Origin of the sequence: Lactiplantibacillus modestisalitolerans (assembly GCF_005405425.1) — a bacterium.
GTDB classification, from domain to species: domain Bacteria; phylum Bacillota; class Bacilli; order Lactobacillales; family Lactobacillaceae; genus Lactiplantibacillus; species Lactiplantibacillus modestisalitolerans.
This window is the reverse complement of record NZ_BJEA01000011.1, coordinates 57672-115342: the sequence shown is the minus strand read 5'-3', so window position 1 is coordinate 115342 and position 57671 is coordinate 57672. Positions and strand designations below refer to the sequence as shown.

53 protein-coding genes and 1 pseudogene (2 of these 54 cut by a window edge) are annotated in these 57671 nt (G+C 47.9%); 40 read left to right on the top strand and 14 right to left on the bottom strand.

Going from position 1 to position 57671, the window contains the following annotated elements; translation table 11 throughout:
- Positions 1 to 538, top strand: the 3' portion of a protein-coding gene (galE, locus tag FFM79_RS07490) for a UDP-glucose 4-epimerase GalE (RefSeq protein WP_137642854.1). Its footprint begins 458 nt before the window's first position; the window shows 538 of its 996 coding nt (coding positions 459-996); the start codon falls outside the window, past its left edge; its stop codon occupies positions 536 to 538.
- A 90-nt stretch (positions 539 to 628) separates the two neighbouring features.
- Here the strand turns inward: galE and phnW are convergent, their stop codons facing one another.
- The 6 genes from phnW to FFM79_RS07460 form a co-directional block, all read right to left on the bottom strand.
- The gene (phnW, locus tag FFM79_RS07485; protein WP_137642853.1) at positions 629 to 1729 is read right to left on the bottom strand and encodes a 2-aminoethylphosphonate--pyruvate transaminase; all 1101 of its coding nucleotides are present in this window, start codon (positions 1727 to 1729) and stop codon (positions 629 to 631) included.
- 313 nt (positions 1730 to 2042) lie between these two features.
- Complete coding sequence (phnX, locus tag FFM79_RS07480) at positions 2043 to 2837, bottom strand: phosphonoacetaldehyde hydrolase (RefSeq protein ID WP_137642852.1); 795 nt, start codon at positions 2835 to 2837, stop codon at positions 2043 to 2045.
- 19 nt (positions 2838 to 2856) lie between these two features.
- Positions 2857 to 3714 (bottom strand): PhnE/PtxC family ABC transporter permease, encoded by an 858-nt coding sequence (locus tag FFM79_RS07475; protein ID WP_137642851.1) that lies wholly within the window; start codon positions 3712 to 3714, stop codon positions 2857 to 2859.
- Positions 3711 to 4514: a phosphonate ABC transporter, permease protein PhnE gene (gene phnE, locus FFM79_RS07470; RefSeq protein WP_137642850.1), complete on the bottom strand. Its 804-nt coding sequence runs from the start codon at positions 4512 to 4514 to the stop codon at positions 3711 to 3713. The genes FFM79_RS07475 and phnE overlap by 4 nt, the downstream gene beginning before the upstream one ends.
- Entirely contained in the window at positions 4504 to 5277 is a 774-nt protein-coding gene (gene phnC / locus FFM79_RS07465; protein ID WP_137642849.1) for a phosphonate ABC transporter ATP-binding protein, read from the bottom strand. The genes phnE and phnC overlap by 11 nt, the downstream gene beginning before the upstream one ends.
- A gap of 37 nt (positions 5278 to 5314) precedes the next feature.
- Positions 5315 to 6367, bottom strand: coding sequence for a phosphate/phosphite/phosphonate ABC transporter substrate-binding protein (locus tag FFM79_RS07460; protein ID WP_137642848.1), 1053 nt, complete (start codon positions 6365 to 6367; stop codon positions 5315 to 5317).
- A 276-nt stretch (positions 6368 to 6643) separates the two neighbouring features.
- Between FFM79_RS07460 and tsaB the strand changes: the two genes are divergently transcribed.
- From tsaB to tsaD, 4 genes are read left to right on the top strand one after another with little or no spacing between them, the layout of a single operon-like run.
- On the top strand, positions 6644 to 7369 hold the full coding sequence (gene tsaB, locus FFM79_RS07455) for a tRNA (adenosine(37)-N6)-threonylcarbamoyltransferase complex dimerization subunit type 1 TsaB (protein ID WP_137642847.1): 726 nt from the start codon (positions 6644 to 6646) through the stop codon (positions 7367 to 7369).
- The gene (gene rimI, locus FFM79_RS07450; protein WP_137642846.1) at positions 7353 to 7931 is read left to right on the top strand and encodes a ribosomal protein S18-alanine N-acetyltransferase; all 579 of its coding nucleotides are present in this window, start codon (positions 7353 to 7355) and stop codon (positions 7929 to 7931) included. The genes tsaB and rimI (FFM79_RS07450) overlap by 17 nt, the downstream gene beginning before the upstream one ends.
- Positions 7924 to 8373: a ribosomal protein S18-alanine N-acetyltransferase gene (gene rimI / locus FFM79_RS07445; RefSeq protein WP_137642845.1), complete on the top strand. Its 450-nt coding sequence runs from the start codon at positions 7924 to 7926 to the stop codon at positions 8371 to 8373. The genes rimI (FFM79_RS07450) and rimI (FFM79_RS07445) overlap by 8 nt, the downstream gene beginning before the upstream one ends.
- Positions 8374 to 8386: 13 nt before the next feature.
- On the top strand, positions 8387 to 9424 hold the full coding sequence (gene tsaD, locus FFM79_RS07440) for a tRNA (adenosine(37)-N6)-threonylcarbamoyltransferase complex transferase subunit TsaD (RefSeq protein WP_174795730.1): 1038 nt from the start codon (positions 8387 to 8389) through the stop codon (positions 9422 to 9424).
- A 124-nt stretch (positions 9425 to 9548) separates the two neighbouring features.
- Here tsaD and FFM79_RS07435 read toward each other — a convergent pair whose 3' ends face one another.
- A complete protein-coding gene (locus FFM79_RS07435; RefSeq protein ID WP_137642843.1) occupies positions 9549 to 11534 on the bottom strand; it encodes an ABC-F family ATP-binding cassette domain-containing protein in 1986 nt (661 codons plus the stop codon).
- A gap of 168 nt (positions 11535 to 11702) precedes the next feature.
- On the opposite strand from FFM79_RS07435, the gene FFM79_RS07430 reads away from it, so the two are divergent.
- Positions 11703 to 12368 (top strand): redox-sensing transcriptional repressor Rex, encoded by a 666-nt coding sequence (locus FFM79_RS07430; protein ID WP_137642842.1) that lies wholly within the window; start codon positions 11703 to 11705, stop codon positions 12366 to 12368.
- 71 nt (positions 12369 to 12439) lie between these two features.
- Here the strand turns inward: FFM79_RS07430 and FFM79_RS07425 are convergent, their stop codons facing one another.
- The gene (locus FFM79_RS07425) at positions 12440 to 13078 is read right to left on the bottom strand and encodes a CPBP family intramembrane glutamic endopeptidase (RefSeq protein WP_137642841.1); all 639 of its coding nucleotides are present in this window, start codon (positions 13076 to 13078) and stop codon (positions 12440 to 12442) included.
- A 188-nt stretch (positions 13079 to 13266) separates the two neighbouring features.
- Here FFM79_RS07425 and groES point away from each other — a divergent pair, with 188 nt between their 5' ends.
- The 4 genes from groES to FFM79_RS07405 all read left to right on the top strand — a co-directional run bounded on the left by groES (position 13267) and on the right by FFM79_RS07405 (position 18745).
- Positions 13267 to 13548, top strand: a complete 282-nt coding sequence (gene groES / locus FFM79_RS07420; RefSeq protein ID WP_137642840.1) for a co-chaperone GroES — start codon at positions 13267 to 13269, stop codon at positions 13546 to 13548.
- A 56-nt stretch (positions 13549 to 13604) separates the two neighbouring features.
- Positions 13605 to 15230 (top strand): chaperonin GroEL, encoded by a 1626-nt coding sequence (gene groL, locus FFM79_RS07415; RefSeq protein WP_137642839.1) that lies wholly within the window; start codon positions 13605 to 13607, stop codon positions 15228 to 15230.
- A gap of 420 nt (positions 15231 to 15650) precedes the next feature.
- Positions 15651 to 17486 carry a potassium transporter KimA gene (kimA, locus tag FFM79_RS07410; protein ID WP_137642838.1) on the top strand — a complete coding sequence of 612 codons (1836 nt, stop codon included), beginning with the start codon at positions 15651 to 15653 and terminating at the stop codon, positions 17484 to 17486.
- A gap of 161 nt (positions 17487 to 17647) precedes the next feature.
- The gene (locus FFM79_RS07405) at positions 17648 to 18745 is read left to right on the top strand and encodes a glycosyltransferase family 4 protein (protein ID WP_137642837.1); all 1098 of its coding nucleotides are present in this window, start codon (positions 17648 to 17650) and stop codon (positions 18743 to 18745) included.
- A gap of 23 nt (positions 18746 to 18768) precedes the next feature.
- Here the strand turns inward: FFM79_RS07405 and FFM79_RS12750 are convergent.
- A pseudogene (locus tag FFM79_RS12750) lies at positions 18769 to 19010 on the bottom strand (IS110 family RNA-guided transposase); the annotation flags it as partial.
- A gap of 327 nt (positions 19011 to 19337) precedes the next feature.
- Between FFM79_RS12750 and FFM79_RS07400 the strand changes: the two are divergent.
- Positions 19338 to 20240, top strand: a complete 903-nt coding sequence (locus tag FFM79_RS07400; RefSeq protein ID WP_137642836.1) for a phosphate ABC transporter substrate-binding protein — start codon at positions 19338 to 19340, stop codon at positions 20238 to 20240.
- Between the two features lie 87 nt (positions 20241 to 20327).
- Here FFM79_RS07400 and FFM79_RS07395 read toward each other — a convergent pair whose 3' ends face one another.
- On the bottom strand, positions 20328 to 20978 hold the full coding sequence (locus FFM79_RS07395; RefSeq protein ID WP_137642835.1) for a YigZ family protein: 651 nt from the start codon (positions 20976 to 20978) through the stop codon (positions 20328 to 20330).
- 67 nt (positions 20979 to 21045) lie between these two features.
- Between FFM79_RS07395 and FFM79_RS07390 the strand changes: the two genes are divergently transcribed.
- From FFM79_RS07390 to galU, 20 genes are all read left to right on the top strand, one after another.
- Entirely contained in the window at positions 21046 to 22398 is a 1353-nt protein-coding gene (locus FFM79_RS07390; RefSeq protein WP_137642908.1) for an ATP-dependent helicase ComFA, read from the top strand.
- A gap of 208 nt (positions 22399 to 22606) precedes the next feature.
- A complete protein-coding gene (locus FFM79_RS12740; RefSeq protein ID WP_225424403.1) occupies positions 22607 to 23002 on the top strand; it encodes a ComF family protein in 396 nt (131 codons plus the stop codon).
- 131 nt (positions 23003 to 23133) lie between these two features.
- A complete protein-coding gene (hpf, locus tag FFM79_RS07380; RefSeq protein ID WP_137642834.1) occupies positions 23134 to 23700 on the top strand; it encodes a ribosome hibernation-promoting factor, HPF/YfiA family in 567 nt (188 codons plus the stop codon).
- A gap of 482 nt (positions 23701 to 24182) precedes the next feature.
- Entirely contained in the window at positions 24183 to 26549 is a 2367-nt protein-coding gene (gene secA, locus FFM79_RS07375; RefSeq protein WP_137642833.1) for a preprotein translocase subunit SecA, read from the top strand.
- A gap of 164 nt (positions 26550 to 26713) precedes the next feature.
- A protein-coding gene (gene prfB, locus FFM79_RS07370; protein WP_137642832.1) for a peptide chain release factor 2 occupies positions 26714 to 27830 on the top strand; the annotation gives its coding sequence in 2 pieces (ribosomal slippage) (positions 26714 to 26785 and positions 26787 to 27830; 1116 coding nt in all).
- A gap of 184 nt (positions 27831 to 28014) precedes the next feature.
- Positions 28015 to 29190: a PDZ domain-containing protein gene (locus FFM79_RS07365; protein WP_137642831.1), complete on the top strand. Its 1176-nt coding sequence runs from the start codon at positions 28015 to 28017 to the stop codon at positions 29188 to 29190.
- Entirely contained in the window at positions 29190 to 29912 is a 723-nt protein-coding gene (locus FFM79_RS07360; protein ID WP_137642830.1) for a response regulator transcription factor, read from the top strand. The genes FFM79_RS07365 and FFM79_RS07360 overlap by 1 nt, the downstream gene beginning before the upstream one ends.
- Positions 29905 to 31302, top strand: a complete 1398-nt coding sequence (gene pnpS / locus FFM79_RS07355) for a two-component system histidine kinase PnpS (RefSeq protein WP_137642829.1) — start codon at positions 29905 to 29907, stop codon at positions 31300 to 31302. Before FFM79_RS07360 ends, pnpS begins: the two co-directional genes overlap by 8 nt.
- A gap of 187 nt (positions 31303 to 31489) precedes the next feature.
- Complete coding sequence (locus FFM79_RS07350) at positions 31490 to 32365, top strand: phosphate ABC transporter substrate-binding protein PstS family protein (protein ID WP_137642828.1); 876 nt, start codon at positions 31490 to 31492, stop codon at positions 32363 to 32365.
- 10 nt (positions 32366 to 32375) lie between these two features.
- Positions 32376 to 33305, top strand: a complete 930-nt coding sequence (gene pstC / locus FFM79_RS07345; protein ID WP_137642827.1) for a phosphate ABC transporter permease subunit PstC — start codon at positions 32376 to 32378, stop codon at positions 33303 to 33305.
- Entirely contained in the window at positions 33295 to 34179 is an 885-nt protein-coding gene (gene pstA / locus FFM79_RS07340; protein ID WP_137642826.1) for a phosphate ABC transporter permease PstA, read from the top strand. Before pstC ends, pstA begins: the two co-directional genes overlap by 11 nt.
- A gap of 12 nt (positions 34180 to 34191) precedes the next feature.
- Positions 34192 to 35004, top strand: coding sequence for a phosphate ABC transporter ATP-binding protein PstB (gene pstB / locus FFM79_RS07335; protein ID WP_137642825.1), 813 nt, complete (start codon positions 34192 to 34194; stop codon positions 35002 to 35004).
- 12 nt (positions 35005 to 35016) lie between these two features.
- Positions 35017 to 35772: a phosphate ABC transporter ATP-binding protein PstB gene (gene pstB / locus FFM79_RS07330; RefSeq protein WP_137642824.1), complete on the top strand. Its 756-nt coding sequence runs from the start codon at positions 35017 to 35019 to the stop codon at positions 35770 to 35772.
- 12 nt (positions 35773 to 35784) lie between these two features.
- On the top strand, positions 35785 to 36441 hold the full coding sequence (phoU, locus tag FFM79_RS07325; protein WP_137642823.1) for a phosphate signaling complex protein PhoU: 657 nt from the start codon (positions 35785 to 35787) through the stop codon (positions 36439 to 36441).
- Between the two features lie 125 nt (positions 36442 to 36566).
- Positions 36567 to 36896 (top strand): PspC domain-containing protein, encoded by a 330-nt coding sequence (locus tag FFM79_RS07320; protein WP_137642822.1) that lies wholly within the window; start codon positions 36567 to 36569, stop codon positions 36894 to 36896.
- A 15-nt stretch (positions 36897 to 36911) separates the two neighbouring features.
- The gene (locus FFM79_RS07315; RefSeq protein WP_137642821.1) at positions 36912 to 37277 is read left to right on the top strand and encodes a phage holin family protein; all 366 of its coding nucleotides are present in this window, start codon (positions 36912 to 36914) and stop codon (positions 37275 to 37277) included.
- A 145-nt stretch (positions 37278 to 37422) separates the two neighbouring features.
- Positions 37423 to 38370 carry an HPr(Ser) kinase/phosphatase gene (hprK, locus tag FFM79_RS07310; protein WP_137642820.1) on the top strand — a complete coding sequence of 316 codons (948 nt, stop codon included), beginning with the start codon at positions 37423 to 37425 and terminating at the stop codon, positions 38368 to 38370.
- 19 nt (positions 38371 to 38389) lie between these two features.
- The gene (lgt, locus tag FFM79_RS07305; RefSeq protein ID WP_137642819.1) at positions 38390 to 39235 is read left to right on the top strand and encodes a prolipoprotein diacylglyceryl transferase; all 846 of its coding nucleotides are present in this window, start codon (positions 38390 to 38392) and stop codon (positions 39233 to 39235) included.
- A 17-nt stretch (positions 39236 to 39252) separates the two neighbouring features.
- Positions 39253 to 40269: an NAD(P)H-dependent glycerol-3-phosphate dehydrogenase gene (locus FFM79_RS07300; RefSeq protein ID WP_137642818.1), complete on the top strand. Its 1017-nt coding sequence runs from the start codon at positions 39253 to 39255 to the stop codon at positions 40267 to 40269.
- A gap of 48 nt (positions 40270 to 40317) precedes the next feature.
- Positions 40318 to 41238, top strand: a complete 921-nt coding sequence (gene galU / locus FFM79_RS07295) for a UTP--glucose-1-phosphate uridylyltransferase GalU (protein WP_137642817.1) — start codon at positions 40318 to 40320, stop codon at positions 41236 to 41238.
- A gap of 94 nt (positions 41239 to 41332) precedes the next feature.
- On the opposite strand, the gene FFM79_RS07290 is transcribed toward galU, so the two are convergent.
- A complete protein-coding gene (locus FFM79_RS07290) occupies positions 41333 to 42013 on the bottom strand; it encodes an EAL domain-containing protein (RefSeq protein WP_137642816.1) in 681 nt (226 codons plus the stop codon).
- 279 nt (positions 42014 to 42292) lie between these two features.
- Here FFM79_RS07290 and FFM79_RS07285 point away from each other — a divergent pair, with 279 nt between their 5' ends.
- The 8 genes from FFM79_RS07285 to trxB all read left to right on the top strand — a co-directional run bounded on the left by FFM79_RS07285 (position 42293) and on the right by trxB (position 53217).
- Positions 42293 to 43714, top strand: a complete 1422-nt coding sequence (locus FFM79_RS07285; protein WP_137642815.1) for an FAD-dependent oxidoreductase — start codon at positions 42293 to 42295, stop codon at positions 43712 to 43714.
- Positions 43686 to 44843, top strand: a complete 1158-nt coding sequence (locus FFM79_RS07280; RefSeq protein WP_137642814.1) for a glycosyl hydrolase family 8 — start codon at positions 43686 to 43688, stop codon at positions 44841 to 44843. The genes FFM79_RS07285 and FFM79_RS07280 overlap by 29 nt, the downstream gene beginning before the upstream one ends.
- A 22-nt stretch (positions 44844 to 44865) precedes the next feature.
- Positions 44866 to 46362, top strand: a complete 1497-nt coding sequence (gene wsfD, locus FFM79_RS07275; protein ID WP_137642813.1) for a glycan biosynthesis hexose transferase WsfD — start codon at positions 44866 to 44868, stop codon at positions 46360 to 46362.
- A gap of 1 nt (position 46363) precedes the next feature.
- On the top strand, positions 46364 to 47935 hold the full coding sequence (locus FFM79_RS07270) for a hypothetical protein (RefSeq protein ID WP_225424399.1): 1572 nt from the start codon (positions 46364 to 46366) through the stop codon (positions 47933 to 47935).
- A gap of 19 nt (positions 47936 to 47954) precedes the next feature.
- Positions 47955 to 49208 carry a glycosyltransferase family 2 protein gene (locus FFM79_RS07265; RefSeq protein WP_137642812.1) on the top strand — a complete coding sequence of 418 codons (1254 nt, stop codon included), beginning with the start codon at positions 47955 to 47957 and terminating at the stop codon, positions 49206 to 49208.
- Positions 49147 to 51327, top strand: coding sequence for a cellulose biosynthesis cyclic di-GMP-binding regulatory protein BcsB (locus tag FFM79_RS07260; protein WP_225424402.1), 2181 nt, complete (start codon positions 49147 to 49149; stop codon positions 51325 to 51327). The genes FFM79_RS07265 and FFM79_RS07260 overlap by 62 nt, the downstream gene beginning before the upstream one ends.
- Complete coding sequence (locus FFM79_RS07255; protein WP_137642810.1) at positions 51320 to 52177, top strand: GGDEF domain-containing protein; 858 nt, start codon at positions 51320 to 51322, stop codon at positions 52175 to 52177. The genes FFM79_RS07260 and FFM79_RS07255 overlap by 8 nt, the downstream gene beginning before the upstream one ends.
- Before the next feature lie 101 nt (positions 52178 to 52278).
- Complete coding sequence (gene trxB / locus FFM79_RS07250; protein WP_137642809.1) at positions 52279 to 53217, top strand: thioredoxin-disulfide reductase; 939 nt, start codon at positions 52279 to 52281, stop codon at positions 53215 to 53217.
- 627 nt (positions 53218 to 53844) lie between these two features.
- On the opposite strand, the gene FFM79_RS07245 is transcribed toward trxB, so the two are convergent.
- Positions 53845 to 54477, bottom strand: coding sequence for a DUF421 domain-containing protein (locus tag FFM79_RS07245; protein ID WP_137642808.1), 633 nt, complete (start codon positions 54475 to 54477; stop codon positions 53845 to 53847).
- Complete coding sequence (locus FFM79_RS07240) at positions 54477 to 54929, bottom strand: DUF3290 domain-containing protein (protein WP_137642807.1); 453 nt, start codon at positions 54927 to 54929, stop codon at positions 54477 to 54479. The genes FFM79_RS07245 and FFM79_RS07240 overlap by 1 nt, the downstream gene beginning before the upstream one ends.
- Positions 54930 to 55173: 244 nt before the next feature.
- Here FFM79_RS07240 and FFM79_RS07235 point away from each other — a divergent pair, with 244 nt between their 5' ends.
- Positions 55174 to 56901 (top strand): phospho-sugar mutase, encoded by a 1728-nt coding sequence (locus FFM79_RS07235; protein WP_137642806.1) that lies wholly within the window; start codon positions 55174 to 55176, stop codon positions 56899 to 56901.
- A gap of 238 nt (positions 56902 to 57139) precedes the next feature.
- Here the strand turns inward: FFM79_RS07235 and FFM79_RS07230 are convergent, their stop codons facing one another.
- On the bottom strand, positions 57140 to 57671 hold the 3' portion of the coding sequence (locus tag FFM79_RS07230) for a MarR family winged helix-turn-helix transcriptional regulator (RefSeq protein ID WP_137642805.1). It continues 59 nt past the right edge of the window; only the last 532 of its 591 coding nucleotides appear in the window; its start codon lies off the right edge, out of view; it ends in the stop codon at positions 57140 to 57142.

Genomic DNA, 57671 nt, shown 5'->3' with positions numbered 1-57671 from the left:
CTGGGCGGACGTGGCTTACGGCATTAAATTCGTTGCCTTACGTTACTTTAACGTTGCTGGTGCGAAGCCGGATGGGAGTATTGGTGAAGATCACGGCCCTGAAACCCATTTAGTCCCAATTATTTTGCAAGTAGCACAGGGTAAACGGGATGAACTGAAAATCTTTGGCGACGACTACAACACGCCGGATGGCACCAACGTACGTGATTACGTGCACGTCGTTGACTTAGCCGATGCCCACATTTTAGCGCTGAAGTACCTGGCAGCTGGCAATGAAAGTAACGCCTTTAACCTCGGTTCTTCAACGGGCTTTTCAAATAAACAGATGTTGACTGCAGCCCGGGAAGTAACTGGCGAACCAATTCCGGCAACCTTGGCGGCTCGGCGTCCGGGCGATCCCGATTCACTGGTTGCAGCTAGTGATAAGGCGCGGGAAATTTTGGGTTGGCAACCACACTATGACAACGTTAATGACATTATTAAAACGGCTTGGACTTGGACGCAAAAGCATCCTAACGGTTATGATGACCGCCACTAAGCCATGACTAAAAGGGCCCCGAAGCTAATTTGCTTCGGGGCCCTTAGTTGTGATTGTGATGTTGGCGTCCTAAATTTGAATCGTTACGACTTAGCGATTAAGTTGTTGATAATCACCGATGATTGCGAGTAACCGCTGAATGTCGGTTGTCTCAACGTCACCAATCGTCCCAATTCGGAAACTAGGAATCGTCGAAACCTTACCGGGGTAAATGACGAACCCGCGGGCTTTAATGAATTCGTAGAAGCCGGCAAAATCAAAGTTAGCACTCGGATAGGCGAAAGAAGTGATGATGGGACCCTGAATAGCTGGATCAATCACCAAGTCAAAGCCGAGACCTTGCATGCCGGTACTGAGGAGTTGCTGATTGGCGTGGTAACGTTGGTAGCGCGCGTCAACGCCCCCTTCGGCATTCAATTCGATTAAGGCTTGTGCAAAGGCGTGGACAACGTGGGTTGGGGACGTAAACCGCCACTTCCCTGGCTGCTTAGTCATTGCTTGCCACTGATCGTAAAGGTCAAGGCACAGTGAGCGAGCGTTTTCAGCCGTTTGTGCGAGCGTCGTCTTTTTCGCAATGATGTACGCGAAGCCGGGAACGCCCTGCACACATTTGTTGGCGCTACTAATGATGTAGTCACAGTCGAGGTCGTCAACGTTAATGGGAACGCCGCCCATGCTAGACATGGCATCAATAATGGTGATAATACCGCGCTCACGCATCATAGGCATTAAGGCTTCAATCGGGTTAAGCACACCGGTCGTCGTTTCGCTATGGATGGTAGCAAAGTGCGTTACTTCGGGATGTTCTGCGAGGGCTGCGGCAATCCGTTGGGGATCAACCGCTTCGTCTTCATTGAACACCACGTCGACGTGGGGAATTTGGTAATATTCGGCAATCTCGCTGATTCGGTGGCCATAAGCGCCATTAATGGCGATCATTAGTACAGCCCCTTCACGGGGAACGGCGGTACCAACGGTTGCTTCGACCCCGTAACTACCGCTACCTTGTAGTAGGACGGTGGTATACGTTTCGGGATTGGCTTGCGCCATCGTTAAAATTTGAGAACGAATGGTTTCAGTAACACTACGGTAATCACTATCCCAAGTGCAGTAATCGATTTGCATGGCTTCTTTAACGGTTGGGGTAGTACTAAGTGGACCTGGTGTTAATAGTAAATAAGGTTGTTTCATAGTTAATTGTTGTGGTGCCCCAAAGGCGTAGAGACTGACTTTTGGGACACACTTCCTTTCTTAGTTTAAAGTGGTAAGACGACTGGTCGTCGGGTGAACTAGTAGGACGTTGCAAGAAAGCGTGGCCGATACCTTGGTTAAGGCGCCGGTGCACCCAGCAGCTGTGAGGGGTGCACCGCTACTTATTTTGACGGCTTATCAATACGGCAACGGACGTCCAAAGTCTTCCAGCACACTTACAATAAAGCCCCGCACTGGTAGCTTGGATCAGCTCACAGTGCGGGGCCATGAAGTGGTCAGCTAGCTTAATAAATTAATCGTTAGCAACCGGTTGATTTATGCTGTCGATTAGGGCAGGGAGTTCAGCCATTGATTCTAAGATGTAGTCCGCGCCAACCTTTTGGTAAGCTTGGGCAACCTGGGTCCGTAATGCAGCCCGGTCACTTTCTGAAAGACTGTTGAATTCTGCTTCGGATAAGCCCATCAGGTTGCTACCATCAATAATTCCAACGGTAATCGCGTCGGCATTTTGACCTTCTAGGATGTCGTTAACTGAGTCGCCAACTTTCATAACGGTTGCGGCGTCCGTTACTTCTAACTGGTCACAAGCCAATTCCAGCATTGCAGCCGCTGGTCGACCGATACCGTTGGTTTGATCAGAAGTAATGTTTACAGCTGGAAGGTATCCTTGCTTAACGGCAATCGGTAAAACGATGGATAACATTTCCGAATCATAACCGGTGGTCGTCCCGTAGGCAATCTGATGGTCATCAAGATAGTCGATCACCGAAGTCATGCCGGGCTTTAACTTAGCAAAGTTCGTTAATGAAGCGAGAAGGATGGCTTTGAAATCGCGATAAATCCGATCACAGTCATCACTCGTTGGTAAAACTTGGAACCGAGCTTGCCAGTCGTTTTGAACGGCGGGAAGGCTAATGATTTTTTGAATATGGTTATATTTATCCAGTCCCATATCCTGACGAATCTCAGCTTCCGTAATGGCGATCCCAACGTTTTCGAACGCTTTTTGGAAAGCGACGATGGGGGCCCGACTACCGTAATCGATGGTCGTACCGGCCCAGTCAAAAATTACTGCTTGAATACTCATATTGTTGGCTCCTTTAAAATTAGTTCGTTTGTTTCAAATAGTGCCCCCGCAGTTTCATGGAAATAAGTTCGAGAATGATTGCAACCCCGAGTAGGAGGTAAACGATCAAGCCAACTTCGTGGAAGTTAAAGTAGAAACTTCCCGCCATGAAGAGGAAGTAGCCGATATCGTCGGCCCCAGCCGCCGCTCCAACGGCAACCGCATTGGCAAAGTTAATTTCAAAGCGAATGAAGGTCCAGCTTAGTAAGGCCGGAACAATTGACGGTAAAATCGCCTGAAAGACAATCGGCCAAAAACCAACGCCGCTGGCCTTTAAAGCTTCAATTGTGTCTTGGGGCGTTTCTTCAATACTTTCCGAGTACGCCTTAACGAGGTAGGCGACACTATGGAAAGTTAACCCGACAACGGCCGCACTAGCCCCTAGGCCCATTACTACGGAATAAATTAAGACCCATAGAATGGTTGGAATCGCACGGATAAACGCCATGACTGCTTTAATGCTTGTTGCGAGCCAAGCGGGTGATAAGTTCCGGGCTGCGCCAACGGCGATAAAGAAAGCAATTAGGGCACCTAATAAAGTCGTCAATAGTGCTAGCGAAACACTCGTTACTAACGCGCGCAGGAGTAATTGCCATGAATCCTGGCCGACACTAGGATGTAGGAACATCGCACTTAAGTTAACGCCGAGACTATGGAACGCTTCGGCAAGGTTGAGGTTCGCGTTATTGAGCGTTGCTAATGAGTAAATCGTGATCAGCAAGAGGCCTAATAAGACGCCCCGTAGGATTTTACGGGGGCGGGTGACAAGTGACACCCGTTTAGGCTGTGGTGCTGATGGTTGAATGATGTTTGGTTTTGGTTGACTATTTTCCATCATGCAATGGCCCTCCGAATTTGGGTTGACGTTAATTCTAGAACAATGACTAAGACGGCAATCAACAGTACGATTAGGCCGGCTGCGTCATAGCGGAAACTCTTGAAATAAAAGTCAAAGAGGAAGCCGACCCCGGTCCCCGTTAGTAAGCCAACGAGGGTCGCGTCTCGTAAGTTGTTTTCAATCATGTAAAGAACCCAACTGGTCATTGTACTAGCAGCTTCGGGAAGAATCCCACAGAAGACGCATTGGAAATAGTTAGCCCCAACGGCTTGGAGCGCTTGTAACTTTTCAGCATCGAGATCTTCAATGGTTTCCGTAAATGCACGGGTTAAATAACCCAGGGTCATAAAGAAGAGGGCTAGAAAGCCAGTGAAGTCACTTTGCTTAAATGAAAAGAGTAGGATCATGGCCCAAGCCACGACTGGAATATTCCGTAGTAGGGACGCACCAAACCGAACGATTAACCGAACAGCTTCGTTTGGCGTGGTGGTTTTAGCCCCTAAGATGGCAAAAACCAGCGAAAACAAACTAGCAACCACGGTGGAAGAAATTGATACGAGCAAGGTCCGCCATAACTGATAAAGAATCTGTCCTAAAGAGGAAATTGAGCGTTCAGTCGGAATAAAATTGTGAAACAACCAAATCAAACCAGCTGGAATTTTGGTAATCGAATTCCAAGTTTGAAAGTTAACCAGTGCCATTGACGTGAAGTAGATTCCTAACAAAATTACTAATACGGTAAATAACCGTAAGCGCCGTTGACGGAAAAATTGTTGCGGTGAATGGTAATTAGTTTTCATTAGCACTCACCACCGATTCAGAGGTGTCAGTTTGGCGATAGATGTTTTGCAAGACGGTATCGTCGACATCGCTGGTTGGCCCAGTAAAGACGATTTTACCGCTGTTAATCCCAACAACGTGGTCGGCATACTCCATGGCAATGTCAACCTGGTGCAAGTTGATTAAAATAATGAGTTGTTTTTCACGAGCCAGTTGACGCAAAATATCCATCACGATTTTGGTTGATTTAGGATCTAGGGATGCGATGGGTTCGTCACAGAGAATCATTTTGGGATGTTGCATGAGCGCCCGGGCAATTCCGACACGTTGTTGCTGACCACCGCTTAGTTGGTCGCAGCGCTGATAGGCGTAATCTTGCAAGCCGACTTCCTTAAGCAGTTCTAAGGCTTCGGTTTTTTCCGCATCACTATAAAGACCGAGCATTCCCGCAATCGTTGACTTAGCACCTAAACGACCGTGAAGGACGTTTTCAAGGGCAGTTAGCGGACTGATCAAGTTATAGTTTTGGAAAATCATCCCAATGTGGTGACGAATTTTACGTAGTTCGGCTTTGTTAGCTTGGCGAATATCTTGGTCATCAAGTAGAATCTGACCGCTATCATCTCGAATAAGCTGATTGATACTCCGAAGAATCGTTGTTTTCCCAGCACCTGAAGGCCCAATAATTGCCGTTACTTCTCCCGGCTGAGCCGTAAAGTCAACGGATTGGAGCGAGTGCTTATCTGAACCGTAAGTTTTATCTAGTTGAATGACCTTGAGCATAGCAATTCCTTTCTTAAATCCCTAAATGGAACTCGGTTTAATAACCAACTAACTTATGAGTTGGGGCGTACCATTTATCGGTAACTTTGATCAATTGAGTCTTTTCACTCTTCTTAGGGAACATGGATGGCTTCTTAGCACCTGGCTTGGAGAAGATCTTTTCGTTGTTAGCAAATTCTTTGGAAGTGAATTCGTCAGCAATCTTCTTTTGGTCAGTCTTGCTTAAAGTCTTAGTGTTGTAGACCCATGGTCCTTGTTGAACGGGCATCATGGCGATGTTAACGACTGATTTACCCTTTAAGCTATTGAACGGTGCTTCAGCGTCGTCCTTAACCGTGAAGGTTGAACCAACTTTATCCCATGAACCTTCAGTGGCTTTTAAGTATGGCATCAAGTCGGCATCATCAAATGCGGCTACGTCAGCGTCACCCTTCAGCAAGTTAACGGCTGATCCTTGGTGGGAGCCACCGTAAAGAACTTTGCTGAAGAAATCACCGCTTTGTGAAAGCTTTTGGGTATCCTTGATGTTAAATTCGCGGGTTAATTCAGCGGTTGGAATTAAGAAACCGGAAGTTGAGCTGTTTGAAACGTAGGACATTTTTTTGCCTTTAACGTTCTTAATGCTGTATTTACCGTTTTCTTCATACTGTTTAGCATCTTTTTGTTGTACCATTAAGTATGAGTTGTAAGTTGCCTTCTTTAAGGTTCCTTCCGCATCAGATTGCGCAGCGAACGGCACAACGTCCTTGCTTAAGTGGTGGGCTTGGATATAACCGTTGGCACCCATGTAAGCAAGTTGGGCCTTACCAGAAGAAATTGCTTGAATCGCAACGTTGTAGTCGGTCGTGGTTTGTAATTTAACCGTCTTACCAGTTGCTTTTTCAATGGACTTCTTCAGAGCGTCCCGGGACGTTGAAAAACTTTTGGCAGATTCGTTCGGGTAGAAAACGACCGTAATGGCTTTGCTCTTGTCCGCATCAGTATTACTGCTGCTAGACTTCGTGCTCGTGCCACTTGCACAACCTGCGAGTCCTAACCCAACGACTGAGAGAAACGAAAGACCTAAAAGAGATTTACTAAGCTTTGACATAATTTCCAATTACCTCCAAGTAATTTAGTTACTTGTGTAGCATAACAAGGGAATGTAAATGTGAAGGCAAGGAAAGGTGAAGTCTGTGTATAGGTTGTGTAAAGAAGACGGCGAAAAAAATTACATTAGCCGCTCAGCACGACAAAAGTGGTACCAGGAAAAGTTAATTTGCTCGCGGTTTTAGCGGGATTTAATCGTGCTAAACTCAATCCTTTCAAAGTAAGCAAATTATGATAAGATATGTGAAGTAATTCAAAGTGAGGAGTTTTCAAAAATATGAAGTTGTTGGCAATTGATACTTCGAATCGACCGTTAAGCGTGGCAGTTTTGGCCGATCAACAAATTTTAGCCACCACAACGACTAACGTTGGTCGTAATCATAGTAGTACGCTACTTCCAATCGTTGAACGTGCGATGACCCAATCGGGGTTAGAACCGACCGACCTCGATCGAATCGTCGTTGCCGCGGGACCCGGTTCTTATACCGGGCTCCGGATTGGGGTGACGACTGCCAAAACGCTAGCGTTCACTCTTAATAAGGAACTCGTTGGTATTTCGAGTTTAGCCGCGTTGGCCGCCAACGTTGTTACGGAAGGCCAGCTCGTGGCGCCGTTGTTCGATGCGCGGCGGGATAATGCTTTTGCTGGCCTGTACCGGATTCAAAATCAACGGCCGGTTGCTGTTATTGAAGATCAGCACGTTAGCGTTGCTAAGTGGGCGGCAAAATTAGCTACTTATAATGAACCGATTGTTTTGATTGGAACGGATGTACAAAAGTACGTTGAACCGCTGCGGGCTGCGCTGGGAGATCGCTTAATTCGAGCACGGCCACAGTTAGATTTACCACAGGCCGGTGTGTTAGGCTTGCTCGGACAAACGGCGACTCCCGTGGCCAACTTGCACGCTTTCGTGCCGAACTACTTACGCTTAACGCAAGCCGAGCACGATTGGCAAGCCAAGCACCCAGAAAAGGATCATGCGCCCTATGTTGAGAAAATTTAAGGAATATTTTCATAAATTAACAACGAACCATGACCAGCACCGTCAGCAGGTGATGACGATTGACCAACACATTGTTCAAGTGGGGGCGACCGGTTATTATTTTTCCCGCGCCCTCATTACGGACGTACCGGAAATGTTAGCCATCGAACGCGCCGTATATGCCGGGAAAACGCCGTGGGACGAGAACGCCTTTAAGACCGAACTACGCCGGCAAAGTGGGCGCTTCTACGTCGTTATGCGGCACGAAGACCGGCTGGTTGCGTTTTGTGGCTGTGCCTTTGACGATCGACGTCAAGACGCCCACATCACGAATATTGCCGTCCACCCTGAATTTCAGGGGCGCGGTTTGGGGCACTTTTTAATGCGGGAAATGATTAAACGCGCCCAGCGATTAGCTTATCGAACGGTAACGTTAGAAGTACGTTACAGTAACGTTGACGCGCAACAATTATACTTAGAACTTGGGTTTGAAAAGTCGGGCATTAAGAAGCGCTACTACTTTGGCGACCACGAGGATGCAATTGATATGACGTACCGGTTGCCGGTAATGGCGAATGACTGAACGGCGGTTAACATTGGTCACCACGGCCGCTGACTTGCAGCGGTGTTATAAGCTTGCCGCGGCGGCCTACCCAGCGGGAGCCCCGTGGCAATTTGCGACTTTTGAGCGTGATTGGGCGTTACCGACAGCGCGTTATGAGTTGCTGTGGGCGGACGCCCAACCCGTCGGCTTTATTAGTAGTTCAATTGTCTTAGATGAAGCGGAAATTACCAACGTAGCGGTTGCACCGTTTGCGCAGCACCGGGGTCACGCGACCTGGCTAATTCAGACTTGGCTGGCAACGTTAGCACGCCCCAGTCAGGTTTTTTTGGAAGTTCGCGCAAGCAATGGTGCGGCCCAAGCGCTTTATCAACGTTGTGGATTTACGCGTTACGCAACGCGGCGAAATTATTATCAACATCCAGCCGAGGATGCTTGGCTGATGCGACGAACTTTAGATTGAAGGATGGTACCTGGTGAAAAAGCAGAATTTAATTTTAGCGTTTGAATCGAGCTGTGATGAAACAAGTGTGGCCGTAGTTGCGGATGGTCATCAGATTTTATCCAACGTGATTGCCACACAGATTAATAGTCACAAGCGCTTTGGTGGTGTCGTACCGGAAGTTGCCAGTCGCCACCACATTGAACAAATCACGATTTGTATTGAGTCGGCATTGGAAGAAGCCAACGTTACTTACGATGATTTAGATGCCGTAGCAGTGACGTACGGGCCCGGTTTAGTTGGGGCGTTATTAGTGGGTGTCAACGCGGCGAAGGTCGTGGCGTACGCCCATCACTTACCGCTAATTCCAGTTAACCACATGGCGGGGCACATTTATGCGGCTCGGTTTGTGAAGCCGTTTGAGTTTCCGCTAATGGCCCTATTAGTTTCTGGTGGGCATACGGAGTTAGTTTACATGCAAGCTGACGGTCAGTTTGAAATTATCGGTGAAACGCGTGACGACGCAGCGGGCGAAGCCTACGATAAAATTGGGCGGGTGCTAGGCGTGTCGTATCCTGCGGGGAAAGAAATTGATCAAATGGCCCACGCGGGAATCGATACCTTTAATTTCCCCCGGGCAATGATTGATGAAGATAACTTTGACTTTAGTTTCAGTGGGCTAAAGAGTGCCTTTATCAATACGGTGCACCACGCGGATCAAATTGGCGCGACTCTTGATAAGAATGATTTAGCGGCCAGTTTTCAGGCCAGCGTGGTGGACGTTTTGGTTAGCAAAACTCACCGGGTTTTAGAGCAGTACCCAGTTAAACAACTGGTGTTAGCCGGTGGCGTGGCGGCTAATCAGGGATTACGGGAACGGTTGCAAAAAGACCTCCCAACCGCGTTCCCTAATACGGAGCTCTTACTGGCACCGTTGAAGCTATGTGGCGATAACGGCGCCATGATTGGTGCGGCGGGGTATGTTCAGTACCAGCACCATCAATTTGGGGATGCCAGCTTAAACGCGGACCCGAGTTTGGAATTTGATTGGATGCCGGGAATGGTCAAATAAGTTAGCAAGCAAAATTGGCGAATTGGTAGGACGTTTCAATTCGTTGCGAACCTAAATAGGACGCGTCACCTGAAAATGGTGATGCGTCCTATTTAGGTTGGCTTTATAGTACTAGTTTCGGTCGCTAATCAGCCAAATTTTCCAATTCTTCGGCCTGCGCCATCCAGTCATTTTCAGTCTGATCGTGGGCTTCGTTGACCGCGTCTAACTGTTTTTGTAAATCCTGTAACTTATCCGCGTCGGCTAAGTTGTCCGGTTGAACCATTTGCTGCTGGATTTCGTCGGCCTGCGTTTCCAGTTCACCGATCCGTTCTTCCAGCGCAGCGACCGAGCGTTCAAGCTTGCGCTTTTGGCGTTGTTGTTGCTTGCTGGCCTGATAATCCTGCTGGCCCTTAGACTTTGGTGCGGCACTGGCTGCACTTTCGGGCGCCTCTGGATTAGCTGCGGCTTCCTGTTCAGCGGCTTCGCTAGCCGCAGCTTCCGCGATTTCGGCCTGTTCCTGTTTTTTATCCATATAATAGTCGTAATCGCCTAAGAATAATTCGGTACCTTCCGGCGTTAGTTCAACTACGCTAGTTGCAACCTGATTAATGAAATACCGGTCATGCGAAACGAATAAGATGGTGCCATCAAAATCGTTTAGCGCAACTTCTAGGACTTCACGACTGTCAATGTCCAAATGGTTTGTCGGTTCGTCTAAAATTAAGAAGTTATTGTTTTGCATCGCTAACTTCGTTAATAACAACCGGGCCCGTTCACCCCCGGATAGGGCGTGAATTGGCTTATCAACGTCTTCGCCAGTAAAGAGGAAGCTTCCTAAAATCGTCCGAATATCCTTTTCGGGCGTCGTCGGATGTTCGTCCCAGAGTTCACTGAGCACCGTTTTACGGTCGTGCAAGTTCCGTTGCTCCTGGTCGTAATAGCCGGTCACGACGTTGGTTCCGAACGTTGCTTGACCCTTAATGAACGGAATCTTGCCTAAAATACTTTTCAATAAGGTCGATTTACCAATTCCGTTCGGACCGACAATTGCGATGGCCTCGTGTTTTTTAACGTTTAAATTATCGGGTTCGGATAAGATCCGGTCCTGATAACCGACGGCGGCGTCCTTAACGGTGAGGACGATGTTACCACTTTGTTTAGCGGCGTGAAAGCCGAAGTGGGCCGTCTTTTCATCACCGTCTGGTCGGTCTAGCCGGTCCATCTTAGCTAACTGCTTCCGCCGGGCCTGAGCTCGTTTAGTCGTCGACGCGCGCACAATGTTGCGGTTGACAAAATCTTCTAATTTACTAATTTCCGCCTGCTGTTTTTCGTAGTGCTTCCACTGAGCTTGAATCCGAGCAGCTTTCTTCTGGACAAATTGGTCGTAATTTCCGGTATAGTGAACCATCTCGTGGTGGGATAGATCGTAGACTTCGTTAACGACCCGGTCGAGGAAGTAGCGGTCGTGGCTAACAATTAGTAGGGCACCGCTATACGACTGCAAATAACTTTCAAGCCAGGTTAGCGTTTCAACGTCCAAGTGGTTCGTTGGTTCGTCCAGAATCAATAGGTCGCGTTTTTCGAGCAGCAACTTGGCTAAGGCCAATTGCGTTTTTTGACCACCGGATAGTTCGGTGACGGATTTATCGTAAACGTCGGCATCAAATTGAAAACCGTGCAACACGCCCCGAATTTCCGCCTGGTAACCATAACCATTCTTTTGTTGAAATTCCGTTTGCACTTGATCATAAGTTTTCAAAGTCTGTTGATAAGCTTCTTGGTCGGCAATCGTTTCTGGATCACTTAACTGGTGTTCCAAGCTGTGCATGCGATCTTCGAGCGTATGTAATTCAGCAAAAACACTGCTCATTTCTTCCCAAATCGTGTTACGACTGTCAAGTCCTTGGTCTTGAGCAAGGTAGCCAATTGTAAGCCCTTTCCGCATCGAGATTTGACCTTCATCAGGGACGGTTTCACCGGCAATCATTTTGAGGAGGGTTGATTTTCCAGCACCGTTGCGACCGACTAAGGCAACCCGGGCATGTTCTTGGATATCCATTTGTACGTTTTCGAACAAGACATTGGCACCAAAACGCCGCATAACTTGCTGTACTTGTAGTAAAATCACGCTTTTTTAAGCTCCTTTCACATTTCAATTCGCCACACAATTGTAGCATATTGTCACGGTTCACCCTAGTAATATGGAATAATAAGTAATTATTATTTCACAAAGTAGCGTAGTATGCTAGAATAGTGTCAGCAAATTCACAAACTTTTGATTAGGAGGAGCGTCCGAATGGCAGAAACAAAAATTCCACGGGCTACGGCGAAACGGTTGCCGATTTATTACCGCTATTTGAATATTTTATTAGATGCAGACAAGAAGCGGGTGTCGTCAACCGAATTGTCCGAAGCAGTGAAGGTGGATTCCGCAACGATTCGCCGGGACTTTTCGTACTTTGGGGCCCTAGGTAAACGGGGCTACGGTTACGACGTTGAAAAGCTGCTATCCTTTTTCAAGAAAATCTTGAATCAGGATACACTGACGAACGTCGCATTGATTGGTGTTGGGAATCTGGGTCATGCGTTATTAAACTTTAACTTTCACAAGAATAGTAACGTGCGGATTTCGGCTGCATTTGATGTCAACGAGGCGATTGCTAATACGGTACAAAGCGGTGTACCAGTTTATCCAATGACTGAATTGAAGAAGCAACTGATGGAACAACAAATCGAGATCGCCATTTTGACGGTGCCAACGTCGGTTGTTCAAAATATTACTGATGAATTAGTTGACGCTAACGTGAAGGGAATCATGAACTTTACGCCGTTGCGGATTTCGGTACCGGAGACGGTGCGGGTCCAAAACGTTGACTTGACTAACGAATTACAAACTTTGATCTACTTTATCGAACACTACGGTGAACAACTAGGTGGTTCTGACGACGATAGCGAAGCTTAAAAAAGTGCCTGGGCAGAAGTCCGGGCACTTTTTGTTTTTAGTCAGCAGGCTAATCAAATGTTTTGCAGGGGTTAATGGCCGAGTAAACTCGGCACGATCACAAGCGCGTTCATTAAAACGTGGGCAATTGCTGACGTTTGGATCCGGCCCGTCCGCTGGTATAGCCAGCAAAAGAGTAGGCCGATAAACGCGTACAAGAAAAAGTGTCCGTCGGCGTGCGCAAAGCTGAAGAAGATACTTGAAATCAAGGCAGCGCCAATGGCACCAGTTACGGGGACTAAGTTTCCAAAAATCACTTTCCGAAAGACGATTTCTTCCATGATGGGGGCGCCTAAGATGACCGCTGCAAAGAAGAACGGGTACTGGCGGCCAACGGTTAGTAAGGTCGTCGTGTTCTGGGAGGCCGTTGACTGGCCGAGTAATTGGGTGACCTGTAAAATAAGGGCCTGACCAACAATTACTAAGATGGTTCCGATGAGTCCCCAGAAAAGCGTGGTCAGCCAAGTGGCCTGCTTGCGTTCCAGCGGATTTTTTTCCTTCATCCGGGTGGCTAACCAAATCAATAGTAGGGCCCCAATCAAGTAGTCCAGCGTTTGGATGATGAAGACCTGGTCACCTAACTGCCGAAAACTGGCAACGAGGATGGTTGGCAGGGCATAAATAATAAAGTAAACGATTAGAATAATCAGCGATTGGCGGCGATTAGCCATCAACTCACGTCCTTTGAGGTAGATTTTGGGTCAAAATAACTTAAGTAGTCCCATTATAGTCGATTTGACATTCTTTGACTAATAATTGACAAATCACTTGCATTCTAGAATGAAAATGATTATAGTTGAATTTGTGATTAGCACTTGAGGTTTATGAGTGCTAAAAAAGAATAAATGGAGGGATTCACGTGTTAAAACCATTGGGAGATCGCGTTATCTTGCAACAACAAGAAGAAGAACAAACGATTGGCGGTATCGTTATTGCCAATAACGCTAAGGAAAAGCCACAAAGCGGTAAAGTTGTTGCCGTTAACGACGGTCGTGTTTTGGACAACGGGACGAAGGTTGCGCCAAGCGTGAAAGTCGGCGATCAAGTATTGTTTGACAAGTACGCTGGTACGGAAGTTAAGTATGACGGCGCTAAGTACCTCGTGCTACATGAAAAGGATATCGTCGCAGTCGAAGACTAATCCGGATAATCCCGCAAATATTTTAAACAAATCTAATTATGAGGTGAAAAGTAATAATGGCTAAAGAATTAAAGTTCTCAGAAGATGCACGTTCAGCAATGCTGAAAGGTGTCGACAAATTAGCTGACACGGTTAAGTCAACGTTAGGGCCTAAGGGTCGCAACGTCGTTTTGGAACAATCATATGGTTCACCAACCATCACAAATGATGGGGTTACCATTGCTAAGGCGATCGATTTAGACGACCACTTTGAAAACATGGGTGCTAAGTTAGTTTCCGAAGTTGCTTCGAAAACCAACGACATCGCCGGTGATGGGACGACTACTGCGACCGTTTTAACACAATCCATCGTTACTGAAGGAATGAAGAACGTTACGGCCGGTGCTAACCCAGTTGGAATTCGGCGTGGGATTGAAGAAGCAACGAAGACGGCCGTTGACTCCTTACATGGGATGTCACACACGGTTAAGTCCCAAGATGATATTGCCCAAATCGCTTCAATTTCTTCAGCAAGCCAAGAGACTGGTAAGTTAATTGCTGAAGCAATGGAAAAGGTTGGCCACGATGGTGTTATTACCATTGAAGAATCCCGTGGGGTTGATACCAGCTTAGACGTTGTTGAAGGGATGCAGTTCGATCGTGGTTACTTATCACAGTACATGGTTACTGATAATGATAAGATGGAAGCCGACCTCGACAACCCTTACATTTTAATTACGGATAAGAAGATTTCTAACATTCAAGATATCTTACCATTGTTACAATCCATCGTTGAACAAGGCAAGCCATTGTTGATCATTGCCGATGACATTTCAGGTGAAGCCTTACCAACCCTTGTCTTAAACAAGATGCGTGGGACGTTCAACGTTGTCGCTGTTAAGGCACCCGGTTTTGGTGATCGGCGTAAGGAACAATTACAAGATATTGCGATCTTAACTGGTGGGACCGTTATTACGGACGACCTTGGCTTAGACTTGAAGGACACGACGATTGATCAATTAGGTCAAGCAAACAAGGTTACGGTTACGAAGGATAACACGACCATCGTTGAAGGCGCTGGCTCCAAGGATGCCATCGCTGAACGGGTTGAATTTATTCGGAACCAAATTAGCGAAACGACTTCTGACTTTGACAAAGAAAAGTTACAAGAACGTTTAGCTAAGTTGGCCGGTGGGGTTGCCGTTGTTCGTGTCGGTGCCGCTACTGAAACCGAATTGAAAGAACGTAAGTACCGGATTGAAGACGCCTTAAACGCGACCCGTGCGGCCGTTGAAGAAGGTTTCGTTCCTGGTGGTGGTACGGCCTTGATCAACGTGATCAAAGACGTTGAAGCCTTGAAGGAAACTGGTGACGTTCAAACTGGGATTAACATCGTTAAGCGCGCCTTGGAAGAACCAGTTCGTCAAATCGCCGAAAACGCGGGCTTAGAAGGCTCAGTTATCGTTGAAAAGTTGAAGGAACAAAAGCCAGGGATTGGTTTTAACGCCGCAACTGACGAATGGGTTGACATGATTGAAGCCGGAATCGTGGATCCTACCAAGGTTACCCGTTCTGCTTTACAAAACGCCGCATCCGTTTCAGCCTTATTATTAACGACTGAAGCCGTTGTTGCTGAAAAGCCTGAACCTGAAAAGGCTGCTGCGCCAGCTGCGCCAAACCCAGGTATGGGCGGCATGATGTAAGCTAACCAGGCTTAATCTATTTAATTGAATTTAACATTAAAGCTCGTTCCTAATTAATAGGGACGGGCTTTTTTGGTGGGCGTAGCAGCTCCCAACTAACTTTTGGGTCGATGATATTTGGTGTTGATCTGCTGACGGCAAGATTAATCCCAATTGGTACAGAGCTACTTTGGAAGGGCCATTGTTAAGGTGACCAAAAATAAGAGTGACTTTGAGTGCCAGGTGATGCCGAATAATTTAGAATGAAGGTATTGATTTGTCCGTGGTGGGGCGTTAAGATTAACTGTCAGTAAAAAACATGCGCCGATTGAGGTGTGATTTCGTCATAACCAGATAGTATTCACGAATTTAAAGTAGTAGAATCTAGTTTGGTTTAGCTTTCTTGAAAGTAATTATTTTGCATACAAAGGAGTTATTATCATGTGGCGTTATTTAAAGCGGTTGGTCATTGGGAAACCGTTAAAAACCATGGATGAGGGTGGGCAAGCGCTCACCAAGTTCAAGGCCCTGGCGCTGCTTTCGTCAGATGCGCTGTCGTCAGTGGCATACGGGACTGAACAAATTACGACCGTCCTGATTACGTTATCAGCGGCGGCGTTAATGTATCAGTTATACGTTGCGGCCTTAGTTCTGGTCCTGTTGTTTGCGATTACGATGTCGTATCGCCAAATCATTAAAGCCTACCCATCTGGGGGTGGCGCCTACGTCGTTGCTAGTACTAACTGGGGGCGGCCAGCCGGATTAGTTGCCGGTGGATCGTTACTCGTGGATTATATGCTGACGGTTGCGGTTTCGGTGACTTCCGGAACCGAAGCAATTACGGCGGCGATCCCAGCCTTAGCCCACTACCAAGTTTTAATTGCCGTCTTAATCGTGATTGCGATTATGGGGCTTAATTTGCGCGGAATGCGCGAATCGGCGTCATTTTTAACGTTGCCAGTTTATTTTTTCATCATCATGATTATTGGGATGATTTTCTGGGGCGTGATGAACATTGCAAGCGGCAATCTGGACTATCACGCTTCCGCGGCCGTTGGAGCGCCCGTCCAAGGGATGACGCTCGTTCTGTTCTTACGGGCATTTTCATCCGGGTCTTCGTCACTGACCGGGGTTGAAGCAATTAGTAACGCGGTCCCAAATTTCAGACGGCCTAAGCGCAAGAATGCGGCGAATACGCTAGCAATCATGTCGCTTGTTTTAGCCGTTTTCTTCGGTGGGATTACTTACTTAAGCTATTATTTAGGCGTTCAACCGCAAGCAGGGAACACCGTGTTATCTCAAATTGCGACCGCCGTTTTCGGCCATGGTCTCTTTTATTATTTGCTCCAATTATCAACGGCGTTAATTTTAGCCGTGGCAGCTAACACTGGGTTTTCAGCGTTTCCAATTTTGGCGTACAATCTGGCAAAAGATAAGTTCTTGCCGCACGCGTACATGGACCGTGGTGATCGGCTGGGCTATTCGAATGGGATCATTTCCCTAGCCGTTGGTGCGATTGCTTTAATCATTATTTTCCACGGGCAAACGACGCTCCTGATTCCGTTATACGCGGTGGGGGTTTTCGTGCCGTTTACGTTGTCCCAGTCAGGGATGATCGTGCACTGGTTCCGCGAACGCGGTAGCTGGTGGGGGCTCAAGGCAGCGGTTAACTTATTAGGGGCCTTAATTTCAGTTGTGTTGGTTATTATTCTGTTTGCGTTACGCTTTGCCAACGTTTGGCCGTACCTAATCGTGATGCCGCTACTGTTGTACATGTTCTATCGGATTCATGTCCACTATATTCGCGTGGCGGCCCAGCTCCGCGTGGTGGCCAAGGAAAAGGCTGCATTGCATAATTATGACGGTGCGACGGTAATTGTGTTAGTTTCAAACGTGACCCGGGTGACGGCGCAAGCGGTTAACTATGCCCGGTCAATTGGGGACTACGTCATTGCCATGCACGTTTCCTTTGATGAAAATCCTGAGAAAGAACATAAAACGGCGGCAGAATTTAAAGAAACGTTCCCGGACGTCCGGTTTGTGGATATTCATTCTTCCTACCGGTCAATCGCCACACCGACCCTGCGGTTCTGCGATGTCATTGCCAAGCGGGCGGCGGAACGGAATTTTTCGACGACCGTCCTCGTGCCGCAGTTTGTACCAAAGAAACCGTGGCAAAACATTTTGCACAACCAAACGAGTCTGCGGTTACGGGCCGTTTTAAACTCACGGGAAAATATTATTGTTTCAACTTATAATTACCATTTAAAAGAATAATTATCAGGCGCGTTGTCAGCGGACGGCGCGCCTTTCGGGTATTTTAATGGTTTAATTGTGAATGAAGTGTGTTAGCTTCATTAAGTTTCATTGAAGTGAGTTGTCAACGTTCTGGTAGATTTGTATAATTATCGTAATAGCTGAAAGGGAGTTGCGCACAAATGATTAGATTTGAAATATTAGTTTGCCTCGTGGCAACCATGATCATCGCGGCATTAATGACGCCGTTTGTGCGGAAGCTTGCGTTTAAGATTGGGGCGGTCGATAAACCCAACCGGCGTCGGGTTAACAAGATTCCGATGCCGACGATGGGTGGGCTGGCCATTTTCTTAGCATATACGTTTGGCACGGTGGTTTTATATTTAATGCACCAGTTTCCCACCCGCCTCTTTTACGCGTTACTAGGTGGCGAGTTAATCATTATTGCTACCGGAGTGATTGACGATATTTATGAATTAAAACCCCGTCAGAAGATGCTGGGGATTACGTTAGCAGCGTTAGAAGTTTACTTTATCGGTGGTATTCGGATGACCACCTTTACGGTTCCGTTTATTGGGTTAATTCACTTTCAATGGTTAAGCTTACCGGTAACCCTACTATGGATTTTAGCCATTACCAACGCGGTTAATTTGATTGATGGTTTAGACGGCTTGGCAACCGGGGTGTCGATTATATCGCTCAGTACGATGGGGATTATTGGTCTCTTCTTTTTAAATGCGAATACGTTCGTTTCATTACTGATCTTTACATTAGTGGCGGCAATGTTAGGTTTCCTGCCGTATAACTTTTTCCCGGCACGCATTTATTTAGGCGATACCGGATCGCTGTTTATTGGGTTCATGACGGCGGTTTTCTCACTGTTTGGCTTAAAGAATGTTACGTTGATCTCGGTGGGGATTCCCGTGATGATCCTGGGCGTACCAATCACGGATACCGTCTACGCCATGATTCGCCGAATTTTAAATAAAAAGCCCATTTCACAGGCTGATAAACACCATTTGCATCACCGGCTAATGCAGCTAGGGCTGACGCACCGGCAAACGGTGATGGTTATTTATGGGATTGCGCTAATCTTCTCATTTATTTCCTTACTTTATCCTATTTCTTCAATTTGGGGGTCGATTCTGTTAACCATCGGCTTACTGTTAGGGCTAGAACTCTTCGTGGAAGCCATTGGTTTAGCCGGCGATGACCGCCAGCCATTCTTGAATTGGATTAAACGAACGGTTGCCCGGTTTACATCTAAGAGTAATTATTAAAAATAGATTATAAGGTGTGAACCTTAATGGACCGCGAGTCCGTGGCATGAGTAATCATACAATTGGTTGGCTTTCACCATGAATAAAAGACATTTGACGGTCTTATTCATGCAGGCCACCACTGCGACCTTATCCTGTTTAGGATGAGGTCCTTTTTTAACTGGTAATAATAATCAACAATATGGTTGGGAGCCGCTTTTTGTTGGCGGATCATGTTACGAACGGCAAAGAATAAAATGCTACGAGCGTAAGCATCACCGCGTTTGTATCTCCGAAAATAGCTAAAAGTCAGCTGGCTCCGCTTAACGGCTAACCGACTTTTGGCACACGCCCTTTTTCGGCAACACCAGCTTAAGTTGATCTAAATCGCCTTTACCGAATCTATACAAGGGATTTACATAATCATCATGTTCCTTTTACAAACTACCCGTATTATTAAAAGTGTTCCATGAACAATCAATGAATTGTTTTGATCAAAAGGTGATCATGCTCAAATCACGACGGCGTATTTCCTACCCAGAACGACGCGTTTGATTGGACAACGTTGGTTGTTTTATTATGAGAATCAATTTGGAAAAGGGGAGTTTCAAATATGAAAAAAGCAGTAACGCTTGGCGCGCTGGCCTTAACAGTGACCATTTTACTTGCAGGTTGTGGCAGTAATTCAGCTACGAGCACCAAGAACACAAGTAGCAGTAGTAGCAGTGCTAAGGCAACCAAAATTGTTGCCACGGGTTCCACCGCTTTACAACCATTAGTTGAACAAGCTGGGCAAGCTTATCAAGATGAACATGCTAAAGTTACAATTAATGTTCAAGGTGGTGGGTCCGGTGCCGGTCTAAGCCAAGTTGCTAAGGGTTCTGTTAACATTGGGAACTCCGACTTATTTGCCGAAGAACAAAAGGGTCTCGATGCTAAGGGCCTCGTTGATCATAAGGTGGCCGTTGTTGGGATGGCGCCAGTTGTCAACAAAGATGCTGGGGTTACCAACGTTTCTAAGGAACAACTCGTGCAAATTTTCCAAGGAAAGATTAAGAACTGGAAGGAAGTTGGCGGTAAGGACGAAAAAATTACCGTTATCAACCGGGCGCAAGGTAGTGGGACCCGTGCAACTTTTGAAAAGTGGGCTTTGGATAACGCGAAGGTCGCTACCAGCCAAGAACAAGATTCCAACGGGACGGTACAAAAAATTGTTAGCACCACGCCAGGGGCAATCAGCTACTTAGCGTTCTCATACGTCAAGTCTGATTTACAAGCTTTATCAATTGATAAAGTAGCACCAACTGAAGAAAACGTGGCGACGAATAAGTGGAAGGTTTGGGCCTATGAACACATGTATACGAAGGGTAAGCCAGCTGGAGAAGTGAAGAACTTCCTAACTTACATGACTTCTGACAGTGTTCAAGGGAGCCTAGTTAAGAAATTAGGTTACATTCCGTTGACTTCGATGAAGGTTGACCGGAGTCAATCTGGTAACATTACTGAAATGAAATAAATTGGCACTAATAAGCAAGGCACTCGGAGCTATTCCGGGTGCCTTTTTTTCGGGTTAATAATCATTGATGATGGCTTCTACGGCCGGTTACAGCGAATGGGGCGAGGTTATTGGGACTTCGTTGTACTGTTGTCCCTGATCCTCAAAGTTGACTTGACCACTCAGTAAGTTGGTAATGGCAGTTTGAACGGTGGGCAACGCAGCTTGATCAACTGCGATTTTTAACGTGACTTGGGCCCCGTAATCGGTTGATAGGGTGGTGATGGCGTGTTGTTGTAGGTGGTAGTTTAGGGCGTCCAGTTGAGAATAATCAATGGTTACGGCGAGTTTTGTCTGGAGGACGCGCTGAACCTTGCCGATGGCCTCAATTGCTTGAGCGGGCGTACCGTTGTAAGCCCGGATGAGTCCACCAGCTCCCAATTTAATGCCCCCAAAATAACGGGTGACCACTGCGAGAACGTCGTGTAACTCGTTAGTTTTGAGAACTTCTAAAATTGGCGACCCCGCTGTTCCAGATGGCTCGCCATCATCACTCATGCGTTGCACGTGATCGTCATCGCCGAGAACGTAAGCAAAGCAGTTGTGGTTGGCTTTAGGGTTTGCCGCCCGGACCGCGGCCAATTTATTTTGAGCGTCAGTTTCATCTTGAATCCGAAAAAGGTGGGCGATGAAGCGGGACTTTTTGATGGTCTGCTCGGAGGTGCCATCAGCAGTGATGGTGTAATACGGTTTTGTCAAGCTAACCAATCCTTTCGAGAAAATTATCTTATTTTACGTAACTAGTAGGTAAGGAGGCGAGGTAATGATTACTGAAAAAGACCTTTATGGCCGTCAAATTCCCGTAGACGCAAGCACGGCCCAACACTTACCCGGTACTGCAATTTGTCTGCCGGGAATCGAAGTTCAGGGGGCGCGAATTCAGTGCTTGCGGTGTGGGAGCCTTTTACGCCCAGAATGGGCGCAATTACCTGATCAACAGTACTATTGTTACCAGTGTATCAACCTCGGCCGCGTGAGTACCCTTACTTCACTTTATCATATTCCGGAGCCAAATGACTTTCCAAATCGTTCGCGCTGTACGTGGCAGGGAAAATTAACGCCACAGCAGGCGACTTGTGCGGCCGAGATTAAAGCGCGGTTTGGGGCTGCGAGTCGCCACTTATTGTGGGCAGTCACAGGGGCGGGAAAAACAGAAATGCTGTTTCCAGGAATTGCTTGGGCGCTTGCCCAGGGGCGCCGGGTCGCGGTCGCGTCGCCGCGAGTAGACGTTTGTTTGGAATTGGCCCCGCGATTGCAGGCAGCCTTTGCGGATGAACCGCTGGCCTTATTGCACGGTCGGGAACCAGAACCATACGTTTACCGGCAATTGACGGTGTGTACGACCCACCAGCTATTACGGTTTCGACATGCGTTTGACGTGCTGATCATTGATGAGGTCGACGCCTTTCCCTTTGCGGCCAATCCGCGGCTCGCTTACGCGGTGAATAACGCCGTGAAGCCGAGCGGGGCGCTACTATACTTGACGGCTACCCCTAGTCAGGATTTGCTCCGCCAAGTGGCGCGCCAGCAGTTAAGCATTAGCTACTTACCGTTGCGTTACCACCAGCACCTATTACCAACGATTACGGTGCAACTAACGCCTAGTTGGCGGCAACAATTGCAAGCCGGTCAGCTTCCCCGTTGCTTGCAAAAACAACTGCAACGCTACGTCCAGACTGGGCAACGGTTCTTATTATTCGTGCCCCACGTGGCCCAACTTTCAGTTGTGTGGGCGGCGCTTAAGGCTTGTGCACCAGCACTTAAGGGGTTAACCGTGCACGCGGCGGATCCCGACCGGTTAGCCAAGGTTCAGCAAATGCGGGCTGAACAAGTTCAGTATTTAATCACCACGACGATTTTAGAACGGGGCGTTACTTTTCCAGGAATTGACGTGATTGTCCTGGGCGCCGACGACGCGGTTTTTTCCACCGCTGCGCTCGTCCAAATCGCGGGCCGCGTTGGCCGGAGTGCGAATCGACCGACGGGCTTAGTTTGGATGTTAGCGGGGAGCCATTCCCGGCCCTTGAAAGCAGCCCAGCGCCAAATTAAATTGGTTAATCAGAAAGGACGGCGACTACGACGTGCAATGCCTACTGTGCCAGCGACCGCTAGCGACTAAATTAAGTTTAGCTTGGCTGTTGAGCTGGCAGATCCAACCACGCCCGCGGGTTTGCTCGACTTGTTGGCAAAGCTTTATGCCGATTGATGAACAGGCCTGCCCGGGGTGTGGCCGAAGTCAGCTGAATCGCCAGCCTTGTCCCGATTGTCAACGCTGGGGACCCACGCTAAATTTTCATAACCGAGCGTTGTTTACTTTGAATGACGCAATGGTAGCCTATTTGCAACGCTACAAGCGTCAGGGGGATTACCGCCTGCGCGCGGTTTTTAGCACCATTTTTGGGTGCGCGGTTGAGCGGATACATGCCGACTTAGTGTTAATAATTCCAGTTACGGCGCGAGCGCTGCAAATTCGGGGGTACCATCAAGTGGCGGGCTGGTTTCAACCAGAATTGGGACCGGTTCAATTAGCCCTAGCCGAAAAAAAGGACCCGCAACCGCACCCCCGTCATTTTCGGTTAACCGGCGACCTTTCAGCGTTGGTTGGGAAAAAGGTACTCCTGTTGGATGATCAGTACGATACGGGTCGCACCCTCCGAAGCGCGGCTAGCTTGCTACTGGAAAGCGGTGCCAAGTCCGTGGTTGGGCTAACCCTGACGCGCTAATTATAATGAAAAGTACCATATGGATTGTTTATTATAGCGCTTTCTATTATAATGAAATTAAGCAAAGGAGTTAAAGAGTGGTCCTTTGACCTCTTTGAGTACACAGCAATGTGTGAAGGGAGAGAAGATCTATGCTAAATTTTAATATTCGCGGTGAAAATATCGAAGTGACTCAAGCCATTCGGGACTATGTCCAAAAAAGGGTGGGTAAACTACAAAAGTACTTTGACCAAGCGGTGAACTCAACCGCGCACGTCAACTTGAAGATTCACCCAGATAAGACTGCTAAAGTCGAAGTAACAATTCCACTTCCATATTTAGTTCTCCGGGCAGAAGAAACTTCTCCTGATATGTATGCAAGCGTTGATTTGGTGACCGATAAACTCGAACGCCAGATTCGCAAGTACAAAACTAAGGTTAACCGCAAGTCCCGTGAAAAGGGCTATAAAGCGATTGACTTTGCAGCAACTGATGAAACAATTGCTGCCGCAGATAATGATCAGGACGATAAATTAGACGTTGTACGTACGAAGCGCGTGGCGTTAAAGCCAATGGATAATGAAGAAGCAATCCTGCAAATGGATATGCTGGGCCATGATTTCTTTATCTATGAAGACGCTGAGACGGATGCCATTAACATCGTCTACCGGCGCAACGATGGTCGTTACGGTTTAATTGAAACCGATAATCAACACTAAATTCAATAAGTTAACGAAGGGGCCGTGAAAAACACGGTCCCTTTTTTGAATCCTTGAATAATAGTTTTGTACCAATTGGTGAAGCTGGTTCGACCGAACATTTATAAAATTAAATACAGTCTCTTTGCCCACTTATTCTGGCAAGTATAATGAGTTTTTTGAAAACTCAACTGGCATCTTTTTAGCAGCTCAATGCCCATATGACATAAAATTATAGTAATTGAAACGGGCCTAGTTAGTTATGATTTGGGGCTTCAACAGCGGTTACCAACCGGTAAATAATGGTTAATGATGGCTTTGGTTTTGTAAGTTGACTTAGCAAGCACGATTTTCTTTATTAAGTAAAGGTTACGGTATCGGTTACATCGGGGTTGCGCAGTTTTCATTACCTTTAAAAGATGGTAAAATTACACTTGGTATTTTATTTTGAAATAGACGAATTAAACGTTACTTAAGAATAATTATTTGGAGAGGATACGTAAATGGCCAACATTTTAAAACGCTGGGTTGAAAGTGACAAGCGGGTTATTCGGCGCCTGGATAAGACCGCTAATCGGGTTGAAGCTTACGCTGACGAATATGCCAAGCTAAGCGATGCTGACTTAAAAGCTAAGACCCCGGAATTTCAAGAACGATATAAGGAGGGCGAATCCCTTGATGATTTGCTTCCCGAAGCATTTGCTACGGCGCGTGAAGCAGCCAAGCGGGTGTTGGGACTTTACCCGTTCCACGTCCAGATTTTAGGGGGAATTGTTTTACACGAAGGCGACATTGCCGAAATGAAAACCGGTGAAGGGAAAACCTTAACGGCGACCATGCCCGTTTACTTAAACGCACTTTCGGGTGACGGGGTACACGTTGTCACGGTTAACGAATACTTATCAGCGCGGGATGCGACTGAAATGGGTGAACTTTACCACTGGTTGGGAATGAGTGTCGGAATTAACGGTGCTGATAAATCACCAGAAGAAAAACGCGCGGCTTATAACGCGGACATTACTTATTCGACCAACGGTGAAATTGGGTTTGACTACTTACGGGACAACATGGTTGTTTACCGCGAAGATATGGTTCAGCGGCCGCTTAACTTTGCCATCATCGATGAAGTTGACTCAATTTTAATTGATGAGGCCCGGACCCCGTTGATTATTTCTGGTCAATCTGAAGGTACGACCGGGATGTATAAGCGGGCTGATCGGTTTGCGAAGACCCTGACTAAGGAAGAGGATTATAAAGTTGACCTTGAATCCAAGACGGTTGCGTTACTCGATGAAGGGATTCGTAAGGCTGAGAAGTACTTTGGCCTAAAGAACCTTTATGATACGGATAATACGGCTTTAAACCATTACTTGGACGAAGCGTTGCGCGCGAACTACATCATGTTAAAGGATAAGGATTACGTGATCCAGGATGGTGAAGCGTTAATCGTTGATTCCTTTACGGGGCGGATCATGGATGGTCGGCGGTTCTCTGACGGGTTACACCAAGCGATTGAAGCAAAGGAACACGTCGAGATTCAAGAAGAAACGAAGACCATGGCCAACATCACATATCAAAATTTGTTCCGGATGTATAAGAAATTATCCGGGATGACCGGGACGGCTAAGACGGAACAAGAAGAATTCCGTGAAATTTACAACATGGAAGTTATTACGATTCCAACCAACCGGCCAATGATTCGGGATGACCGTTCTGATTTGTTATACCCAACGTTGCAAAGTAAGTTTAACGCGGTTGTTAAGGAAATTCAGGCCCTTTACAAGAAGGGGCAGCCGATGCTGATTGGGACCGTGGCCGTGGAAACGTCTGAATATTTGTCACACCGTTTAGATGAAGCCGGGATTCCGCACGTTGTTTTAAACGCGAAGAACCACGCGAAGGAAGCGGATATCGTTGCGAACGCGGGTCAACGCGGAGCCGTTACGATTGCGACCAACATGGCTGGTCGGGGGACCGATATTAAATTGGGACCAGGTGTTAAGGAACTTGGCGGGTTAGCCGTTATTGGGACTGAACGCCACGAGTCTCGCCGGATTGATAACCAGCTGCGGGGCCGTTCTGGCCGGCAAGGTGATCCGGGGATGTCACAGTTTTATTTGTCGCTTGAAGATGACTTGATGCTACGGTTCGGTTCTGAACGAATTAAGAACTTCTTGCAACGAATGAAAGTCGAAGATGACGATGCAGTTATTCAATCGCGGATGATTACGCGTCAAGTTGAATCGGCTCAAAAGCGGGTCGAAGGGAATAACTACGATTCGCGGAAAAACGTGCTTCAATATGATGACGTTATGCGGGCGCAACGGGAAGTTATTTACGGCGAACGGCAACAGGTTATTATGGAAGACAAGTCGCTGAAAGCCGTGATTATGCCAATGATTAAGCGGACCGTTGAACGGACTGTTCAGTTGCATATGCAAGGGAGCGACGCCAAGAATTGGGACTTAGACGCCATCGTGGACTTTGCCCAGTCAGCCATGGTTCGTGAAGATTCCATTAGTAAAAAGGACTTACAAGGTAAATCTGCTACGGAAGTTGAAGATTACCTGATGAAGCGAGTTGACCAAGTCTACGCTGAAAAAGCTAAGCAACTCTACGACGAAGGCCAAATGCTTGAGTTTGAAAAGGTCGTTATTTTACGCGTGGTTGATTCTCACTGGACGGATCACATTGACGCGATGGATCAGTTGCGGCAATCAATTGGGCTGCGGGGTTACGGGCAGTTGAACCCGTTAGTTGAATATCAGCGGGATGGTTACCAAATGTTCGAAGAAATGGTTGCCAGCATCGATTACGATACGACCCGATTATTTATGAAGTCTGAAATTCGTCAAAATATTCAACGTTAATAACGGTGAAATTTGGTTAAAAGAAACGGTTAAACGCAACCGGCAAAGGTGGACTAAGAGGCGATTGGCGCGTGCGGAGGCAAGCAACGACGACCTGTTAGTCCACGTTTTGTTTTTAACTAATTATAAAATCTATAATAAATAAGTTGAAAGAAGGGCGCTTTGTGGAATTAAGTGAATATAAACACCTGATTGAAGACATGCAGCGTGCGGTTACCGACTTTAGGGGGTCGCTTTGACTTAGATGCGTTGAACGAAAGCATCCAAGAAAACGAAGCCCGGATGGCCGAACCCGGTTTTTGGGACGACCAGGAGCACGCACAGCACGTCATTGATGAAACGAATACGTTAAAAGGCAAGTTTGAAGCGTTTAAAACGTTGGCGGACGAAGTAGGGGACTTGGCCGTTGCCTACGAGCTTTTAAATGAGGAACCGGATGCGGAGATGCAGGCTGATTTTGAAACTGACTTTGCGCAGGCTCAGCATGATTTGCAGCAATACCGGTTAAACTTATTACTGGATGGCCCGTATGATCGGAATAATGCCATCTTAGAAATCCACCCGGGGGCCGGGGGAACCGAATCGCAGGATTGGGGTTCGATGTTGCTACGGATGTACACGCGGTGGGCGGAAAGCCATCATTTTAAAGTGGAAACCATGGATTACCAAGCTGGAGACGAAGCTGGAATCAAGAGCGTGACGCTTTTAATTAGTGGGCATAACGCTTATGGTTATTTGCGTTCCGAAAAGGGCGTTCACCGACTTGTACGGATTTCACCGTTTGACGCGGCTGGCCGGCGGCATACGTCGTTTGCCAGTGTTGACGTCATGCCAGAATTAGACGACACGGTCGACGTCGATATTCGTCCAGAAGATTTAAAAGTTGACGTTTACCGTGCGAGCGGTGCTGGTGGTCAGCACGTTAACAAAACGTCTTCAGCCGTTCGGATTACGCACGTCCCAACTGGAATCGTTGTGGCTAGTCAGGCCCAGCGTTCCCAGTTACAAAACCGACAGACGGCGTTAAACATGTTACGGGCTAAGTTATACGAACGTGAAGAAGAAAAGAAGGCGAAGGAACGGGCGGCCATTCAAGGGGAGCAACTTGAGATTGGTTGGGGCTCGCAAATTCGCTCCTATGTTTTCCACCCGTATACGATGGTCAAGGACCACCGAACGAACTATGAATCCCACGACGGGCAGGCGGTCATGGATGGTGACTTGGATCCATTCATGGATGCTTACCTCCAATGGCGGTTAGCACAGAAAAATCCACAATAATTACAATAATACTAAGTTAGCGCCCCGGATGGAACGTTGGCTTAGTATTATTTTTATCATTAATTTTATAATAAACGAACATTGCTAAATCGTTTGTAACCGCTAGGGCGAAGAAACGGCGTTGGTCTGTAGTGGTAAAAATGCTATACTAATTTCAGAGTTTAACGTGAGGGGTCCCGCGCATATGCAATTACTAAAAATTTTCGAGTTGTTCTTATTACAGCCATTACTCTGGGTCGGCTTGATTCGGAGTTATTTAACTGCTCGGCGGCGCGTTCAGTATGAGCGTCGTCAGTTTCACAGTGCCATTAATCCACAGTTGACGGAGGTTCGGCACTTCTTATTAGACGGGCTATTATTCGGCATTGTGACGACGGCTATCAGTTTAGTACTGGGACTGGTGGTGGCACCCGTTTGGGTCGTCATTTACGAGCTCCTAGCAGTCATCAGTCTGGTGGTTTTGCCAACCATGCTGATTCCGGCAACGGTCTTTGCGCTGAGCTGGGTCGGGTACTGGGCGTTTAGTCCCCAACTAACGGATCTTAGTGGTTGGTTGGAGCACTATGGGGTTAGGACGACTAGCATGAGCGGGGGGCTTGTCGTCAACGCTTTAATCCTATTAGCGGCCCTCTTAATGATGACGGCAATTTTGCTACGTTGGCATAAGCGACAAGGAAATTCTCCCGAGTTGCAGCCGGATCAGCGGGGGAAGCGACTGGTCCGTTATCGGTGGCAACAGCTACTGGTCGTTCCCGTTGGGGTGTTGATTCCGGGGGACTGGTTGCATGCGAGTTTGAGTTGGTGGCCCGTCTTTACGATTGGGGAGCAGACGTTTAGCGTCCTCCTATTACCGTTGTTAGTGGGGCTAAGTGCCCGCGTTTATAAACAACTACCAGAGTTAGCCTGGGTTCGACTCGCCAAGCGCTACGGCTGGATCGCACTCGTTAGCATCGTGTTTGCGTTGGGGGCGCACTTTGCGGCGCTCAGCCCGCAGTGGTTGTTGGGGTTGATGTTAGTGGTCGTTGGACTAGTTGGTTTAGCGCTGGCTCAACACCGGTATCACGATGCTCGCCAACCATTTCGGTTTTCAGATACTGAACAGGGTGTTCGGGTGATTGGGTTACGAACGCACACGCCAGCTGACCGCTTAAATTTAGGATTAGGTGACGTTATTTTGGAATGTAATCGCAAACCGGTGCATACTGAATCACAGTTTTATAAGGCACTCCTAGCGAGTCCGACGTACGTTCACTTAAAGGTGCGCAACGTTCAACAAGAATTAATTATTACCGAAACGGCGATCTATGACGGTGCACCACACGAGTTAGGGATAGTGTTATTCACTGATCAGGAGGATTAATGACCATGGATAAGATTTTAGTGGTAGATGACGAACCGGCCATCGTAACGTTACTATCATATAATTTAAAACAAGCAGGTTACGAGGTGGTAACGGCGACGGACGGAGCGGCCGCGCTATCGCTAGCGTTGGCCCAGTCCTTTACCTGTATCTTATTAGATTTAATGTTGCCTAAATTAGATGGGATGGAGGTCACGAAACGGTTGCGCCAAGAAAAGGTGCGTACGCCAATTATTATTGTGACCGCTAAAAATGATGAGTTTGATAAAGTCTTCGGGTTAGAATTGGGGGCCGATGACTACATTACGAAGCCATTTTCACCACGGGAAGTCTTAGCCCGGATTAAGGCGGTGATTCGGCGCGCTGTACCCGCAACGAGTGCGGCGGCCCCAGCTCCGGTGACCAATCGTGCCATTATGACCGTGGGTAACTTACAAATTGATCAAAATAAATACCGGGTGACCCGTGACGGGCATAACATTAGCTTAACGCCGAAAGAATTTGAACTCTTAGTTTATTTTATTAAGCGTGAGGGTCGCGTTTTAAGTCGCGATGCCATTTTGAACCACGTTTGGGGCTACGATTATGCCAGTGAAACGCGGATTGTCGATATTCATATCTCGCACTTGCGTGAAAAAATAGAACTTGACCCAAAGAAGCCGCGGTTGATTCGGACGGTGCGGGGCTTTGGTTACGAGTTCGTAGGTGATAGCCATGCATAAACGCTGGCAACAAAATTTACGGCTACTGACCTTGGAAAACGTGCTGTTAACGTTGATGATCCTCGTGGTGATTCAACACTTAGCACCGTTTCGCTGGTCGTGGCCGTTGGTTTTAGGGGTTGTCATCGTTATAGCCCTATTCGTCGTGATTGAGGGTAGTATCGTTTGGTATCAGCAACGTGAGCGGCAGAAAACGTTGGATCGAATGGAAGCTAAGCTTCGTCAGATGAGTAGTCAGCAATTTCCGCCGCATATTTTATTACCGCAGTCGGACCCATTATACAGTCTGTCGCAGGCGGTTAATCAACTTGAAAGTTACCAGCGCAGTCAAACACGTCGGGCCGAATTACAAGAAAAAGAGCTAATGATGATCATGCGCTACTTACCCGTTGGGGTGATGGTGATCGACCATCAGCGGCAGGTCCAATTATCTAACCCGGCAATGAGTGAGTTACTGCAAGAATCAATTAACGCCGTTGCCCACATCTATACCAAAGATATTCAGTTATACGCGTTAACGAAAATTATTGAGGATACGATCACTTCCCGCCAGAATCAGCGCGCGACCGTGACGCTAACGCCGGCCCCGAATACGCAGGTGGTGGAAGCTTCGACCGTTTTTATTCAGGGCAGTCGCTCGCATTTTCAAATTGTGTTAATGCTTTACGATATTACGGAAGTTTACATGATTGAAAAAATGCAGGATGACTTCGTTAGTAACGCGAGCCACGAGTTAAAGACGCCGATTACGGCGATTGCCGGCTTTACGGAAACGTTACTTAGCGGAGCCAAAGATGATCCGGAAACGCTGGACCAATTTTTGCATATTATTGCGGATGAAAGTCAGCGGTTGATTGACCTAATTCAAGACGTCTTATCGTTGTCCCGAATTCGGGCGCAGAATACGACCAAACTGGAGTTAGGACCGGTCTCGGTACACGAGGTCGTTACGCAAGAACTAGCGGTCTTACAGCAGGCGATTTCACGGCAAGCCTTAACCGTTACGAACCAGGTCCCGGCGACCTTAACCGTTACGACTGACCGGCGTAAGTTAGATCAAATTATTAAAAATTTACTGACAAACGCCATCAAGTATAATCGCCAAAACGGCCGGGTGACGATTACGACGAGTCAGACGGCCTCAACGTGGGTGCTAGAGATTACCGATACGGGAATCGGCATTAGTGCGGAGGATCAGCAACGGATTTTTGAACGTTTTTACCGCGCCAGTTCATCGCGCTCCCAGCAGGTGGTTAGTGGAACGGGGCTCGGACTGGCAATTGTTAAGGAACTGGTCAATGCGTTGCACGGGACAATTACCGTAACAAGTCAACGCAGTGTTGGCACGACGATGCGGGTTAGCTTGCCGCTTAATCAACCAACTTCGTGAAGCAAAAACAAATGAATTTAACGCTAATCACTTAAAATCGGGAGGCTGATTTTAAGCGGTTAGCGTTTTTTTTATAAAACTTGATAAAAATAATTCGACCTTTACACAATCTTTACATAACCCATATCAAGCATTTACACAAACTTTGTATTATTGATATTGAGCAATGGGTAGGAGGTATTTTGTTATGAAAAAAAGTCGGGTCATCCAATTACTTGGACTGATCGTGATCGGTGTTTTGGTCGGGTTTGGCTATACGAACCGTGAAAAGACCAACGCCGGGCAGTCAATCACCGCAGTTGGGTCCACCGCTTTACAACCATTAGTCGAAGCTGCCGGTGAACAATATAGTAGTAATCATGCGGGTGTCTTTATTAATGTGCAGGGCGGTGGTTCCGGGACCGGCCTTAGTCAAATTCAATCCGGCGCCGTCGCGATTGGAAATTCAGATATTTTCGCTGAAGAACAGAGTGGCATTCAAGCAAGTAAGCTAAAAGACCATCGGGTTGCCGTTGTCGGAATTGCGCCAATTGTAAATAAGCAGGTGGGCGTCTCCAACTTAACGCAACAACAATTAATTGATATTTTTACTGGCAAAGTTAAGAATTGGCGTGAGGTTGGGGGTAACAACTTACCAATCACGCTGATTAACCGTGCTCAGGGCTCCGGAACGCGTAAGACCTTCGAAAGTTATGCGCTGAAAGGTCATGCGAGTGCGGATTCACAGGAACAAGACTCATCGGGGCTAGCGCGTTCAATTGTCGCTAGTACGCCGGGAGCGATTAGTTACGTCGCCTTTTCATACTTAGATCAATCGGTTCAAGCCGTCCGCGTTGACGGGGTGCGCCCAACTGAAACCAACGTCCGCCAAAACCGGTGGTACATCTGGTCATATGAACATTTATACACGGGGCAACGGCCTAATCAACTGACTAAGCAGTTTATTGATTACGTCTTATCACCCGCGGTACAGCAAAAATTAGTTAAGCAACTCGGTTATATTTCCGTCCATGAAATGCAAGTGCAACGGAGTGCAGCCGGTAAAGTTACGGCAGTGAAATGAGGGGGAGCGCATGGATAAGATTCGCGAAAGTTTATTAAAAAAATCGCTCGCAAGTAAAATTGAACGGCGCGGGAAGGCGGTCAGTCTATTTTGTTTAGCACTGATCGTTGGCGTTGTTTTCTTGATCTTTTACTTTGTGGCGTCACGGGGATTAGCAACCTTTTTCCAAAACCATATTAATTTATGGCAATTTTTAAGCGGTACGGAATGGAACCCGGGCACGACTGGTGCTAACGGTCAACCAGACGTCGGGGCCTTACCTATGATTGTCGGGTCATTTTTGATTACGATTTTATCCGCCTTGATTGCGACCCCGTTTGCGATTGGAACGGCGGTCTTCATGACTGAAATCTCACCACGACGCGGGGCTAAGGTTTTACGGCCGGTTACTGAATTGCTGGTTGGGATTCCATCCGTTGTTTACGGGTTCATTGGGTTACAAGTGGTCGTTCCGTTTGTCCGCCACACGTTTGGCGGCAGTGGTTACGGCATCCTGTCCGGGACTTTCGTCCTATTTGTCATGATTTTACCAACCGTTACGTCAATGAGTGCCGATGCGTTGAATGCCGTTCCGCGGTATTACCGCGAAGCGTCGCTCGCACTAGGCGCAACCCGTTGGCAAACGATTTATAAAGTCGTGCTACGCGCGGCGATTCCAGGAATGTTAACGGCGATTGTCTTTGGGATGGCCCGGGCGTTTGGGGAAGCCTTAGCCGTTCAAATGGTTATTGGGAACGCGACGTTGTTACCACATAACCTTGTATCACCGGCCTCGACGTTAACCAGTATTTTAACGATGGGCATCGGGAACACGGTAATGGGGTCGTTACAAAATAATGCGCTCTGGTCGTTAGCGATGATTCTATTGTTGATGTCCTTGGTCTTCAACCTGGCAATTCGCTACATTGGTCGAAAGGGGAAATTGAACAATGAACGCTAAACGAACGGATAAAATTGCAACTGGCATCCTGTACGGCGTGGCCGCACTGGTCGTCATTATTTTACTGGCGTTGCTCGGTTTCATTTTAATTGAAGGGGTGCCGAAAATTTCCTGGCACTTCCTAACGGCACCCGCGTTGGCCTTTGAAGCTGGCGGTGGGATTGGAATTCAACTCTTTAACTCTTTCTACCTATTATTCTTGGCGCTGTTGATTTCATTACCGATTTCATTGGGAGCCGGGATCTATTTGAACGAATATGCGCCCCAAAATACGGTAACGAGTTTAATTCGCACGACGATTGAAATTTTAAGTTCACTACCGTCCGTGGTTGTTGGCTTGTTTGGGTACTTATTCTTCGTGGTCCAATTCAAGTTAGGCTTCTCAATTTTGTCGGGGGCGTTTGCCTTAACTGTCTTCAACTTACCAATTTTGACCCGGAGTATTGAGGAAGCCCTTGCCAACATTTCTGATAGCCAACGGGAAGCGGGCTACGCTCTGGGACTTTCACGGTGGGAGACGGTTACTAAAATCGTGGTACCAGCCGCCTTACCAAGCATTATCACCGGGATCGTTTTAAGTGCCGGTCGAATCTTTGGGGAAGCCGCAGCATTAATTTACACGGCGGGTCAAAGTGCCCCTGCGCTTGATTTTAGTGATTGGAATCCATTCAACATTAGTAGTCCGTTAAGCCCGTTACGGCCCGCTGAAACGCTTGCGGTTCATATCTGGAAGATTAATTCGGAAGGAATTATGCCGGATGCCAAAGCGGTTTCAGCTGGTTCTTCAGCAGTCTTGATCATTGCGGTCTTACTCTTTAACTTCTTAGCCCGCTGGCTCGGAAAACGGCTCTACAAGCATTTAACTGCAGAATAAGGAGGACTTTGCATGGCAGCTAACAATTCAATGACAACGGATCAACGGAACATTTTGAAGTTTGATCCCCAACAACACGAAATCGCCCTAGCAACGGAGGACCTCCACGTTTATTACGGCAAATCGGAAGCTATTTCCGAAGGTGACTTGCAGTTTGAACGCTATAAAATTAGTGCGTTGATTGGACCGTCTGGTTCTGGTAAATCGACCTATTTGCGGTCACTTAACCGGATGAACGACCGGATTGCAACCGTTAAGGGTAAAATTATGTATCGTGGGTTGGATATTAATAGTAACGATATTGATGTTTACGAAATGCGCCGACACATCGGGATGGTTTTTCAACGACCAAATCCGTTTGCGAAGTCCATTTATGAAAACATTGCCTTTGCGCTCCGGCAACGGGGTGTCAATGATAAGAAGGAATTAGATGAAATCGTTGAGCGCTCCTTGCGTCAAGCCGCCATGTGGGATCAGGTCAAGGACGACTTAAATAAAAGTGCCCTCGCCCTTTCCGGTGGCCAGCAGCAACGACTGTGCATTGCCCGGGCGATTGCCATTAAGCCGGACATTCTCTTATTAGATGAACCGGCGAGTGCGTTAGACCCAATTTCGACGAGTCAAATTGAAGATACGTTATTGGAGTTGAAGCAGAACTATACGATCATCATCGTGACCCACAACATGCAACAAGCTGCCCGGATCAGTGATTACACGGCATTCTTTAACCTCGGAAAAGTCTTAGAATATGCGGAGACTGGTGACATTTTCACTAATCCACAGGTTGATTTGACCAATGATTATATTTCTGGGAACTTTGGATAAGGAGGGCGCTTGATGAGTACAATTTTAACAACTGAAAACTTACACCTGTTTTACGGTAAAAACGAAGCCCTCAAGGGAATTAATATGAGCTTTGAGAAAACCGGGATTACCGCGTTAATCGGGCCTTCTGGTTGCGGTAAATCGACGTTTTTACGGTGCTTAAATCGGATGAACGACTTAATTCCTAACGTCACGATTACTGGGAACGTTCAATTTCACGATACCAACATTTACGCCCCAACGACCGATACGGTTCAATTACGAAAGGAAATTGGGATGGTCTTTCAACAACCGAATCCGTTTCCGTTTTCCATTTACGAAAACGTGGTTTATGGCTTACGGTTGGCCGGTGTTCGGGATAAGGAAAAGTTAGACGCTGCCGTGGAAAAAAGTTTGAAGCAGGCGGCCATCTGGGACGAAGTTAAGGACCGGCTACACGTCAACGCTTTGGCGCTGTCAGGTGGGCAACAACAACGGGTTTGCATTGCCCGGGTATTAGCCGTTGAACCAGAAATTATTCTGCTCGACGAAGCGACCAGTGCCCTGGACCCCGTCTCAAGTCACCAAATTGAAACGACGCTATTGAACTTGCGGCATGATTACACTATCATTACTGTAACCCATAACATGCAGCAGGCTTCACGGATTTCTGATCGGACGGCGTTCTTCTTAAATGGTGAGTTAATTGAAGTTAACGATACGAAGCAGATTTTCATGAATCCGGCTAAGCAAGAAACCAATGACTACATCTCAGGACGATTTGGTTAGGAGGAGTTAATAATGCGACGACTATTCGACGATGAGTTAAATGATATTGATGCTAATTTCACTGAAATGGGAATGATGGTTAGCGAGACGATTGAAAAAGCGGTTAAAGCGTTTATTGATCATGATCGCGAACTAGCCCAAGAAATCATTGATGATGACCGCCAAATTAATCAGCGTGAAGTTGAGTTGGAACAAAAGTCATTTGAAATGATTGCGTTGTATCAACCAGTGACGTCCGATTTACGTGAAATTGTGACCATTTTAAAGGCCGTTTCTGAATTGGAACGGATGGCGGACTACGCCCGTAACATTGCACGGGCCACGATTCGGGTGAAGGGGCATACCCGGGTTCCTGAAATTGAAGCGGAATTATCCGAAATGGGTAACCGGGTTCGGAAAATGGTTGAAGAAATGCTCGCTGCTTACGTTAAAAGCGATGACGTGGCGGCGCGTGAAGTGGCCGCTAAGGTTGCCAAGGTGGCGGAACTGCACGATGACATTAATCGCAACGGAATTACGCACATGGAACACGACCCCGAGACCGTGATTGGGTCAACGGGCTACCTCAAAGTTGCGAGTTACCTAATGCGGATTGGGGCCCTCGTGACGAACGTTGGGGAATGGATTGTTTATCTGAACACCGGCGAAATCATTGAATTGAATGCTTAAATCGCTTTCAAATGCGCTACAATAACTCCTAAATAATCTCTTAAGCCGGTTCGTGGCGTTTGCAACCGGCTTTTACTATTAGTAGAATATAATTAGTATTAGGTTATTTTAAGGAGTAAATTATAATGAAAACAAATTCAAAACGAAAATTAACAAAGTCGACGAACCGCGTCCTGACGGGGGCCCTCGGTGGGATTGCTGAATACTTAAACTGGAACGCAAACGTCCTCCGGGTCCTTTACGTGATTTTAACAATCGTCTCGCACGGTTTTGGTATCTTGTTGTACATCTTGTTGGCCGCCATCATTCCTAACAAACCTGAAAACGCGGGCTTTTTTGAACAAATGCGTCAGGCTAGTCAGGGGGGCGCGACGAGTCAGCCAGCCCGGAAGACTAAGGGGCGTAAGGAAATCCATAACGTCCATGAAGAAGATGAACCGCGGCATCAAGACTAATGGAGTGAATGAGTAGTGACTTTTTGGAAACGAATTTTAATTAACACGGTTCTATTCGTTGCAATTGCGGGCTTCTTTCAAAGTAGCTTCCACGTGGCGAACATCTGGATCGCGTTGTTAGCGAGCTTTGTCTTGGCAATTCTGAACGCAGCGGTTCGGCCTATTCTGCTGATTTTGTCTTTGCCAATTACGCTCTTGACCCTGGGGCTATTCAGTATCGTGGTGAATGGTTTTATGCTCCAGATGACGTCATACGTGGTGGGTCGTGCCAATTTTGGTTTCTCGAGTTTTGGTATGGCGATGCTCGTTTCAATCTTGATGTCTTTAGCTAACGTAATTGTCTCTAATTTTTTTGCGAAGAATGGAACCAATGGTGAATAAAGCGCTTTAAAGTGCTAAAATTAGGAAATAGGAATGTTCCGTTTTCAGTCATAAGGGTGTGACCGCTTGAAAGGGTAGTACAATAGTATTACTGGACAATGCCGGCCACCTCTTTTTTTGACGATACGGTTTAGGAGGGATTAACTTGGCAGAAAGTGTAACGGTTGCCGATTTAGTAAAGAACACCCGCCTCGAAGTTTATCACGGTGCGGATCTGTTAACAAAGAAGGTTATCACGACCAGTGATATTTCACGTCCAGGGTTAGCGTTAACGGGGTATTTTAATTATTATCCGCGCGAACGGGTGCAACTTTTAGGTAAAACTGAAACCGCTTATTCCAAAAATATGAGTCATGATGAGCGTTTAATGATTTTCCGGAAAATGTGTCAGCTAACCACCCCAGCCTTCGTGATTTCAACTGGGCTACCGGTTCCAAGTGAGTTGGAACAGGCGGGACACGAGAACGGGGTTCCGATTTTAGGAACTAAGATGACTTCGTCCCGGATTTTGAGTAACATGACTAACTACCTCGAAGGGAAACTCGCCGAACGGCAGTCCGTGCATGGCGTATTGGTTGATATTTACGGTCTCGGGGTGCTGATTACCGGTGATTCCGGTGTTGGGAAGAGTGAAACCGCGTTGGAACTCGTTAAACGTGGTCACCGGTTAATTGCGGATGACCGGGTTGATGTTTACCAACAAGACGAACAAACGTTAGTTGGGGAAGCCCCTAAAATCTTGACCCATTTGCTAGAAATTCGCGGAATTGGGATTATTGACGTTATGAACTTGTTCGGTGCCGGCGCCGTTCGGCAGGATACGGACATTGACCTCATCGTTCACTTAGAGAATTGGACGCCTGATAAGCAATTTGATAGACTAGGAAATGGAGAACAATCGCGGAAATTCTTTGACGTGGAAGTTCCTGAAATTTCGATTCCAGTTAAGACTGGGCGGAATCTCGCAATCATTATTGAAGCGGCGGCCATGAACTTCCGTGCTGAAAGCATGGGTTACGATGCCACGAAGGTCTTTGATGATAATTTAAACTCCCTGATCAAGGAAAATTCAGCGCACGATTCTCACAAGTAATAAGGGAGATGGCAATAGCTTGAAAACCGTTTTGGGGGCATTGAACCCAATTGCATTGCGGCTTGGGCCAATTCAGGTCCACTGGTACGGCGTGATTATTGCGAGCGCCGTTGTGATTGCGGTCGCATTAGCCGTCCGGGAAGGTCAGAAACGCGCAATTCGTCCCGATGATATTTATGATATGATTTTGTGGGCGTTACCGTTTACGTTGATTGCCGCGCGGCTGTACTACGTTGCTTTTCAGTGGTCGTATTATAGTCAGAATCCGGGTGAAATTATTCGGATTTGGGACGGGGGCATCGCGATTTATGGTGGCCTGATCGGCGCAGCCATTGTCGTTGTTCTCTTTTGTCGGTCGCGGTTTGTGCCCGTTTGGCTCATGCTGGACGTGGCGGCACCGACGGTCATTATGGGCCAAGGAATTGGTCGTTGGGGTAACTTTATGAACCAAGAAGCGTTTGGTCGGGTGACCAGCCTGAGCTTCTTGCAGGGGCTGCACTTACCGCAATGGCTCATCAATCAGATGTACATTGATGGTGCTTACCGGCAGCCGACGTTCCTGTACGAATCCGTTTGGGACTTGCTGGGGTTCGTCTTGCTAATGGTTACCCGGCACCGCCGCGGTTGGTACAAGCAGGGCGACGTTTTCCTAACGTACGTTGCTTGGTACGCGTTTGGGCGGTTCTTCACTGAAGGAATGCGCACCGATTCGTTGATGTTGTTCAACACGATTCGGATTTCACAAGCGTTGTCGGTGGTGCTCTTTATCGGGAGCATTGGGTTGATGGTTTGGCGGCGACGCCACACCAATCAGCGCTGGTATTTGGACGGTTCCGGCCAGAAAATGGTTACAGAAAATCAGTAGATTAGAGGGTTATTGGAATGACAGAAAAAATTGCGGTACTCGGTGCCGGCTCGTGGGGCAGTATTTTAGCTAACTTGCTCGATGAGAATGGTAACGAGGTGCGCTTGTGGTCCTATTCACCAGCGCAAGTGGCAGAATTAAATGAACACCATACGAACGAAAGTTACGTCCATGATTTTCACTATTCAGAGTCATTACGCGCTTATTCTGATTTGGCGACGGCCATTGACGGTGCCGCAGCAATCTTATTCGTGGTACCAACCAAAGCCATCCGCAGCGTTGCACAACAAGTTACGGCCGTTTTGCGCCAAACTAAGCAACAACCAATCATTATTCATGCCAGCAAAGGGTTGGAATTAGGGACGCATAAGCGCCTTTCACAGGTTTTGGCGGAAGAAATCCCCGCAGACCTCCGACGGGCCATCGTAGTCTTATCGGGCCCGAGCCATGCCGAGGAAGTGGCCAAGCGCGATATCACGCTGATTACGGCTGCTAGCGCGGATGAAACGGCGGCTAAGGCCGTGCAAGGCTGGTTTATGAACGACTACTTCCGAATCTACACCAATGATGACGTCATTGGCGTTGAACTGGGGGCTGCACTCAAAAATATCATCGCGTTAGGTGCGGGTGCGTTACACGGACTCGGCTACGGTGATGATGCTAAGGCGGCCTTAATGACCCGGGGGCTGGCTGAAATCAGTCGCTTAGGGGTTGCGCTTGGGGCGAAGCCTTTAACGTTCATTGGGTTATCGGGGGTTGGTGACCTGATCGTAACGGCAACGAGTGTCCACTCGCGGAATTGGCGTGCCGGAAATGAACTCGGTGCGGGTCAAGACTTGAAGACGGTCATTGATACGATGGGAATGGTCATTGAAGGAATTCCATCGACTAAGGCCGCGTACGAATTAGCTCAGCAACAAAAGATTGAAATGCCAATTACTGAGGCCATTTATGATGTATTATATAATGGTGCCGATATTAAGGAAGTTATTCCACAATTGATGCGGCGTGAGGGGAAACCTGAGCTTCAGTAGGTGTTTGAACCTATAATAATATTTCACTATTCTTAGGAGGATTATCACATGTCTAAAGTTAGAAAAGCCGTTATTCCAGCGGCCGGTTTGGGAACTCGTTTTTTACCTGCTACTAAAGCGATGCCAAAGGAAATGTTACCAATCGTTGATAAGCCAACGATTCAATTCATCGTTGACGAAGCCCGGAAATCTGGGATTGAAGATATCGTTATCGTAACGGGGAAGAGTAAGCGCAGTATCGAAGACTACTACGACTCCAACCCAGAATTGGAAGATAACTTACGTGCTAAGCATAAGGAAGAAATGTTGAAACTCGTTCAGGAAACGACCGACATCAACTTGTACTTCATTCGTCAATCACACCCACGGGGCTTGGGGGACGCCGTTTTAACGGCTAAAGCCTTCGTTGGCGACGAACCATTCGTGGTTATGCTTGGTGATGACTTGATGGAAGATAAGGTGCCGTTGACTAAGCAATTGATGAATAGCTACGATAAGACGCACGCATCAACCTTAGCCGTTATGAAGGTTCCTCACGAGGAAGTTTCTAAGTACGGGGTAATTAATCCTGAAAGTGAAAAAGAACCTGGTTTGTTCAACGTCAATAACTTCGTTGAAAAACCAACGCCTGATGAAGCCCCAAGTGATTTAGCTATTATTGGTCGCTATCTCTTAACTCCTGAAATTTTTGATGTTTTGGAACATCAAAAACCAGGGAAGGGTAACGAGATTCAATTGACCGACGCCATTGATACGTTGAACAAGACGCAGCGCGTCTTTGCCCACGAATTCAAGGGGACGCGGCACGACGTTGGTTACAAGTTTGGTTACTTGAAGACCAGCATCGAATACGGTTTAACCCATCCAGATGTTAAGGACGATTTACGGGCTTACATCAAGGACTTAGGGACGAAGCTTGCCAAAGAAGATACGGCAACGCCAAAACCAACTAAGAAAAACACGAAATAAGACCTGTTAAAGTTAAAAAAGCACCCCAACGGTGATCATCGTTGGGGTGCTTTTTTAAACGCCAAATAATGAATTGCAAGAAACGTAGCGGACGTTACCGGTCGGCCTTTAGTTTGAATAAATGCGGTTTACCGTAATAATAGCCTTGACGTAACGGAATTTCGAGTTGGTCAGCGAGCTGATCCTCAGCGTCGTTTTCAACCCCTTCTAGAATCAAGCGGAGGTCGTGCTTGTGAGCCACGTCCCGCCAAAAGGTTAGTTCCTTTGGGATTTCCGCCTCGCGGCCTTCCTTCCGAAAGTTTTGCATTGCAAATTTGATTTCTTCAGCCGAGGAGAGTAGGGGCTTAATATGGTCGTAAACGTTAATCCCCGTTCCAACGTCGTCCAGACTAAACTCTAAGCCGTGGGCCTTGTAGTTATCAACTTGCTTTTGCATCGCTTCCAATGAATAATGGCCCTCACCAGGCTCTTCGGTCACTTCCACAATGACCTTGATTGGAAATAATTTCTTTTGTGTTGCGATGACGGCGGTTGCGATGTCGTCATTTAAAAATTGCTTGCGGTTAAAGTTAATTGAAACCGAACCAATCTTTAGTGCTAGTTCACTAGCAGTCGCTTTGAGTAGATTAACCTGAACGTCAATCGGAATTTTTTCAAAACTTTCCGGTAAGGTCCACCGGTCTAGCTCAGTTTCGCGGTAGCGAATGAGCATTTCGTAGCCAATCAGTGAATTATTGAACTTATCAAGCTGTGGCTGAATAAAATAACGGTACATTGGCGCACCCCTTTATTAAGTATGACGAATGTAACATTCCCCAGCCACTATCATAACTCAAATAACGCATTAGTGGAATTATCTAAACCCATAACTATCTAGTTGCTTGCAATGGTCAACGAGTTATATAGTTATCGTGGTGTATTTAATTGGTACGGACCTGTAAATTGTGCAAGATTAAATACTTCAAGAGTTAATCCCCTATTTGATCTGAGATGGGTTAAAATATGGGTAATATCTGATATGAAACGGTTGATATTAATAAGGAGGATCTGGGGTATGAAAATAGTAATTGTGGGATGTACGCACGCTGGAACGGCAGCGGCCGTACAGATTTTAAAAGATCATCCTGAAGCGGAAGTGACGATTTATGAACGGGACGATAACATTTCGTTTCTGTCTTGTGGGATTTACTTGTACTTAGGAGGAAAGGTCAACCGCCTAGAAGACATGTTCTATTCATCACCAGCAGACTTAACTAAACTCGGTGCGGTGGTTAAGACGAAACACAACGTGCTAAAAATCGATGCCAAAGCCAAAACGCTTCAAGTGGCCGATATGGCTAGTGGGGAAGTTTTCAATGATACGTACGATAAGTTAATTATGACAACTGGCTCCTCGGTTGCGGTTCCGCCAATTTTCGGAATTGATGAATCGAAGGTGTTATTGTGTAAAACTTATCAGCAGGCCGAAGAAATTTATGAAACGGCTAAACACAACCGCCGGATTGCGATCGTCGGCGCCGGCTACATTGGGACTGAATTATCTGAAAGTTACGCCAACACCGATCACGAGGTGACCCTCTTCCAATCACACGACTCAATTTTAAACCACTATATCAGTAAAGAAATGTCTGATAAGGCGGTTAAGGTGCTTCAGGACCACCACGTAAACGTGCTCCTTAATCATCGCGTCACCGCCTTTACTGGCAACGATCAGGACGAATTGGTGATTGAAACGAATCAGGGAGACTACGTTGCGGACCTGGCCATCGTTGGGATCGGCTTTGTGCCAACAACCGAACTGTTACGAGGACAGGTCGAAATGGATAAGCACGGGGCCATCATTATTAACGACTACGTTCAAACGTCGAACCCGGACATTTACGCGGCCGGCGATTCCTGCGTCGTAAACTTTAACCCAACTGGTAAGTCGGCGTACACCCCGCTAGCAACGAACGCGGTGCGTCAGGGGGCCTTAGCCGGAATGAACGTTTTTGGTAACCAGCAGCGTTACATGGGGACGCAAGCCACTTCGGCAATGCAGTTGTTTGACCATACGCTGGCAACGTCCGGCTTAACGCTTGAAAACGCCCGGATTGCCGGGATTCCTGCTAAACGGGCCACCTTTGAAGGTACCTGGCGTCCAAGCTATATGCAATCAACGGGGCCCCTCACGATTGAGCTGGTATACAACCCCGACAATCGCAAAATTTTGGGTGGTCAGTTCTGGAGCACCCACGAAATTTCACAGTCGGCCAACGCCCTTTCGATTGCCATTCAAAATGGGAATACGATTGACGACTTAGCCTTTGTGGACATGCTCTTTTCACCAAATTTTGACGATCCGTTTAACTATTTAAATCTAGTCGCGCAAATTGCCGTTGAGCAGGAACGACAAGCGGGACGGTCCCAGGCCCGAATTACCGCTCCGGGCGATTGGGCTAAGCAGAATGATGACACGTTACCGAAGCAAAATTAGACGATGCTGGTGGCTTGGATTAGGCTTACTCCTGCTCGGCATGTGCTTAACCGGGTGCCAGCAGCGGGTGACCGTGGCGACACCAACGCAAGCGCCCCGGGGGTTCGTCGCATCAGCTAACGGTGCCACGGCCACTGATCGGCGGCGGGCTCAGCAAGTGGCTCACTTTGTTCAAACTAAGTTGGTCACGAAACAGGGGGTCCGCACGAACTATTTAGATTCGAAAAAACGGACGGGCGCGGTTGCGACGGGGCACGAGTTGTTGAGTGAGTCTTCCGGCATGTGGTTACAGTATTTAGCGGCGACGCATCAGTGGGGGGCGTTTCGCGATTTTTATAGCGCGACGAAACGTACCTTCGATGATCGGGGACAGTTCAGTTACCGTTACGACCCCCGTACGAAGAAAAAAGCCGCCGTTAACGCCACCCTGGATGATTTGCGCATTATTCGAGCGTTACTCGCTTATGACGAGGCGTACGGTACTCGGTATTATCGCAAGGAAGCGACGAACCGCTACCAGACGCTCGTTAACACGAGCTTAAAAGATGGTCAGTTAGTTGATTATTATGATATGCATTCGCGTAAGGCGGCTAAAACGGCCAGCCTAGCGTACTTTGATTTGAAAACGTTGCGCTATTTTGAGCGGGACACCAAAACGGGGCGTCAGCAGTATCGGCGACAGGTCAAAGCGGTTCAGGGCGGCTATTTGGGAGACGCGTTTCCGTTGTATGCTGCGAGCTATCAGTGGACCACGGCTGCTTATAGTGACAAGGATTTGAATACGTCCGAAGCCCTTGAAACGCTACTGCACTTGGCGGAGGTCGGTAAACTGAAAGCGACGAGCCGTAACTGGCTCATTCAACGGGTTCGTAACCGCGACCTGCAAAACGGTTATACAACGCTCGGAGTGGTTAGTGTCCGCGGTGAGTCCGCGGCGAACTACGCGTTAGCGGCAATGATTTTTGCGACGCTCGGCGAGTCGAACCATTATCAGCAAGCGCTGCGGGCCGCCTGGCGGGCACAAATTACGGATGCAAGCTCACCGCTAGTGGGCGCGTTGGGGAACGCTAAGACGCAAAAAGTCTACGCGTATAATAACTTAACCGTATTGAACGCGGTTTTGAATTGAGTTAATGATTGGGGGACTGGTGATGAGTGTAGGGCAATTGAAACGATTGGGCGCGCGGTGTGGCACTCAAATTAAGCGATTATTACCACCACCAGTTTTTGCCGTTTTACTGTGCGCGTTGCTCGCGGGCTTTCTGTGCTTCGTCCCGCCAATTAATGGTTTGGCGGACAACGGGGATTTTTACCGCGTGATGTACACGAACGGGATTTATAAATTATTAGGTACCGACTACCATTATTTTGACTACGTTACCCAGAAGTTTGGGTTGATGAAGTATTATAACGAGTATCGATCAGTCAACTTTTCGTCGCAGCCTCTCTTTGTACGGCTAGCGGTCCTTTTAAACAAGCTTTTTTACTCCAAGACGGTCTTTGATATCCGGTGGATGGGCGTGGTGAACTACGCCTTCTACCTCGGCAGCATTTACTTGCTGACCGACGCCCTCACGTACCCGGTTAAACGCTGGCGCAATTACGTGATCGCCGGCTTAGTCGTCTTGGTTTTTGGCGACTCGTCGTTTACGCTCTATTTTAATTCGTTTTTTGCGGAGCCCCAGATGTTGAGTTTAACGTTGTACGCGTTTGCGGCCATCCTGTTACTGGCGCGTCAGCGCTACCGGCGACGGTGGCCACTTGTGCTGCTCTACGTTGTCAGCAGTGTCTTGTTAATTACGAGTAAGTCCCAAAACGCACCGCTCGCCCTAAGTTTAATCGTTGTGGCCATCGGACTGTTTTTCCTACCGCGCTTTAAGGCGCAGCGGGTGGCGCTAATCGGAGCCATGCTGGTGTTACTCGTTACGGGGGGCTTGACCTATATCCTGATTGGGAAAGAATTTGTGGATATTAACTCCTATCAAACTTTTTCGCACGGGGTGCTGACGCAGACCGATGACCCTAGCAAGGCGCTTGCTAAGAGCGGGGTTGACCAACAGTACGCCCTAATGCAGAACCAAGATTACTATGCCAAGCAGTTTGCGACCATCCGTGCGAACGGCCCCTACGTTAAGCATAATCTCCTGAACCAAGTCGACTTTGGGTGGGTCGTTAAATATTATGCGACCCATCTTAAACAGTTCGGCCGCTTGCTGGACCTAGCCGCCGCTGACGTTATGATTACTCAGGTGAAGGCGGTTGGCGACTACGTGCAAGCTTCGGGAGCCCCGCCCGGTAAGCAGGTGACGTTCTTTACGCTGTATAGTCAGGTCGCGGGGGCCTTCTTCCCGCAAAAGTTTGCGTTTAATTGTTTATTGGCACTCGCCCTGATTATGGTGTACGCGGTGGGCTTTTATAACGATTTGAAAGCCGGTGCGTTTGAAGGAATTCTGCGCTTCTTCCTCGTATTAGGTTACCTGACAATGTTTATTTTTGTCCCGGTAATCTCGATTATTGGTGACGGGGATGCTGACCTGGCCAAACACCTCTTTATGGTTCCCGTTAGTATCGATTTGATTTTTCTATTATTCGTTAGCGATTGCCTGAATCACCGGCTCTGGCACGCTTACCGGAAGGGGGGCGCGTAGGGTGCGCAGCTTACGAAAAATCATCATGCTGTTAGTGGTCCTCGTGGCGGGCACCTTACTGGGTGGCCGCGTTGCGCAGGCCCAGACGACCCGAGTGCTCCTCGTTTACGATTCACAAAACGTCGCGAATAACGGTGAACGCAAAGTGGCCGCTATGCAGCGGATTTTAACCAGTTTAAAATTGACCGTGAAAACGCAGGCGGCGGCCGACTACCAAGCTGGGACCTTGCGCGCTTATCAAGGGGTCGTTACAATGATCAATTGGCCGCAGGTTGGCTTAGAAAACGCGGCCTTTCTGCGGGACCGAAGCCAGTTTAACGGCGTACAGTTGCACGTGGGTGCGAACCTGACGAGTGCCGAAGCGCGGCACTTGGGGGCAACGCCGGTTAAACTGTACCATCAACAACTGATTTTGCAGAACCGCCAAAAAACGGTTCAGCAACTGCTACCGTTTAGTGACACGATGACGGTGCTACGGGACTTGCCAACTGGCACGCGGGTAGCGGGGTACTTACAGTCGCAAGGACAACCGAAGCAGCGCTACCCGTATGGAAGTGTGACGGGTAAGTTTGGTTATTTACCTTATTTTAAGACCGATGGGTACAGCTTGATGATGGCGACCCAGACGATTGCGCAACTGTTCGGCCGGCAGGGGCACTACCAGCCGTTACTGACCATTACCAAGGTCACGCCGTATAGCAACTTGGCGTTATTAGATCAGCTTAGCCGCTACTTGGCTCATCAGGGAATTCCGTTTGCCGTCAGTACGACGACCGTCGGTGAGAACGGTCACTTCAAAGCCTTTAAGCGCTTTGCCAAAACGCTGCGCTTGGTTGAAAACCGCGGGGGCGTCATTTTCCTGAAGACGCCGGTTGCGGGGGGCGTGACTGCTAAAAGTGGTCAGACCCTCAACCAGTTGATGGACAGTTACGTCATTCAACTGGCGCAAAACCAAGTTTATCCGGTCGGTATTAGTACGTCGATATTTTGGAACCAGGACCGCCTTTATCGCCAGTACGGCTTAAAACGGACGAACCAAATCCTATGGCTACCCAATCCCGCCGAACTAAACTATGCGGCGCAGGATAATCAGGGGGCGCGGTTTGACCACAATTTGTACGGCGTTGCGGCGAGTTCGTTTGCGACGGTTCAAAGCGGCCCGGCCCTGGGCAAGTTGGGGTTGGACTTTGCGTTACCAACCGCTTTAACCTTTACGATGCCGAACAGTTCGCGCAGCCTGGCTAATTTTAAACGGCGGGTGCAGCAACTGAATTACGAGTGGGCGGACCCGGCGCAACAAATGGCTGCCACCCACTTGACTGGTGGCTCGACGACGGTGGCTTATCGCCACGGGAACTACTTTTTAAACGGCATGGCGACGACGGTGACGAATCAAACCATCGAAACGGCCAAGCTGGACGCCATTAAACCGGCTGAAAATTGGATGAACCGCTTCTTTAGCATTCAGGGGAATTTCTTGCTGATCTTTTTCGCCGTTACCGTGGTCATCTTCGCGGCCTTCATCTTGTTAGGTCGCCGGATTTATTTAAATAAATTTAAGCGTCATAAATAACGTAGGGGGAGGTCGCACGATGACCGTTTTGGACTATTTCTTATTTGCAGCAATTATCGCCATTTGGGGCATCTTGGTGGTTAACGTGGTGCTGACCATCGCGGGGTACCTCAACTATTTACAAAAAAATCGCCAGCCGGACCCACAATTGCCGGAGCAGGTTCCGTTCGTTTCCATTATGGTTCCGGCGCATAATGAGGGGCTGGTGATTGTCAAAACTTTACAAGCGCTACTGAATTTTGACTATCCGCATGATCGGTATGAAATTATTGTGATTAATGATAATTCGGACGATAACTCAGCGGAACTATTGGCGGAGGTGCAACACTTGTACCCTCACCGCCAACTAACCGTCATCAACACGGATAAAGTAACTGGTGGTAAGGGCAAATCTAACGCGTTAAACATCGGTTTGAAACGCGCCCGCGGCAGTCTGATTTCGATTTACGACGCGGATAATACGCCGCAGCGGAGCGCGCTCCGTTACCTGGTGGCCGAGTTAATGGGCGATCCACAACTGGCCGCCGTGATTGGTAAGTTTCGGACCCGTAATAAAAACGCGTCGTTACTGACCCGGTTCATTAACATTGAGACGCTTTCGTTTCAATGGATGGCCCAGGCCGGGCGCGAAAAGTTATTTAAGTTGTGCACCATTCCGGGCACCAATTACGTTATTCGCCGCGATATTTTAGAAAAAATCGGGGGGTGGGACGTGAAGGCGCTAGCCGAAGATACGGAAATCAGCTTTCGGGTCTACCGGATGGGCTATCGGATTCGGTTCCAGCCGCGGGCCGTGACTTGGGAGCAAGAACCGCAAACCCTTGACGTTTGGTTTCACCAGCGCACCCGCTGGGTCAAGGGAAACATCTACGTCATTTTAAAGAATGCCCGGCTCTTGTTTACCAAGTCGGGCCGACCGATTCGGTTTGACCTGTTATATTTCTTGGCCATCTATTTTCTACTGATGACGTCCCTAATTTTATCCGATACGATGTTTGTGTTATCGGTGGCGGGCGTTGCCCATTCGGATTTAGTGGGGTTTAGTAACGCGTTGTGGGTCATGGCAATTGTGACTTTCGTAGTCAGTACCTTCGTGACGATTACGACCGAAAAGGGTGAAATGACCTTGGCCAACTTAATGTTAATTATTTTTATGTACTTAGTTTATAGTCAAATGTGGCTAGCCGTAGCCGCGCATGGAATGGTGGGGTATATTCGTGAACAAGTCTTTCATCAACAAGCAAAGTGGTACAAAACAAAACGTTACCAGTAAGCTCATCGGCTACTGGTTACTGTTACTAGGTTGCGTTTGCGGGCTCTTGGCCCCGGCGCTGGTGGGGCAAGCCACGGTGGTTACCAATCCAACCGTGACCGCGGCCAAGCAGGACGGTCAGGGAGAACGGCTGACCTACACGCAGCCGTTTCAAAATACGACGACCACCTTATCGGGGGAGGCCGTTGAAGCCAACCTTTATTTTATTAAGATGGATTACTGGGACGTTAAGAAACTGACGATCAACTTTAACTTTCAGATTTCACAGCTGGCAAATCGGGCCACGTCCGACATTACCTTGTCGCTCAACGGCACCAAGTTCTACTCGTTTCGGCCGCACAATCGCGACGGGTTACAATCCAAGACCGTGACGGTACCGCTACGCCTAGTTCAGGGGGAAAACCAGCTTAAAATTAGTGGTCAGATTCTGAATAAGAAGGGCAGTCAAAGCTACCAACTTGCCCAGACCCCGGCGAACTGGCTGACGATTTACGACGGTGCCAACGCGAACTTTGAGTATGAGCTCGAGCCACCCACCCGTGCGATCAAATCGTTTTACGCGCATTTTTCGGGAACCGATACGATTGCGACTGAAAATTCGGTGATCACGGTACCGAAGCAGGCGTCGAACGCCGAATTAACGGCGAGCATGCAGGCGTTAGCGGGGACCGCCCGGACGATTACGACGGAGACGACCCAAATTCCCGTGACCACCTTTGGTAGTGCGGCGACCAAGCAGGCCGACTACCAAGTGGTGTTAGCCACTTATGACCACTTGCCCGCGGAATTTAAAAAACAGGTCAACCGCGACCAATTGCGGCAACGCGCCGTTTTAAAAACTTATCAGTCCGGTGACCGCCACTATTTGATCGTGACCGCGCTGACGGGCAAGCTCCTGAAGCGCGCTGGGCGCTACGTTGCAAATCAGGAATTAATGCAGGAAACGGCAGCTAGCACCAAGGCGATTAGTGAGCAGACCCGAACGTATACGTCGGAATTACAATACGGCGGTTCGGCTCAATTGACGACGCAGGATGACTATTTGGCGGGGGCCAATCACCGCAGTAGCGCCTACTTTGTCAGCCTGCCAGTTGACCGGACGAACGCCGACGGGTCGAAGATTCGGTTGCACTTCCGCTACGCGAAGAACTTAGATTTTAAGCGCTCACTAGTGACGGTATATTTGAATAATAAACCAATTGGCAGTAAGCGGCTCCGCGCGGCCAATGCGGCGGACGACCACTTAACGGTGGCCCTCCCGAAAGGCCAAGCGCTGGGACACGCGTTTACGATTCGGGTGACCTTTGACCTTGAAATGGCGCACCAACGGCAGTCGGATAATCCGCAGACGCCGTGGGCCTTAGTACAATCGGATTCGCGGGCGGAAATCAAGTCTCAACCGGTCAACAGCCTACTTTTTAGTAACTATCCGAGCGTTTTCTTGAAAAATGCGACCTTTAACCAATTGGCAATCGTGCGGCCCAAGACGTTGACGGCGGATGATTATAAAACGCTGACGAACCTGTTTAACTTGATGGGCACCTACGCGCAACAAAATACCGGCCAAATTCAGTTTTACACCAAGCGGCCAAGCCAAACCGTCTTAAAAAGCGCGAACGTGATTGCGTTCGGAACGCCCAAGCAAAACGCATTGATTCGGGACTTGAACGAGCACTTGTATTTCCAGTACAACCGCAAGTTCACCGGGTTTGTGTCGAACGAAAAGCTGAGTATTGAAAGTCAGTACGGCCAAAATCTGGGGACGGCCCAGCTGTTACGATCACCGTACCATCGCCAGGCCGGATTGCTAGTCGTGACCGGAGCACACCCGGCGGACGTTTACCGGGCGTCGACCCAGTTAAACTTCCAACGCAACATTGCCCAGTACCACGGGGATGCCATCGTTGTGGATCGCGATAATAACCATTACGACTACCGCTTTAAGAAACACGCGGCCCTTGATGAACGCGTGACGACCAAGACCGCGGTACAGAAAAAATCGCACTTAATGATTTACTTGGGGTTGGCGTTACTAGTGGTTTTAATTATTATGTTGGCGGGCTTCCTCGTTGCCCGTAAAAGTGGCTTGATGGAACGAAAGGGGCGGCACGATGAATGATGATCAACGCGCGTCGATCTTAGCCGACGTCTACTTACTATTATTTCTCGGCTTGTTTAGCGCAACGGCCGTCTTGATTGCGCTGACGCCCAACTTAGCGCTCAACACGCTCTACCTCGGGATTACGCTGATTTTGGTCATCATGACCTACTTTTTCGGCGTGGTTGCCGGGCTAATCGCCAACTTAACGTTTATCTTTATTCAAGCGTTGGTGATGATCTATCTGAATGCCAGTCACCACGCTGCCATCCCACTGATCATGGTCTTCTGGCTTCTCATGCCGCTACTATTATCAGCCACGTTTTACGGGATGACCCGCCGGCTGACGCAGTTGCAGTCGTCCAATGCTAAGTTACGCGCGGACATCCTCAAACGGGGGGCCTTTGATGAGCAGACCAACCTGCGGACGACCGTGGCCTACATTCAGGACGCGCAAGTCTTTATTGAAACGAACCGCCGTTTTCAACTGCCAGTGACGACCGTGATTATTCGGATTCGCTACTACGCGGAAATTCGACGGATGATGAGTGAACAACAGTACCGCGATTTATTACGCTTAACGTCCGACACGATCACCGCCGCGACCCGTGATAACGACATCACGTATTCGTTAAATCAGGACAACCCGACGTGGGCAATCCTGCTATTTTCCGACCAGCCGGGCGCGCAAATTGCGGCAAACCGCATCAAGGGTCAGTTTGAAAAGCGGGTCCAACAGTCGGTCAGCCTAAATTCGTTAGAAATTTTACTGGTGGTGGGAATCGCGAGTTGGGACGCGGACCAAATGAAGAGTCCCTATGATTTCATGAACGCCGGAATCAAAGAAACGGAATACGACGTTGCCCGCTAACCGAATGCTTTTCAGTTGTGCACAAACAAGATAGTCGACAAACCCAAAATTTGGGCGTATATTTAGCCACATAGTCAATTAACTGGAAGGGGTCTTTTGGAATGGCAAAGCGTTACGACGTGATTATTATCGGTGCGGGGCCAGCTGGGATGACAACTGCGCTGTATGCATCACGGGCCAACTTATCCGTACTCTTATTAGATCGCGGAATTTATGGTGGTCAGATGAATAATACCGCCGCAATTGAAAATTACCCGGGCTTCAAATCAATTTTAGGACCAGATTTAGCCAAGGATATGTACGACTCCGCGACCCAATTCGGTGCGGAATACGCGTACGGCAACGTTGAATCGGTCGAAGACCAGGGCGATTTAAAGATCGTCAAGACCGATAGTGATACCTTTGAAACCAAAGCAATCGTGATTGGAACGGGCTCAGAATACCGTAAACTCGGGGTTCCTGGTGAAGATGCTTACGGTGGCCGGGGCGTTTCTTACTGCGCGGTCTGCGACGGGGCCTTCTTTAAGAACAAGCACGTGGTAGTTGTCGGTGGTGGTGATTCGGCCATTGAAGAAGGAAGTTACTTAACGCAACTCGCTTCGAAAGTAACGGTCATTCACCGGCGTGATCAACTCCGGGCGCAACAAATTTTGCAAGACCGGGCCTTTGCTAATCCTAAGATGGAATTTGTTTGGAACAGCAACGTCACTGAAATTGTCGGTGATGACAAAAAGGTGACGGCGGTCAAAGTGAACAATAACAAGACCGGCGAAGACAGCGAAATCGCCGTTGACGGGGTCTTCATTTACGTTGGCATCAACCCAATCACGAAGCCGTTTGGTAACCTTGGGATTACTGACGAAAATGGTTGGATTGAAACGAACGATCACATGGAAACGAAGGTTCCCGGGATCTTTGCCGTTGGGGACGTCCGCAAGAAGGATTTACGCCAAGTTGCGACGGCCGTTGGTGAAGGTGGGACTGCTGGTCAGCAGGTCTACGCTTACATCACCGCGTTAGGCGACAAAGTTAAAAATTAGGGCCAGTGTGCGGGTAGTCCAACCGCTCACGTTTTAAAAAGCCTTATTTTGAGAAATCAAACAAATTAAAATTAGCTCCGTAAAAACCGTCACGGTTTTTACGGAGCTTTTTTTAATTGGAATGTCTGGTAGTTTTGTACCAATTGGTGTTGATATGTCGCCAGCAGCGGGTGTAACCGGTTGGCTGGAACACTGCGGGCATCGATGTGAGCTCACTCAGAAAACCACTGAGCAATCTCAAATTCGAGCCTTATTCTAAGCCGGAAGAAGCCCACTTCCACCTAAGAATAATTTCGCAGTTGAGCCATGGTTACACCCGCTACTGGCTAGTCTTACTTTAATATTAGACTTTGCGGCTGACTTTAGTATCTCAATTGGTGAAGTCGGTTCTACGGGACGTTTACTGAATTAAGCGCAACCCTATCCACTTATTTGAGCAAGCGTGATAAATTTCTTGAAAACTCAGCTGGCAACTTTTTTAGCAGACCAACACCACAATCATAGAACCCTTAAAGTCGTGTTCACCACCTATATTAGTATGTTTCCAGCTACTTTATGACCAACCGGTAAGGCGGTAAACTTGTACTCTTCAGGCTTGACTAATCGTAGGCAAATGAAGGAAAGCAGTCAACGCTGATACGGGAAGAGCAATAGCTGCCGGTTCGTGTAAGTGGCCAGGTAGATATCACTAATTTCGTAGTGTTGCGCAGCAAGCTGCGCTTCCAACCAAGCCAAATCGTGTTCACTCGTTTCCAAGGCGTCCTGATTGACCTGCCCGTCCACAATCAGCGGGTACTTAATGGAATCGTCATCAACTTCGGTAATTGTTAACTGGCCGTTTTGTTCGAGGACGGCCCGCTTGACGAAGCGAATGTCGGTAATTCCTTCCGTACGTAGGCGAAACATTAGGTCGTTGGCGCTCATGCCGTTACGAAGTGCGGTTTGAACCAGTAATTCCCCGTTCTTAATCAGTAGTTGCGGCTTCCCGTCGATGAAACTTTTGACGTAGTGGTTATGGTGCGTCATGAACCGCAGCACTAAAACGAGGAACGTCCAGATAAGTAGCACTAGCATGAATTGTAAAACGGTGACGCTCGTACTGTAAATCATGCCACCGACAATTCCCCCGAGGACGTAGTTTTGGACTTGGTCGAGGGCGCTAATCGGCGCTAAATTACTTTTTCCTGATAAGTTGATTTGTAAAATAATGGTTAACAGACCAAGAGCTAGTTTAAGCGTCACATCCCAATAGGAAAACATTATTTAGCCCCCTTTACGTAGTGTAACGGTTGCTGAATCGGCGTGGCCCTGGTTAGCGTATAGCTATTGCCATCCGTATTGACGGTCACGTTATAGATGTGATCCTTGACCTTAATTAACAAGCCGCTGTTGACGGTACTAGTATTGGCCCAGACGTCCGTTTTGGCGACGCCTTTTTCGTTAGCCACCCGGTTCATAATTTGAGTAACTTGTGATTTTTGACTAAAACTGGACCGTAAAGTTTGCCACTCGTTAAATTGAATGCCGGCCAGTAAAATTAATAGTAAGACCATGATGACAAATAGGTCCCGGTACTTTAAGTCCGTTTTGTGCCGGTACCATAGCAAACTTAATACACCAATAATTAAAATAATGATACTAATTACTGCAAGCTGGAACAGCGTGTGGTTGCTGTTCTGATTGGCTAAATAGTTGTAAGAATAAAACGTCATAGGCAACCCCCTCGTATTAAGACTATTATACCAAGTTCAGGCACTAACCGAACGAACCGGCGCTCGCAAATCAGTTAACGTCAGAACTGACGGGGGCGTTTTTAGGTAATTCTCAGTAAATTTTACTTTGTAACCGCTATTAATGTTGTATACTATTTCTAGATGACTAGTTAAGCAAACTCGTTATTTCGTGACGAGTGGTTCATATGAGCATTAACAATTATAAGAAGTGGGGATGGTCTTTGTGAGTTGGCAAGATACTTATCGTACCTGGAAAAACCAAACAACACTAGAATCAAGTTTAAAGCAAGAATTAACTAACATGGCCGGCGATGACGCCGCCTTGGAAGATGCCTTTTATCAACCGATGGAATTCGGTACTGCGGGGATGCGGGGCGTCTTAGGACCCGGAATCAACCGAATGAATATTTACACGGTTCGCCAAGCGACTGAGGGGCTCGCGCGGTTTATGGACACCTTACCTGCCGCCGTTAAGGAGCGCGGGGTTGCGATTAGTTTTGATTCGCGGCACCATTCTCAAGACTTTGCCCATGAATCGGCCCGGGTTTTAGGCCAACACGGCATTAAGTCGTACGTGTTTGAAAGCTTGCGGCCAACGCCCGAACTTTCCTTTACGGTCCGGCATTTACATACGTATGCGGGGATCATGATTACGGCGAGCCATAATCCAAAGCAGTATAACGGCTATAAGATTTACGGTGAAGACGGGGGGCAAATGCCACCGAAGGAATCCGATTTGATTACGTCCTATATTCGGAAGGTCACGGACGTCTTTGCGATTGCCGTTGCGGATGAGGACCAACTGTTAGCCGATAAGGTCGAAACGATCATTGGTGACGATGTCGATCAAGACTACTTGGCCAAGGTCAAGGAAGTAACAATCAACCAAAAATTAGTTGACGAAGTTGGTAAAGACATGAAGTTAGTCTTTACGCCACTGCACGGAACGGGCCGGATGTTAGGTGAAAAGGCCCTTAAAAACGCGGGCTTTAAGAACTTTAGCGTGGTTAAAGAGCAAGCCGTCGCTGATCCTGAGTTTTCAACCGTTAAGTTCCCGAACCCTGAATTCCCAGAAGCCTTCAAGATGGCTATCGATTTAGGTAAGAAGGAAGGCGCGGACGTGTTGATCGCGGTTGATCCCGATGCTGACCGCTTAGGGACGGCCGTGCGCCAACCCGACGGTGAATACGTCCTCTTAACGGGGAACCAAATTGCCGCCGTCTTGTTACACTACATTTTGCAAGCGAACAAGGATGCGGGGACGTTGCCAGCTAACGCGGCTGCGGTTAAGTCAATTGTTTCCAGTGAGTTTGCAACTAAGGTTGCGGAAGCTTACGGCGTTAAGATGATCAACGTCTTGACCGGCTTTAAGTACATTGCGGAACAAATTGAACACTTTGAAGCGAGTGGCGAACACACCTACATGTTTGGGTTCGAAGAAAGTTACGGCTACTTGATCAAGCCGTTCGTGCACGATAAGGATGCCATTCAAACGACGGTTCTGTTGGCCGAAGTAGCGGCCTACTACAAGAGTTTAGGCAAGAACTTGTACGACGGGTTGCAAGACCTCTTCAAGCAGTATGGTTACTTCCGTGAAAAGACGACTTCCGAAGAATTTGATGGTGTTGGTGGGAGCGATAAGATCGCGGCTCTAATGACTAAATTCCGGCAAGAAGCGCCAACGACTTTTGCGGGTTACGCCGTCGAAGCAACCGAGGACTTCCAAAGTCAGGTTGAAACTTTCAAGGACGGGCATACCAGCGCAATCAGTTTGCCAGTGGCTAACGTGTTGAAGTACCACTTGGAAGACGGTACTTGGATTGCCATTCGGCCTTCCGGAACGGAACCAAAGATCAAGTTCTATATCGGAACGTTGGGTGCTAGCTTAGACGAAGCTAATACCAAATTAGCGAAGTTTGAGGATGCCATTCAAGCTTTTATTAAAGAATAATGACGCGTTAGCAAGAAATTGCGACGCTAGAACAGTCAATAGGACGCGAAACCGAATTAGCGGTTTCGCGTCCTATTTGGGTTGGATGGTAGGCAGTGTTGATTTGCTAAAGAGGATACCAGTTGAGTTCTCAAAAATTCATTATCCTTGCCAGAATAAGTGGGCAAGACGGCTGTGTATAAATTAGTAAACGTTCCGACCGTTTAACGGCCAGTGCGGTACATTGACGATGACCGCATTACATTGGCCAATCATTGGGGAACCGGGAAGGACCGTAGCCGTCCATCCGGTTGAAGCGTCGTCCCATGGGTCCCATTCCACGGCCACAGCCGGGACGACCACCACCACAACCAGGCATTTCATTAAACGGCGTGGTGCGGCGGGCAAAGTCGTCTTCTGGCAATTCATCTAAAATCTTATTTTCAACTTTAGTAAGCAGGCCATCAAAAGTTTGTTGCTCCTCGTCGGTTAAGACGTCAAAGGCAGAATCCGAGCTACTCTCGGCGTTCCGTTCGGCGGCCTTCTGACCAGCAGCGGTTAATTTGATGGTCATGACGCGGCGATCAGTTGCGGAAGCACTGCGGTGTACGTAACCGGCTTTTTCTAATTTAGCTAGGCATTCGCTAACGGCTTGGGGACTCATATTTAGAACGTAAACCAGTTCACGTTGGGTCGTTTCGGGCTTCATTTTTAAAACGGCCAGTACGCGACCTTGCCCCCGGTGCAGGCTACTTTGTGAGCCGTGAGTGCGTTGTTGCCAATTTTCGTAG

Coding starts and splice junctions, on each gene's coding strand:
- phnW (WP_137642853.1), bottom strand. CDS start 1,729: ATGAAACAACCTTATTTACTATTAACACCAGGTCCACTTAGTACTACC.
- phnX (WP_137642852.1), bottom strand. CDS start 2,837: ATGAGTATTCAAGCAGTAATTTTTGACTGGGCCGGTACGACCATCGAT.
- FFM79_RS07475 (WP_137642851.1), bottom strand. CDS start 3,714: ATGATGGAAAATAGTCAACCAAAACCAAACATCATTCAACCATCAGCA.
- phnE (WP_137642850.1), bottom strand. CDS start 4,514: ATGAAAACTAATTACCATTCACCGCAACAATTTTTCCGTCAACGGCGC.
- phnC (WP_137642849.1), bottom strand. CDS start 5,277: ATGCTCAAGGTCATTCAACTAGATAAAACTTACGGTTCAGATAAGCAC.
- FFM79_RS07460 (WP_137642848.1), bottom strand. CDS start 6,367: ATGTCAAAGCTTAGTAAATCTCTTTTAGGTCTTTCGTTTCTCTCAGTC.
- tsaB (WP_137642847.1), top strand. CDS start 6,644: ATGAAGTTGTTGGCAATTGATACTTCGAATCGACCGTTAAGCGTGGCA.
- rimI (WP_137642846.1), top strand. CDS start 7,353: ATGTTGAGAAAATTTAAGGAATATTTTCATAAATTAACAACGAACCAT.
- rimI (WP_137642845.1), top strand. CDS start 7,924: ATGACTGAACGGCGGTTAACATTGGTCACCACGGCCGCTGACTTGCAG.
- FFM79_RS07430 (WP_137642842.1), top strand. CDS start 11,703: ATGGCAGAAACAAAAATTCCACGGGCTACGGCGAAACGGTTGCCGATT.
- FFM79_RS07425 (WP_137642841.1), bottom strand. CDS start 13,078: ATGGCTAATCGCCGCCAATCGCTGATTATTCTAATCGTTTACTTTATT.
- groL (WP_137642839.1), top strand. CDS start 13,605: ATGGCTAAAGAATTAAAGTTCTCAGAAGATGCACGTTCAGCAATGCTG.
- kimA (WP_137642838.1), top strand. CDS start 15,651: ATGTGGCGTTATTTAAAGCGGTTGGTCATTGGGAAACCGTTAAAAACC.
- FFM79_RS07405 (WP_137642837.1), top strand. CDS start 17,648: ATGATTAGATTTGAAATATTAGTTTGCCTCGTGGCAACCATGATCATC.
- FFM79_RS07400 (WP_137642836.1), top strand. CDS start 19,338: ATGAAAAAAGCAGTAACGCTTGGCGCGCTGGCCTTAACAGTGACCATT.
- FFM79_RS12740 (WP_225424403.1), top strand. CDS start 22,607: ATGGTAGCCTATTTGCAACGCTACAAGCGTCAGGGGGATTACCGCCTG.
- hpf (WP_137642834.1), top strand. CDS start 23,134: ATGCTAAATTTTAATATTCGCGGTGAAAATATCGAAGTGACTCAAGCC.
- secA (WP_137642833.1), top strand. CDS start 24,183: ATGGCCAACATTTTAAAACGCTGGGTTGAAAGTGACAAGCGGGTTATT.
- FFM79_RS07365 (WP_137642831.1), top strand. CDS start 28,015: ATGCAATTACTAAAAATTTTCGAGTTGTTCTTATTACAGCCATTACTC.
- FFM79_RS07360 (WP_137642830.1), top strand. CDS start 29,190: ATGACCATGGATAAGATTTTAGTGGTAGATGACGAACCGGCCATCGTA.
- pnpS (WP_137642829.1), top strand. CDS start 29,905: ATGCATAAACGCTGGCAACAAAATTTACGGCTACTGACCTTGGAAAAC.
- FFM79_RS07350 (WP_137642828.1), top strand. CDS start 31,490: ATGAAAAAAAGTCGGGTCATCCAATTACTTGGACTGATCGTGATCGGT.
- pstC (WP_137642827.1), top strand. CDS start 32,376: ATGGATAAGATTCGCGAAAGTTTATTAAAAAAATCGCTCGCAAGTAAA.
- pstA (WP_137642826.1), top strand. CDS start 33,295: ATGAACGCTAAACGAACGGATAAAATTGCAACTGGCATCCTGTACGGC.
- pstB (WP_137642825.1), top strand. CDS start 34,192: ATGGCAGCTAACAATTCAATGACAACGGATCAACGGAACATTTTGAAG.
- pstB (WP_137642824.1), top strand. CDS start 35,017: ATGAGTACAATTTTAACAACTGAAAACTTACACCTGTTTTACGGTAAA.
- phoU (WP_137642823.1), top strand. CDS start 35,785: ATGCGACGACTATTCGACGATGAGTTAAATGATATTGATGCTAATTTC.
- FFM79_RS07320 (WP_137642822.1), top strand. CDS start 36,567: ATGAAAACAAATTCAAAACGAAAATTAACAAAGTCGACGAACCGCGTC.
- FFM79_RS07300 (WP_137642818.1), top strand. CDS start 39,253: ATGACAGAAAAAATTGCGGTACTCGGTGCCGGCTCGTGGGGCAGTATT.
- galU (WP_137642817.1), top strand. CDS start 40,318: ATGTCTAAAGTTAGAAAAGCCGTTATTCCAGCGGCCGGTTTGGGAACT.
- FFM79_RS07290 (WP_137642816.1), bottom strand. CDS start 42,013: ATGTACCGTTATTTTATTCAGCCACAGCTTGATAAGTTCAATAATTCA.
- FFM79_RS07285 (WP_137642815.1), top strand. CDS start 42,293: ATGAAAATAGTAATTGTGGGATGTACGCACGCTGGAACGGCAGCGGCC.
- FFM79_RS07280 (WP_137642814.1), top strand. CDS start 43,686: ATGATGACACGTTACCGAAGCAAAATTAGACGATGCTGGTGGCTTGGA.
- wsfD (WP_137642813.1), top strand. CDS start 44,866: ATGAGTGTAGGGCAATTGAAACGATTGGGCGCGCGGTGTGGCACTCAA.
- FFM79_RS07265 (WP_137642812.1), top strand. CDS start 47,955: ATGACCGTTTTGGACTATTTCTTATTTGCAGCAATTATCGCCATTTGG.
- FFM79_RS07255 (WP_137642810.1), top strand. CDS start 51,320: ATGAATGATGATCAACGCGCGTCGATCTTAGCCGACGTCTACTTACTA.
- trxB (WP_137642809.1), top strand. CDS start 52,279: ATGGCAAAGCGTTACGACGTGATTATTATCGGTGCGGGGCCAGCTGGG.
- FFM79_RS07245 (WP_137642808.1), bottom strand. CDS start 54,477: ATGTTTTCCTATTGGGATGTGACGCTTAAACTAGCTCTTGGTCTGTTA.
- FFM79_RS07240 (WP_137642807.1), bottom strand. CDS start 54,929: ATGACGTTTTATTCTTACAACTATTTAGCCAATCAGAACAGCAACCAC.